Source organism: Kaistella polysaccharea (assembly GCF_020410745.1).
In the GTDB taxonomy this organism is placed as follows: Bacteria; Bacteroidota; Bacteroidia; order Flavobacteriales; family Weeksellaceae; genus Kaistella; species Kaistella polysaccharea.
Map to the genome: position 1 here is coordinate 2306859 of NZ_CP084528.1, position 57671 is coordinate 2364529.

Annotated in this window: 57 protein-coding genes, 1 tRNA gene and 1 pseudogene (2 of these 59 cut by a window edge); 43 read left to right on the forward strand and 16 right to left on the reverse strand. The window is 36.9% G+C overall.

The features are described 5' to 3' along the window. Positions 1-611, reverse strand: the 5' portion of a protein-coding gene (gene ribB, locus LC814_RS10700) for a 3,4-dihydroxy-2-butanone-4-phosphate synthase (protein ID WP_226063915.1). Its footprint begins 511 nt before the window's first position; 611 of the gene's 1122 nt are visible here — the first part of the coding sequence; the start codon lies at positions 609-611; the stop codon falls past the left edge of the window. A gap of 138 nt (positions 612-749) precedes the next feature. After that, on the reverse strand, positions 750-1757 hold the full coding sequence (locus LC814_RS10705; protein WP_226063916.1) for an LLM class flavin-dependent oxidoreductase: 1008 nt from the start codon (positions 1755-1757) through the stop codon (positions 750-752). Positions 1758-1896: 139 nt separating this feature from the next. Here LC814_RS10705 and LC814_RS10710 point away from each other — a divergent pair, with 139 nt between their 5' ends. The 11 genes from LC814_RS10710 (at position 1897) to LC814_RS10760 (ending at position 11736) form a co-directional block, all read left to right on the forward strand. Further along, a complete protein-coding gene (locus LC814_RS10710) occupies positions 1897-3273 on the forward strand; it encodes a DUF4403 family protein (protein ID WP_226063917.1) in 1377 nt (458 codons plus the stop codon). Between the two features lie 59 nt (positions 3274-3332). Next, a tRNA-Cys gene (locus LC814_RS10715) sits at positions 3333-3403 on the forward strand. A gap of 139 nt (positions 3404-3542) precedes the next feature. Next, a complete protein-coding gene (locus tag LC814_RS10720; RefSeq protein WP_226063918.1) occupies positions 3543-4829 on the forward strand; it encodes a DUF389 domain-containing protein in 1287 nt (428 codons plus the stop codon). 153 nt (positions 4830-4982) lie between these two features. After that, complete coding sequence (locus LC814_RS10725; protein WP_226063919.1) at positions 4983-5558, forward strand: YMGG-like glycine zipper-containing protein; 576 nt, start codon at positions 4983-4985, stop codon at positions 5556-5558. A 52-nt stretch (positions 5559-5610) separates the two neighbouring features. Beyond that, entirely contained in the window at positions 5611-7233 is a 1623-nt protein-coding gene (locus LC814_RS10730) for an LIC_10190 family membrane protein (protein WP_375373396.1), read from the forward strand. 89 nt (positions 7234-7322) lie between these two features. Next, positions 7323-8390: a chorismate synthase gene (aroC, locus tag LC814_RS10735; RefSeq protein ID WP_226063921.1), complete on the forward strand. Its 1068-nt coding sequence runs from the start codon at positions 7323-7325 to the stop codon at positions 8388-8390. Positions 8391-8446: 56 nt separating this feature from the next. After that, positions 8447-9058 (forward strand): thioredoxin family protein, encoded by a 612-nt coding sequence (locus LC814_RS10740; RefSeq protein WP_226063922.1) that lies wholly within the window; start codon positions 8447-8449, stop codon positions 9056-9058. 21 nt (positions 9059-9079) lie between these two features. Then, positions 9080-9631: a TlpA family protein disulfide reductase gene (locus LC814_RS10745; RefSeq protein ID WP_226063923.1), complete on the forward strand. Its 552-nt coding sequence runs from the start codon at positions 9080-9082 to the stop codon at positions 9629-9631. A 72-nt stretch (positions 9632-9703) separates the two neighbouring features. Continuing rightward, a complete protein-coding gene (locus LC814_RS10750) occupies positions 9704-10042 on the forward strand; it encodes a YkvA family protein (RefSeq protein ID WP_226063924.1) in 339 nt (112 codons plus the stop codon). Positions 10043-10265: 223 nt separating this feature from the next. Next, entirely contained in the window at positions 10266-11174 is a 909-nt protein-coding gene (gene miaA, locus LC814_RS10755) for a tRNA (adenosine(37)-N6)-dimethylallyltransferase MiaA (RefSeq protein ID WP_226063925.1), read from the forward strand. A 4-nt stretch (positions 11175-11178) separates the two neighbouring features. Continuing rightward, a complete protein-coding gene (locus LC814_RS10760; protein ID WP_226063926.1) occupies positions 11179-11736 on the forward strand; it encodes a thioredoxin family protein in 558 nt (185 codons plus the stop codon). Positions 11737-11798: 62 nt separating this feature from the next. On the opposite strand, the gene LC814_RS10765 is transcribed toward LC814_RS10760, so the two are convergent. Further along, the gene (locus LC814_RS10765; RefSeq protein ID WP_226063927.1) at positions 11799-12437 is read right to left on the reverse strand and encodes an MBL fold metallo-hydrolase; all 639 of its coding nucleotides are present in this window, start codon (positions 12435-12437) and stop codon (positions 11799-11801) included. Between the two features lie 158 nt (positions 12438-12595). On the opposite strand from LC814_RS10765, the gene LC814_RS10770 reads away from it, so the two are divergent. Further along, positions 12596-13807: a type IX secretion system plug protein gene (locus LC814_RS10770; RefSeq protein ID WP_226063928.1), complete on the forward strand. Its 1212-nt coding sequence runs from the start codon at positions 12596-12598 to the stop codon at positions 13805-13807. A gap of 296 nt (positions 13808-14103) precedes the next feature. Here the strand turns inward: LC814_RS10770 and LC814_RS10775 are convergent, their stop codons facing one another. From LC814_RS10775 to LC814_RS10785, 3 genes are all read right to left on the reverse strand, one after another. Continuing rightward, positions 14104-14328, reverse strand: coding sequence for an addiction module protein (locus LC814_RS10775; RefSeq protein ID WP_226063929.1), 225 nt, complete (start codon positions 14326-14328; stop codon positions 14104-14106). 67 nt (positions 14329-14395) lie between these two features. After that, complete coding sequence (hemH, locus tag LC814_RS10780) at positions 14396-15424, reverse strand: ferrochelatase (protein WP_226063930.1); 1029 nt, start codon at positions 15422-15424, stop codon at positions 14396-14398. Positions 15425-15605: 181 nt separating this feature from the next. Next, the gene (locus tag LC814_RS10785; protein ID WP_226063931.1) at positions 15606-16484 is read right to left on the reverse strand and encodes a NifU family protein; all 879 of its coding nucleotides are present in this window, start codon (positions 16482-16484) and stop codon (positions 15606-15608) included. A gap of 198 nt (positions 16485-16682) precedes the next feature. Between LC814_RS10785 and LC814_RS10790 the strand changes: the two genes are divergently transcribed. Continuing rightward, entirely contained in the window at positions 16683-17204 is a 522-nt protein-coding gene (locus LC814_RS10790) for a gamma carbonic anhydrase family protein (RefSeq protein WP_226063932.1), read from the forward strand. A gap of 27 nt (positions 17205-17231) precedes the next feature. On the opposite strand, the gene LC814_RS10795 is transcribed toward LC814_RS10790, so the two are convergent. After that, entirely contained in the window at positions 17232-17690 is a 459-nt protein-coding gene (locus tag LC814_RS10795) for a hypothetical protein (protein WP_226063933.1), read from the reverse strand. A gap of 103 nt (positions 17691-17793) precedes the next feature. Here LC814_RS10795 and LC814_RS10800 point away from each other — a divergent pair, with 103 nt between their 5' ends. Further along, complete coding sequence (locus tag LC814_RS10800) at positions 17794-19917, forward strand: helix-turn-helix domain-containing protein (RefSeq protein WP_226063934.1); 2124 nt, start codon at positions 17794-17796, stop codon at positions 19915-19917. Positions 19918-19925: 8 nt separating this feature from the next. On the opposite strand, the gene lnt is transcribed toward LC814_RS10800, so the two are convergent. The 6 genes from lnt to LC814_RS10830 all read right to left on the reverse strand — a co-directional run bounded on the left by lnt (position 19926) and on the right by LC814_RS10830 (position 25558). After that, positions 19926-21587, reverse strand: a complete 1662-nt coding sequence (gene lnt, locus LC814_RS10805) for an apolipoprotein N-acyltransferase (protein WP_226063935.1) — start codon at positions 21585-21587, stop codon at positions 19926-19928. A gap of 228 nt (positions 21588-21815) precedes the next feature. Further along, positions 21816-22175, reverse strand: coding sequence for a dihydroneopterin aldolase (gene folB / locus LC814_RS10810; RefSeq protein ID WP_226063936.1), 360 nt, complete (start codon positions 22173-22175; stop codon positions 21816-21818). Positions 22176-22359: 184 nt separating this feature from the next. Next, complete coding sequence (gene nadA / locus LC814_RS10815; protein WP_226063937.1) at positions 22360-23379, reverse strand: quinolinate synthase NadA; 1020 nt, start codon at positions 23377-23379, stop codon at positions 22360-22362. A 5-nt stretch (positions 23380-23384) separates the two neighbouring features. Beyond that, positions 23385-24110 (reverse strand): NAD(P)-binding domain-containing protein, encoded by a 726-nt coding sequence (locus tag LC814_RS10820; RefSeq protein WP_226063938.1) that lies wholly within the window; start codon positions 24108-24110, stop codon positions 23385-23387. Beyond that, positions 24107-24673 carry a guanylate kinase gene (gene gmk / locus LC814_RS10825; RefSeq protein ID WP_226063939.1) on the reverse strand — a complete coding sequence of 189 codons (567 nt, stop codon included), beginning with the start codon at positions 24671-24673 and terminating at the stop codon, positions 24107-24109. The genes LC814_RS10820 and gmk overlap by 4 nt, the downstream gene beginning before the upstream one ends. Before the next feature lie 27 nt (positions 24674-24700). Next, positions 24701-25558, reverse strand: coding sequence for a YicC/YloC family endoribonuclease (locus LC814_RS10830; protein WP_226063940.1), 858 nt, complete (start codon positions 25556-25558; stop codon positions 24701-24703). Between the two features lie 130 nt (positions 25559-25688). Here LC814_RS10830 and LC814_RS10835 point away from each other — a divergent pair, with 130 nt between their 5' ends. From LC814_RS10835 to murI, 5 genes are all read left to right on the forward strand, one after another. Continuing rightward, the gene (locus LC814_RS10835) at positions 25689-26750 is read left to right on the forward strand and encodes a PASTA domain-containing protein (RefSeq protein WP_226063941.1); all 1062 of its coding nucleotides are present in this window, start codon (positions 25689-25691) and stop codon (positions 26748-26750) included. Positions 26751-26853: 103 nt separating this feature from the next. Then, positions 26854-27873 (forward strand): RluA family pseudouridine synthase, encoded by a 1020-nt coding sequence (locus LC814_RS10840; protein ID WP_226065817.1) that lies wholly within the window; start codon positions 26854-26856, stop codon positions 27871-27873. A gap of 44 nt (positions 27874-27917) precedes the next feature. Beyond that, positions 27918-28862, forward strand: coding sequence for a PorP/SprF family type IX secretion system membrane protein (locus LC814_RS10845; protein ID WP_226063942.1), 945 nt, complete (start codon positions 27918-27920; stop codon positions 28860-28862). A gap of 66 nt (positions 28863-28928) precedes the next feature. After that, the gene (gene hemW / locus LC814_RS10850) at positions 28929-30053 is read left to right on the forward strand and encodes a radical SAM family heme chaperone HemW (RefSeq protein WP_226063943.1); all 1125 of its coding nucleotides are present in this window, start codon (positions 28929-28931) and stop codon (positions 30051-30053) included. A 219-nt stretch (positions 30054-30272) separates the two neighbouring features. Beyond that, positions 30273-31103 (forward strand): glutamate racemase, encoded by an 831-nt coding sequence (murI, locus tag LC814_RS10855; RefSeq protein ID WP_226063944.1) that lies wholly within the window; start codon positions 30273-30275, stop codon positions 31101-31103. A 13-nt stretch (positions 31104-31116) separates the two neighbouring features. Here the strand turns inward: murI and LC814_RS10860 are convergent, their stop codons facing one another. After that, on the reverse strand, positions 31117-31725 hold the full coding sequence (locus tag LC814_RS10860; RefSeq protein ID WP_226063945.1) for an RsmD family RNA methyltransferase: 609 nt from the start codon (positions 31723-31725) through the stop codon (positions 31117-31119). Positions 31726-32020: 295 nt separating this feature from the next. After that, a complete protein-coding gene (locus LC814_RS10865; protein ID WP_226063946.1) occupies positions 32021-32743 on the reverse strand; it encodes a DUF3822 family protein in 723 nt (240 codons plus the stop codon). 260 nt (positions 32744-33003) lie between these two features. On the opposite strand from LC814_RS10865, the gene LC814_RS10870 reads away from it, so the two are divergent. Beyond that, positions 33004-33306, forward strand: coding sequence for a DUF6370 family protein (locus LC814_RS10870; RefSeq protein WP_226063947.1), 303 nt, complete (start codon positions 33004-33006; stop codon positions 33304-33306). Positions 33307-33354: 48 nt separating this feature from the next. Here the strand turns inward: LC814_RS10870 and LC814_RS10875 are convergent, their stop codons facing one another. After that, positions 33355-33849: a Smr/MutS family protein gene (locus LC814_RS10875; RefSeq protein WP_226063948.1), complete on the reverse strand. Its 495-nt coding sequence runs from the start codon at positions 33847-33849 to the stop codon at positions 33355-33357. Positions 33850-34295: 446 nt separating this feature from the next. On the opposite strand from LC814_RS10875, the gene glyA reads away from it, so the two are divergent. From glyA to LC814_RS10985, 23 genes and pseudogenes are all read left to right on the forward strand, one after another. Then, a complete protein-coding gene (gene glyA / locus LC814_RS10880; protein ID WP_226063949.1) occupies positions 34296-35561 on the forward strand; it encodes a serine hydroxymethyltransferase in 1266 nt (421 codons plus the stop codon). A 244-nt stretch (positions 35562-35805) separates the two neighbouring features. Beyond that, on the forward strand, positions 35806-36228 hold the full coding sequence (locus LC814_RS10885) for a regulatory protein RecX (RefSeq protein WP_226063950.1): 423 nt from the start codon (positions 35806-35808) through the stop codon (positions 36226-36228). A gap of 257 nt (positions 36229-36485) precedes the next feature. After that, a complete protein-coding gene (locus LC814_RS10890) occupies positions 36486-37133 on the forward strand; it encodes an outer membrane beta-barrel protein (protein WP_226063951.1) in 648 nt (215 codons plus the stop codon). A gap of 64 nt (positions 37134-37197) precedes the next feature. Next, positions 37198-37608 (forward strand): annotated as a pseudogene (locus LC814_RS12545) (polysaccharide biosynthesis/export family protein); the annotation flags it as partial. Next, positions 37603-37992 carry a polysaccharide biosynthesis/export family protein gene (locus LC814_RS12550; protein WP_375373407.1) on the forward strand — a complete coding sequence of 130 codons (390 nt, stop codon included), beginning with the start codon at positions 37603-37605 and terminating at the stop codon, positions 37990-37992. The pseudogene LC814_RS12545 and the gene LC814_RS12550, both read left to right, overlap by 6 nt. 8 nt (positions 37993-38000) lie before the next feature. Further along, positions 38001-40322: a GumC family protein gene (locus tag LC814_RS10900; protein WP_226063953.1), complete on the forward strand. Its 2322-nt coding sequence runs from the start codon at positions 38001-38003 to the stop codon at positions 40320-40322. Between the two features lie 299 nt (positions 40323-40621). Beyond that, positions 40622-41512, forward strand: coding sequence for a glycosyltransferase (locus tag LC814_RS10905; protein ID WP_226063954.1), 891 nt, complete (start codon positions 40622-40624; stop codon positions 41510-41512). A gap of 83 nt (positions 41513-41595) precedes the next feature. Beyond that, positions 41596-42174, forward strand: a complete 579-nt coding sequence (locus LC814_RS10910; RefSeq protein WP_226063955.1) for an acyltransferase — start codon at positions 41596-41598, stop codon at positions 42172-42174. 46 nt (positions 42175-42220) lie between these two features. Continuing rightward, entirely contained in the window at positions 42221-43069 is an 849-nt protein-coding gene (locus tag LC814_RS10915) for a glycosyltransferase family 2 protein (RefSeq protein WP_226063956.1), read from the forward strand. Positions 43070-43077: 8 nt separating this feature from the next. Then, positions 43078-43947, forward strand: coding sequence for a glycosyltransferase family 2 protein (locus LC814_RS10920; RefSeq protein WP_226063957.1), 870 nt, complete (start codon positions 43078-43080; stop codon positions 43945-43947). Next, a complete protein-coding gene (locus LC814_RS10925) occupies positions 43940-44794 on the forward strand; it encodes a glycosyltransferase family 2 protein (protein ID WP_226063958.1) in 855 nt (284 codons plus the stop codon). Before LC814_RS10920 ends, LC814_RS10925 begins: the two co-directional genes overlap by 8 nt. A gap of 11 nt (positions 44795-44805) precedes the next feature. Then, positions 44806-45678 (forward strand): glycosyltransferase, encoded by an 873-nt coding sequence (locus tag LC814_RS10930; RefSeq protein ID WP_226063959.1) that lies wholly within the window; start codon positions 44806-44808, stop codon positions 45676-45678. A 41-nt stretch (positions 45679-45719) separates the two neighbouring features. Continuing rightward, on the forward strand, positions 45720-46700 hold the full coding sequence (locus tag LC814_RS10935; protein WP_226063960.1) for a glycosyltransferase family 2 protein: 981 nt from the start codon (positions 45720-45722) through the stop codon (positions 46698-46700). A 1557-nt stretch (positions 46701-48257) separates the two neighbouring features. After that, the gene (locus LC814_RS10940; protein WP_226063961.1) at positions 48258-49226 is read left to right on the forward strand and encodes an SDR family oxidoreductase; all 969 of its coding nucleotides are present in this window, start codon (positions 48258-48260) and stop codon (positions 49224-49226) included. Positions 49227-50664: 1438 nt separating this feature from the next. Continuing rightward, positions 50665-51945 (forward strand): nucleotide sugar dehydrogenase, encoded by a 1281-nt coding sequence (locus LC814_RS10945; protein WP_226063962.1) that lies wholly within the window; start codon positions 50665-50667, stop codon positions 51943-51945. A 55-nt stretch (positions 51946-52000) separates the two neighbouring features. After that, positions 52001-52849 (forward strand): ABC transporter permease, encoded by an 849-nt coding sequence (locus LC814_RS10950; RefSeq protein ID WP_226063963.1) that lies wholly within the window; start codon positions 52001-52003, stop codon positions 52847-52849. Positions 52850-52954: 105 nt separating this feature from the next. Then, positions 52955-54217, forward strand: coding sequence for an ABC transporter ATP-binding protein (locus tag LC814_RS10955; RefSeq protein ID WP_226063964.1), 1263 nt, complete (start codon positions 52955-52957; stop codon positions 54215-54217). 1 nt (position 54218) lies between these two features. Further along, positions 54219-54620: a sugar 3,4-ketoisomerase gene (locus LC814_RS10960; RefSeq protein ID WP_226063965.1), complete on the forward strand. Its 402-nt coding sequence runs from the start codon at positions 54219-54221 to the stop codon at positions 54618-54620. After that, positions 54610-55029 (forward strand): sugar 3,4-ketoisomerase, encoded by a 420-nt coding sequence (locus tag LC814_RS10965; protein WP_226063966.1) that lies wholly within the window; start codon positions 54610-54612, stop codon positions 55027-55029. Before LC814_RS10960 ends, LC814_RS10965 begins: the two co-directional genes overlap by 11 nt. Continuing rightward, positions 55022-55486, forward strand: coding sequence for an acyltransferase (locus LC814_RS10970; RefSeq protein WP_226063967.1), 465 nt, complete (start codon positions 55022-55024; stop codon positions 55484-55486). The genes LC814_RS10965 and LC814_RS10970 overlap by 8 nt, the downstream gene beginning before the upstream one ends. Then, complete coding sequence (locus tag LC814_RS10975) at positions 55483-56583, forward strand: DegT/DnrJ/EryC1/StrS family aminotransferase (protein ID WP_226063968.1); 1101 nt, start codon at positions 55483-55485, stop codon at positions 56581-56583. Before LC814_RS10970 ends, LC814_RS10975 begins: the two co-directional genes overlap by 4 nt. A 1-nt stretch (position 56584) precedes the next feature. Next, positions 56585-57505: a glycosyltransferase gene (locus tag LC814_RS10980; RefSeq protein ID WP_226063969.1), complete on the forward strand. Its 921-nt coding sequence runs from the start codon at positions 56585-56587 to the stop codon at positions 57503-57505. Between the two features lie 160 nt (positions 57506-57665). Then, positions 57666-57671: the 5' portion of a glycosyltransferase gene (locus LC814_RS10985; RefSeq protein ID WP_226063970.1), read on the forward strand. Its footprint extends 897 nt past the window's final position; only the first 6 of its 903 coding nucleotides appear in the window; it begins with the start codon at positions 57666-57668; its stop codon lies beyond the right edge, outside the window.

Here is a 57671-nt window from a genome sequence, read left to right on the forward strand (position 1 = left end):
AATTGGTATTCAATTAAATCTTCTATGGAAACCAGTTTTAAATCGTGTTTTTTAGCGAGCGTATACAACTCCGGAAGTCTTGCCATCGACCCGTCATCATTCATAATTTCGCAGATAACACCACCTTCTTGCAGGCCAGCTAATTTTGTTAAATCGATGGCAGCTTCTGTGTGGCCAGCTCTTTTTAGCACACCGCCTTTTTTTGCTCGTAAAGGAAAAATATGTCCCGGACGCATAAAATCTGCAGGTTTGGTTTTTGGATCCATCAAAGCTAAAATTGTTTTGCTTCGGTCACTCGCAGAAATTCCTGTAGAAACACCTTCTCCCAATAAATCAACGGAAACTGTAAAAGCAGTTTCTTTGGGGTCACTGCTGCGTGTCACCATAATATCAAGACCCAATTCATCACATCTCTTTTCTGGCAGGGGTGTACAGATAAGGCCACGACCGTGAATCGTCATAAAATTGATAATTTCAGGGGTCGTCAATTCAGCCGCTGAAAGAAAATCTCCTTCATTTTCTCTGTTTTCATCATCAACAACAATGATTATTTTACCGTTTTTTAGATCTTCAATCGCTTCAGCAATCGTATTTAATTGAATGTCTGACATTTTACTTTTAGATTTTTGCAAAGATACTGAGTTTTCGTGCAACCGACAATTCGAAAATAGGTCTTGTTTTCCTGAACACCATATTCGAAAATTTCTCAAATTAAGAATTATTAAGCAGTCAAACTTTCATTAAGAACGTCAAATAGATAAACTTAAATCGTCAACCACGCTTCGGAAAATTTTATAAGAATTAATACGTGCTTCCTGTTCGTAAATATGAGACGTAATCATCATTTCATCTACACCAAACATATTCTGAAACTGTTGCATTTCGTTTTTTATTTTTTCGGCACTTCCTATAAAGCTGTAACGTAACATCCGCAGAACATGGGCTTTCTCCATCGGATTCCAAACATCATCAATATCTGCTACAGGTGGCGAATAAGGCTTTCTGTCATTCCTGATAATATTAATAAAAGCTTGATACAAAGTCGTGGATAGTTTTTTTGCTTCTTGATCGGTTTCCGCTGCAATTCCATTAACGCATGCAATTAAATACGGTTTGGGAAAGCTCTCACTGGGTTGATAATTTCCTCTGTAAATTTCAAAAGCGGTTTCCATCATATCCGGTGCAAAATGTCCAGCGAATGCGTAAGGCAGACCCATTTCTGCAGCCAGCCACGCACTGTCTGTACTTGATCCTAAGATGTAAATGGGAATATCGCAACCTTCTCCGGGAATTGCTCTGACCAAACTTTCAGAATTTTCGATGGAAAAATACCGTTGCAGTTCCAGAATCTGTTGAGGAAAATATTGGTTGATGTTATTGGGATTTCTACCCAATGCTTTAGCCGTCAAGCCATCAGTTCCTGGTGCGCGCCCGACTCCCAGATCGATTCGTTTTGGGAACAGACTTTCGAGCGTTCCAAATTGTTCTGCGATAACCAGAGAACTGTGATTGGGCAACATTACGCCGCCTGATCCAACTCTGATTTTTTTAGTTCCATTTGCAATAAATCCAATAAGGACGGACGTTGCGGAGCTTGCAATACTGGCCATATTATGATGTTCGGCAAGCCAAAACCGCTTATAATTTAAATCTTCAACCTTTTGCGCTAATTCTAAGCTGTCATTAAAAGTATCGTGTATTGTTTTATTCTGTTTTACTGGTGCGAGGTCCAGTACAGAAATTTCAAATTTTTTCATAGGAAGTAAGGTAATAAAATCGTTTTAAATTTCCGTTAAATTCTGACTATCATTCATATTGATATTAAGTTGCCGGAAGTAAATAATTATTTCACACTATCCAAATTTTATGCAAATTTGCGTTTAATAATAAAATCTTATGCGGCTTTTCTTACTTCTAATTTTTTTTCTTGCGAGCTACAGTGTTGGAGCTCAGCAAGTAATCTCCGAAACAACACCTTTGTCCCTTAATTTCCCGAAAATAAAGTCTTCAGTCACTCTTCCTGTACAGATTCCTCTTTCTGAAATATCAAAGATGGTGAACTCCGCGACGCCTACTCCACTTTTTCAGGATGATTCTTTTACGGACAATAATAATGACCAGTTTAAGGTGAAAGTTTGGAAAACGAGACCAATTCGGCTAATCGGTGGCACAAAACAAAATCTCCTCATCGAAGTTCCATTGAAAATCTGGGCAGAAAAAGGCATCGGAAATTTTGGCCTCTATAATTATCAGAATACTACTTTCGAAACGGTAATGTATTTCAGTACGCAGATTAATTTTCAAAATAATTGGGCTATAGTGACGAAAACAACACCGCTTGGTTTTAAATGGGTGACGAAACCTGTGCTGGATTATGGAAAGATTAAAGTTCCGATTACTTCATTTGTCGAATCAAGTTTGCAAAAACAGCAAGCTGAATTCTCGAAAACGATAGATGAAATGATGTTGACACAGCTAAATTTCCAGCAATACGCCGTACTGGCCTGGAATCAGTTTTCACATCCTTTTAATATTTCAGAAGAGTATAACACCTGGTTGAAAATTAATCCGGTAAACATCAATATTTCTCCGCTCGTTTTTTATGGGAATAGGATTGATTTCAATCTGGGAATTGATACTTATTCTGAAACTTTTACGGGATCAAAACCAGCAGCATCTCCCGCAGTTAGGAGTGTTCCTGATTTTAAAAATGTACAAACTTTACCTCAGAAATTTGTGTTGCAAACTACGGCGAATATTCCTTTAACAGAAGCCAGCGACATTGCGGAAAAAATGTTTTTGGGTAAAGAATTTGATTTTCGCGAAGGCAAATCAAAAATTATAATTGACGATGTAAAAATTTATGGCGAGCAAAATCGCTTGACTTTAGAAATACATACCAGTGGCGCTTTGGAAGGAATCTCATTTATTTCTGGAATTCCGATATATAATTCTGAGAAGAGAAAAATTACACTTTCTGAAACAACTTACAAATTAAACACAAAGAATATTTTGCATAAGGCAGCTGCCCTTCTGTTCAAAGGCAAAATAGTAAGTTTAATCGAAAATGAATATGGCATTCCAACAGCGGATATCGAAGATAATGCGCGGAAAAGTATTGAAGACGTATTCAATAAAGAATATTACAAAGGATTGAAAATGAGGGGAAAAGTGTTTCAGCTCAAACCGGAATCAATTTTGATGAATGGCGAGGTGATGACGGTTATCATCAACACAGAGGCGCAAATCGTTCTATCGGTAAGCGGTTTGTAATTAATTTGATATTTAATTTCGCCGACTTTAGAAAATTTTCTATATTTGCAAACCCAAATGGTTCTTTGGCCGAGTGGTTAGGCAGTGGTCTGCAACACCATCTACAGCGGTTCGAATCCGCTAGGAACCTCATAAAACCCTATTCATCTTTTAAGATTTATAGGGTTTTTTATTTTTTAGGAGAATTTTAAAAGGTAGAAGGAAGGAAAATATGCTTTTCATAACCATCTTTTTATTTTCTACATTTGTTCTCGTCGTAATTTTATTTCATGAATAATTATTTTAATCTCCAAGACGGAGAAGAGCAGAAAGAAAAAGTCCTTGCAAATGTACAAAGCAGCATTGTTTTTTCAGGTTCAAATGTTTGGGTTTTAGCGTGTGCTATTGTGATCGCGTCCGTTGGGCTTAATGTAAATTCTACAGCGGTGGTTATTGGTGCCATGTTAATTTCACCCTTGATGGCCCCAATTGTAGGCGCAGGTTTCGCATTAGCTATGTTTGATTTCAAGTTGCTCCGGAAATCGCTGAAAAATCTTTTAGTCTCCACCTTAGTAGGTCTCTTATTTTCTTCGCTTTATTTCTTTCTAACGCCGTTTAAGGAAGCCCAATCAGAAATTTTAGCCCGAACTGCTCCTAATATTTATGATGTTCTCATTGCTTTTTTTGGGGGACTGGTAGGTGTAATTGCAGTTACAAGAGTTGAAAAGGGAAATCCAATTCCGGGTGTAGCGATCGCAACTGCATTGATGCCGCCGCTCTGCACTGCTGGTTATGGTTTGGCTACAGGGAATTTTTCATTTTTTGGTGGTGCACTTTTTTTGTATACGATTAATTGTGTCTTCATTTGTATTGCCACTTATCTGATTGCAAAATATTTAAAATATCCTTCTGTAGGATTTGTAGATGCCAAACGGGAAAAAAAGGTGCGTAACTGGATAACGGCAATTACAGTCTTAATGATTGTACCAAGTTTATTTTTTGCCTACAAATTCATTCAGGAGCAGCGTTTCAAAGAAAAGGTTACGGAATATGTGCAAAAAGAATTTGAAACAAAAAACAATACCATTGTATATCAGAAAACACGATATTCGGCAACCGCACAGAGAACGATAGAGCTGGCTTTTCTCAATAGAAAATTTACAGCAAAGGAAATTGCTGATGAGAACAAGAAGTTAGCTGCGCTGGGTTTGCCAAATACCCGTTTGATTATCCGTCAGGACAGCGCTTTTCTTGCTGACGCATCCACGAAAAAAATTGCAAATAATGAAATCGATAACAATTTTTCTAAAGTTATCGCAGATTTAAACGCCTCCGTAGAACGGTATTCTTTCAAAACTGATAATTTGTTTAATGAGACGAAAGCGATTTTTCCCGAACTTACCTCCATATCATTAGCAAAACAGGAAGTTTTCATTAAAAAAGATTCTTCACAAATTATTCCTATTGCCCTTTATCAGAGTGAAAATGAACTATCAAAAGATCGTCAAGCTACTTTATCAGATTGGTTGAAAGCAAAGTTGAAAATAGATACGGTGGAAATCTACAGAAGACCCTAGTTTTTTGTGATCGAAATAAAAGTCGGAATTAATCGATGGATGCTCAATTTTAATAAATATTAGATAAATTAACAGTCTGTTAACATACGATTGGTGTCGTTTTTGGCTCTACGTAATATAGAATGTAAAAATAACTTATTTAAAAAGTACATTATGAAAACACAGAATATCACACCTACAAATAGAAGATCAATATTTAAGAATTTATTTTTAACAAGTACCTTATCAGTTCTGATGTTAGCAGCTTGTACAAAAGATAACACAGTCGCCGAGAAATCTCTAGATCAACAAAAAATGGAGTTTCAGGCAAGACAACTTGAAATTGAAAAACAAAAGTTAGCCATTGAAAAAGAAAAAATGGCCTATGAAACACAGAAAAAAGAAGACAGTATTGCGGAAGTGCAGAAAGCGAGAGCTGCTGCTCCAAAACCTCAAGTGATTAGAGAAACCAAAACTGTTTATGTAAATAATACCCCGAGACAATCGGCTTCCTCTTCAGGAAACGCTTCAAACGACGGTTACTCTCAAGGAACCACGCAGAAACAGGGAATGAGTAAAGCTGCAAAAGGTACAATTATCGGTACTGTTGGTGGTGCGGCGGCTGGAGCCATTATCAGTAAGAAAAATCGTGGATTAGGTGCCGTAATTGGTGGTGTTGCAGGTGGCGCAACTGGTTATACAATCGGTAGAGCGCAAGATCGAAAAGACGGTCGGGTACAACCGAAGTAATAATTATACATTAATATATAAAAGATTGCTTATTTTTAAGCAATCTTTTTTTATGCTTTATATTCTATTTATGTTGATAATGCTATTGCCTACTCTCGCGGGAATAGGTGCTTTGTCAGCAAAACTTTTTACTACTCCAAATTTTGGATTAGCACTTACAATCTTAAACGGTATTTTTTTTTGCACCATCATATGGACGGTTTTTGCCTTCTTTTTTCCATTGAGTATTTACGTAGAAATTGTCACCTTAATTTTCGGCATTCTACTTTTTTTCTACTTTAAAATTTATCTTCAGTTTTGGGAATTCATTTCCAAAAACACGTTTGTATTGTTATTTGTAACGCTGATCATTGTCTTTGTTGGATCGTATTATCCGTTTATTCTGGATCATTTTGGTTATTATGTTCCCACCATCAAATGGCTTTCTGAAGTCGGTTTGGTTAAAGGCATTTCAAATCTGGATTTAATGCTTGGTCAGATGTCGCTGTGGCATATTTTTCAGGCTGGATTTTCGCATTTTGCAGATTCATTTTTAAGGATTAATGTTTTGGTATTAATCGTTTATCTTATTTATATTCTAGAAAAAAAATCCTGGATCCATTTATTTTTCCTACCGGTATTATTTGTGCTGTCGCAATCCCCAAGCCCAGACTTGCCCGTAATAGTATTCTCTTTAATTATATTAAATGAAATTTTTACGTCCAATAAAAATTCAGCTTTTTTAATTTCATTTTCAATTTTCGTGTTTGCAATTAAACCTACCGTTATATGGTTACCAATGTTTACTTTTTTTTATAGTTTTATCATCTTAAGAGGTAATCTAAAATCACTTTTTTTTGGAATTTTAGTCATGATTCAATTTTTGTTTAAAAATATATGGACATTTGGATTTCCGATTTTTCCCGTACAGTTTCTAGATTTTGGATTCTCTTGGAAGCCTAATCTCGATTTATTAAAAAACTCGTCTGAGATTGCAATTGTAAAAACATTTGACACGCAGTATAATTATGCAGAAATTCTGCAGTTCTCTAGTTGGGATTATTTTAAGAATTGGCTTATGCTCGACGGAATAAAAGGTATAATCAATATCTTTTTCATTCTTATTTTAATGGTTTTCTTTATTTATACTATTTTCAAAAAATCTAAATTAATATGGTCGTTATTTATTTCTATAATCATTAAAAGTATTGTGGTTTTTTTATTTTCAGCACAATATCGGTTTTTCGCCGAAGTCTTTTTTGTGATATTCTTTGTATTATTTATAGGAGTTTTTTCTAAGAAACTTTCAGTAATAATTTTTGGTGTGCTTGCTATTTTCTTTGCTGGATTTTTATCATTTCCGTCAGCAGTTACAACGTTTTTACCGAGTTTTAAACTTGGAAATTATATTACTGGTTTTAATGCGAGCCAGTTTTATAAACCATCTTATTTTGCTTTGAAAAAATATAAGACGCACCAAGTGGGTAATCTGAAATTCAATGTTGTTGATGGATATATTTATAATTTTGAAACTCCGATTCCTACGATTTCGCCACATTATATTTATGAGGATTTAGAAGCCGGTATTTTTCCGCAATTAAAAGGGAAAACTTTACAAGAAGGATTTATCTGGCGAGAAATGACAATCGAGGAAAAGAAAAAACTTACTGTAATCTTAAAAGACTTCCAGAATTGAAGTGACTATCACCACAAAACCTTATGATTGCCTCAATTAATCGATAAGTCAACCCGCAAAATTCCAAATTATCTCATTAACTTTGTATCATGTTCAATTTAGGAAATTTTCTCACGCTTTCTACATTTGGGGAAAGTCACGGACCTGCATATGGTGGAATTTTAACTAATTTTCCTGCAGGTTTAGAAATAGATTTAGAGAAGGTGCAACATCAATTAGATCGTCGCAAACCTGGTCAAAGTTCCATTGTTACCCAAAGAAAAGAAAGTGACACGGTAAAATTTCTCTCCGGTATTTTTGAGGGAAAAACAACTGGAACGCCGATCGGTTTTTTAATCGAAAATGAAAATCAAAAATCAAAAGATTACGATCATATCTCAAAATCAGTACGACCAAGTCACGCTGACTTTACCTATGATCAGAAATTCGGCGTAAGGGATTACCGTGGTGGTGGAAAATCGTCGGCGCGGGAAACTGTAAATTGGGTAGTCGCCGGAAGCATGGCGCGCCAACTTTTGCCGCAAGATGTTGAGATTTCAGCTTATGTTTCCTCTGTAGGAGATATTTTTTGCGAAAAGCCTTATCAGGATTTAGATTTTTCTAAGATCGATTCGAATGAAGTGAGATGTCCGGATACGCCTACTGCCGAACGAATGATTACCAAAATTAAAGAAATAAAAAAGGAAGGAAATACAATTGGTGGAACAATTACTTGCGTCATCAAAAATTTGCCGATAGGAATTGGAGAACCTGTGTTTGGAAAGCTTCAGGCCGAATTGGCAAAGGCAATGCTGAACATTAATGCTTGTAAAGGTTTTGAATATGGAAGTGGGTTTTGCGGAGCAAAAATGACGGGAAAAGATCATAATGATTTATTCAATGCCGATTTTACAACAAAATCAAATCTCTCCGGTGGAATCCAAGGTGGAATTTCTAATGGAATGGATATTTATTTTCGTGTCGCGTTTAAACCAGTAGCCACAATATTACGTCCACAAGAAAGCTTTGATACGGATGGAAATCCAATCATTGTCGAAGGAAAAGGCAGACACGATCCTTGCGTTTTGCCACGTGCCGTTCCGATCGTGGAAAATTTAGCCGCTTTTGTTTTGGCTGATTTATTTCTGATTAATAAACTTCGGAAATATGCTGTGTGATAAATATCACTGTTCAATAATATAATTTTACGGAAATTTGAATAAAATAAAAAAGAATGAAATCAACAATTGTAGAAGATCAAAACATTGATATAAAAGAAAAGACTAAAAACTATTGGGAGAACGCCTTGACTTTTGAGGGATATATGCAAGTTGCGGAAGAACGAGCGACCAACAATCGAGATAAGAATGATGAATATCAAGAATATTATGAATTGGGTCTGCAGCGATTAAATAGAACACTTAAAACATTTAAAGTTGATGCTGAGCAGCTTGCAAAAGCAAAGGCAAAAGATTTCACAGGTAAGATTTTAATAATTTCTGAACCTTGGTGTGGTGATGCCAGCGCTACGGTACCAGCAGTTTCTAAATTCTTTGAAGCCGCAGGAAACCAGGTTCGCGTTTTTTTGCGGGATCAGGATCATTCACTCATCGATCAGTTTCTGACCAATGGAACGCAGTCCATTCCGAAAGTGATCGTTCTGGAGGAAGATTTTTCTGTAAAAGCAGATTGGGGTCCGCGCCCACAATATGGAAATGACTTGTTAAAAAAATTCAAAGAAAATCCGGACACTTATTTGAGAGAAGATTTTTACAATGACTTGCAGGTTTATTACGCAAAAAACAAAGGTAAAGATGCCATCGAAGAAATTATTACGTTGCTTTAATTTTTTATAAACTTATAATTAATGGGATTTCTAAAGAAAAACGCTTTTTTTATATTGGCCATGATTTTCGTGGCAATTCTCTATATTTTTCCTTCCGTAAAACTGAAATTAAAAGATCTCTTTTTTCCGGTTGCAGCAATAGAAAATGCAATTACGTTGAATGATGAAGATTATGATATTCAATTGAGAGGGATTAATGTTCCGGATATCAATCTTAAAACTTTAAAAGGTGACAAATTGGTTTTCCTGAATTTTTGGGGAACGTGGTGTCCGCCGTGCCGGGAAGAGTGGCCAACCATCGAAAAACTCTATCAAGCCAGAAAAGATAAAATTGATTTCGTGCTCATTGCCATGCAGGACAAAGAAGAAGATGTCGTGGCGTTTATGAAGAAAAATAATTATACAGCTCCCGTTTACATTGCAGAAAGTCCAATTACGAAGCATGTTTTACCCAAGGTTTTCCCGACCACTTTTCTCCTCGATAAAAACGGACGAATTCTTTTGAAAGAAGACGGCAGTAAAGATTGGAATTCCAAGTCAACAAACGCATTTATTGATAATGTGACGAAATAATTTTAACGAAAATTTACGAAATCATGGTATAGTATTTGCGAAATACTTAGCGTTCAAAATACCAAAACAAAGATGAAAGTATCAAAAATTCAGTTGGCCAAGGAAGCATTTAAGCACAAAGGATTTATCTCTAAAATTCCAGTAATTGTGAGAATGATCAAATCAGCAACAAAAAAAGGAGGTTATAAACCACACGTAAAAGATGTTATTTTACCTGGCTTAGCCCTAATTTATCTGATCTCACCAATTGACATTATTCCAGATTGGATTCCGGGAATCGGAATTCTTGATGACCTGGCAATTCTCACATTTGCGATTCCGTTATTGGTTAAAGAAGCAGAAAAGTTTATCGCTTGGGAAGCTTCCCGAACGCCAGACGATCGAGTGATAGAAGCCGAAATCATCAGCTAAACAAATAGTAAGAACCGTTTTTAAGAGAACGGTTTTTTTATGAAGCAAGAAGATTAATTTGTCGTTCGACGTTATAATCCCGCTCTTCGTTTCAATCTTTTTTGCGGCGGCAAAGCCGCCGCAAAAAAGGATTTCCACTGCGATCGGGGATAGAATTTAAGGTATTTTTTCTCCGAAATTTTTTCAAATACTTTTATTCAAAAAAAATCAGGAAATTTGCAAGGTGAAAAAATTGATCTCTATTGTTGGAACAACCGGAATCGGCAAAACAAAACTCGCCATTGAACTGGCAAAACGTTTCGACACCGAAATTATTTCCTGTGATTCCCGCCAGTTTTTTAAGGAAATGAAAATCGGAACGGCCACGCCATCTTTAGAAGAATTGGCAGAAGTTCCGCATCATTTTATAGGAAATCTTTCCGTTCAGGATTATTATTCCATTGGTCAATTTGAAAAAGATGCTTTAAAAAAACTCCGTCAACTTTTCTTAATTCATGAAATCGTAATTTTAGTCGGTGGAAGTATGATGTACGAAAAAGCAATCATCGAAGGACTTCACGATTTGCCCGAAGCGAATGAAGAAAATCAGCGGAAACTAGAGCATATTTTAGAAATAGACGGAATTGAGAAATTACAAAATATACTTCAGAAATTAGATCCGGAATATTTTAGTAAGGTAGACACTGAAAATCCGCGCAGATTATTTCGTGCGATTGATATTATTTGGCAAACCGGAAAAACATACACAGAGAATATTTCCTCAAAAATGAATGATCGTGATTTCGAAGTGATCCGGATTGGCATTCAGGCGCCGCGCGAAATTATTTATGAACGTATCAATCAACGCGTTGACAAAATGCTGGAAAATGGTTTGCTAAATGAAGTACAATCACTTATTCACTTTAAAAATAATACCGCCTTACAAACCGTAGGTTGTTCTGAGCTTTTTAAATATTTCGATGGAACCTGGACTTTAGATTTTGCCGTTGAAGAAATCAAAAAAAATTCGCGCAGATTTGCAAAAAGACAATTGACTTGGTATCGGAAAGAGGAAAACATCAATTGGGTAAATTTTCAAAATTCCATCGCGGAATCCTTATCTTTGCTTCAGACTTTAAATATCAAAAAATAATACAATGTCAGATACACATTCAAACATGCTCGAATTGGGGACAAAAGCTCCTTTTTTTGAACTTCCAAATCCCTCCCAAAGCAACGAGGTTCAGTCACTCGATGATTTAAAGGGCGAGAAAGGAACGCTTGTGTTTTTCATTTGCAATCATTGTCCTTTTGTGCTTCATATCATTGATAAATTAGCAGAACTTTATGAAGATTATCAGGAACAGGGTATAGAATTTATCGCTATTAATTCAAATAATGTAGACAAATATCCGGCGGATTCGCCCGATAAAATGATTGAATTTCAAATAGAAAGAAAATTCGATTTTCCCTACCTATACGATGAAAGTCAGGCTATTGCAAAAGCTTACGATGCAGCTTGTACACCGGATTTTTTCTTTTTTGATGAAAAACTTGATCTCGTTTATCGTGGTCAAATGGATGATTCTCGACCTGGAAATCAAAAGGAAATTACGGGCGAAGATTTAGTCATCGCGTTCGAAAATCTTTTGGCCGGAGCGCCTCAGGAAGATTTTCAGAAACCAAGTATGGGCTGTAATATCAAATGGAAATAGATTTTTATTTTTAAAGAGCTTTCAGTAAAGATCAAAGGCAAGAAATTACACTCTTGTCTTTTTTATTTGAAAAATGGATTGTAATTTTTTTCAAATCCGATGGTGGTGGGATTTCCGTGTCCATTAAAAACTTGCGTTTCGTCATCAAGCACAAAAAGTTTTTCAGTGATGCTTTTTAATAATTGATCTGGATTTCCTTTGTAAAGATCAGTTCTACCAATGCTTCCTTCAAAAAGAACATCGCCCGAAATCATAAATTTTTGTTCCTCGTTAAAAAATGTAACACTTCCTGGAGAATGCCCTGGAACATGCAGAATTTTAAAATGGTCATTTCCTAAACTGAGCACTTCATTTTCTTTCAAATAGGAAATTTCTCCTTCAAAAGGTTTAAAGAAAAATCCAAATCGGTTAGCATCCATGGGATTTCTGTCTAGCATTTCCTGTTCGATCTCATGCATTAAAACAGGGACTTTATAATAATCATAAACTTTTTGCAAACCCAATACATGATCGATATGAGCATGAGTTAAAAGAATATTTTGAATTTCTAGGTGGTTGTCCGAAATAAATTGATGTAAAACATCAGTTTCTTTATCCGTAAAATTTCCCGGATCGATAATGAAAGCCTCTTTTTTTTCATTATAAATAACGTAGGTATTTTCGGAAAACGGATTGAAAACAAAAGATTGAATATGCAACATTGTGGTGATTTTCTACAAAGATAATTTCAAATTTTTAATTATAAAATTTTGGTGAGAAACAATAACTTTAAATTTATTCTGTTATCAGAATATCATGCGGTGTTCATTTCAGTAAATCACTATTTTTCTCCAAATCAAAATTCTGTATCTTCGTATCGATGAAATATTTGCAGTTTTTATTACTCTTATCCAGTTCTTTTTTCTATGCGCAGGATATCCGCAGCGTACAGTTATTTAATCCCCAGACCAATGATGAAACTGCGGTTATTGGTTTTAATGAAAAGTTAATTCTTCGCTTTGATGATTTATCGAACTCCAGCACAGTTTACAGATATACCATTAAACATTTAGATCGAAACTGGCAGGATGACGGTTTGTTTTTTACTGAATATGCGAATGGAAGTTTAAATGGTTTAATTGATCAATTGCAGTACTCTTTCAATACGTTACAACCTTATACGAATTATACTTTAACCTTCCCCAACGATAAAATTCAACCGAAAATTTCGGGAAATTTTGAACTAATTGTTTATTACGATTCACCTGAAAAGCCTTTGTTCACCAAAAGATTTAGCGTCGTAGAAGATGGGGCAAATCTTGCACTTAATATTTCTAGAACTTTAGATTCGCGGAATAAACAACTTAACCAGCGCGTCGAAGTGCAGGCGATTGGAAGCAATTCTTCAATGACTTCAAATTTAAATTCTCTAAGTTTAAATGTAATTCAAAATAACAACTGGAAGACAGCAATTTTTAATCAGAAACCAAGTTCGACGTTGGGTAATAAAGTTCTTTTTCAACAAATGAATCTCGCATTTCCAGGAAATAATGAGTTTTACTATTTTGATAATAAAAATATGAGTCAGCCTTTTGATATGGTGGCGCAAACCGAGAGCATTGACGGTATTAATTACACGTATCTTCATCCTGTGTGGGCGTTTCCGCTGAATTATCAATATCAACCAGATGTGAACGGCGCCTTCTATTTCCGCAGAAATGACTTGGGAATTGAAAGAAATGCAGAAAGAGAAGCCGATTACTCTTGGGTTTATTTCGCTTTGGATTCCGATAAAACTGATAAAGAAATTTTTGTGTTGGGTGGTTTTAATGACTTTACTCCAAGTAAAGAAAATCAAATGTTTTATGATGAAACTGCTAGAAAATATTTGGCTAAAATATATTTAAAGCAAGGCTTCTACAACTATATTTTAGCGACAAAAAATCCGGATGGAAGTTTAAATCTTGGTGAAATTAACGGTAATTTCTGGCAGACCGAAAACCTGTATCAAGCATTTTTATATTACCAACCTTTCGGTAGAAATTACGATGGATTGCTAGGTTATGGGGAATTTAGAACGCCGGTGCGATAGATTTTTAGGCTTATCCCAGTTTGTCAGGATTTTTGCGATGTATGAAAAATTGCGAAAAAAAAATTGCTGATTGCTCTTTTATATAAAAATAGTGAATGGCAAAAGGGAAATGTTTTAAATACGTTACGTGAACTTCGTCGTATTTAATTTCACTTGACAAAGGATTTGAAGCAACAAACTTTAACTTACTAGTAACTGACTTCATTAATTTTTCCCCAAACCTGTCTTCCTTTTTTTATAAAAATGGACTGATTCTTTCAATTGAGGTGTTGCTCTGTCAGAAAGTAAAACTTTCATTATAATTCCTCTTCAATTTCCCTAATGACGTCTTCAAGATCGTGCGCAGAATCAGGGTTCTTTTTATATTCTGCAATACTATCTCTCACTTCATTTTTCTGCCACTCCGGAATTTCAGGGTCAATTTCTTCTGATAACCCATCAATATAACCCCAAATTCTTTCCAAAAAATTTTCAGGAAGTATTTTCAGTTTTTCGGTAAGTTGTTCAACTGTAACATTCATATAATTAAAGTTATGAAAAACTATTCATAAAAAAAGACCTTCAAGATTTCCTGAAGGTCGCTATATTTTACACCAGATAAAACTCGTGCAATTTTTCCTCGCACAAAGTTTTCACCACCTCAATCCAGCGGTCTTCGTCATTCAAACACGGTATATAATTGTAAACTTCGCCGCCGCCATGCATAAACTGTTCTTTACCTTCAACTGAAATTTCTTCCAAAGTTTCCAAACAGTCAGACACAAAAGCCGGACAAACAATCGCCAGATTTTTAATTCCTTTCTTACCTAAGTTTTCCAAAGTTTCGTCCGTGTAAGGCTCCATCCATTTGTCGTTTCCTAAACGGGACTGGAAAGTAACCATCACTTTTTCTTTCGGTAAATTTAATTTCTTGATCACCTCTTCCGTCACCTTAAAACACTGATGTCTGTAGCAAAACTGATGACTCGGATTTTCATCCCGGGAACAGCAATCGTTTAAATTACAGGTATTTGTAGGATCGGTTTTGTAAATATGTCTTTCCGGAACGCCATGATAAGAAAACTGCAATGCATCAAATGTTGCCGGCAATTTCTCCCGGATACTTTCTGCTAAACAATCGATGTAAATTTCACGATTATAAAACGGCTGAATATAATTGATTTTAATGTCGGGGAAATGTTTCTTGCGCACCTCTTCTGCTTTTTCAATCACAGTTTCCGTCGTACTCATCGCATACTGCGGATAGAGTGGGAAAAGAACAATTTCGGTCACGCCTTGCTCAGTCAACTTTCGGATTCCAGTTTCGATGCTTGGTTTAGCGTAACGCATTCCGATTTCTACGGGAACATCTACGATTTTTTCGAGTTTCTTTTTGATCCTTTCCGTGATGAAAATCAGAGGTGAACCTTCATCGGTCCAAACCGTTTTGTAGGCTTCAGCAGATTTTTTTGGGCGGGTATTTAAAATAATTCCCTGCACGAGCAAGGATCTGAAAAACCAGCGATAATCGATCACTTTTTCATCCATTAAAAACTCATCCAGATACTCCCTTACATCTTTAGTCTTGGTCGATCGTGGTGATCCAAGATTAACTAATAAAATTCCTTTTTTTGACATGTATTTTTTATTTGGGCGCCTATTTCCGCCTTCCACTCCCGCTTTTTTATAATTCCCGCTATCGCGGTATTTATAAAAAGAGCTCCGTTCAAGTCGGGCCGCAACAATAATATATTTTTAAAATGACAGCAAATATTAATGATCGTAATATCTTCAACTATCAACTATCAACTATCAACTATCAACCGTTCACCGCTTCCACGTGCTCTACCAATTCAGGTACAAACTGTTTCAGGATATTTTCAATGCCACCTTTTAAAGTTGCAGTAGAACTTGGGCACCCAGAACAGGCACCTTGCATTAACATTTTTGCGGTTTTAGTTTCGGCATCGTATTCCATTAAAGAAATTTTTCCGCCATCACCTTCTACAGCTGGAGCAACATATTCATTCAAAATATCAGAAATCTTCTGTTCGTCTTCCGTATATTCTCTATTCATAATGCCCGCAGCCGGACTTTCATGCTTCTGCGGAGTAAGATTAGAAATCGCACCACCATTTTGAAGATAATCAGATACAAATGCCCGCATTGTAATCATTACTTCGTGCCATTCTACCGAAACGTTTTTTGTAACCGCTACGAAATTATCAGAAATAAATACTTCTTTAGCAAAATCATATTCCTCGAAAATGGCTTTAGCCAAAGGAACTTCATCCGCTTCTTGTCTTGATTTCACTTCGATAAAACCATCCATTAATGCGGTACTCGAAACGAATTTCATAACCATTGGATTAGGAGTCATTTCGGCGTAAATCATATACTCCTCTTTTTGCTTCTGCAGATAAATCCGTGGATTAGAATCCAATTCGGTTGCTATAATTCCTTTTAAAGGTTCAACCACATTTTCCCAATCTACGCCATCCTGTTTCGCAACAGCAATAAAATTGGCGGTAATAAAAACTCTTTCTACAAAAGGGTATTTAAAAAGCGCTTGGGCTAAGGGGATTTCTTTAAGGTCAGAATTCCGGTCGAGTTCCAAAGAACCCGGAATAAGATTGTAGTCTGCTACAAACTTCATTACTTTGGGATTCTCAGTGGGTTCTATAATGATTTGTCTCATTTTATTTTCCTAAATTTGAGTACAAAAATACGGATAAGAAATTAGATTTCATTGTTGATGTTTTAGACCCTGTCAATGGGTTTAATCAGAAAAATAAGAATGATTTTAAAACGTGGTGACGAAGGATTTAATTTAAAAAATTGTAGAAGAAGTTAAATCGCTTTTTTATCCACTATCTTATCTGCTTAAAAAAATAGTATGGCAATTATAAAAGAACTTTTAGGTAAAACTCCTCGCATCGGAACTGACACTTTTCTCGCTGAAACCGCCACAATAATCGGTGATGTAAGCATGGGAACGCAGTGCAGCATTTGGTACAACGCGGTAATTCGGGGCGATGTAAACTATATTAAAATGGGTAATAAAGTAAATGTCCAGGACAACGTAATGCTACATTGTACCTATGAGAAATTTCCTTTAAATATAGGTGATAATGTATCCATTGGTCATAACGCAATCGTTCATGGTTGCACAATTCATGATAATGTTTTAATAGGAATGGGCGCAATTGTGATGGATGATTGCTTGGTTGAAAGCAACTCTATTGTGGGCGCAGGTTCTGTGGTAATTCAGGGAACACATATTAAATCTGGCGAAGTTTGGGCGGGAACTCCAGCGCGCAAAATAAAAGATATATCTGCAGAATTACTGGAAGGTGAGGTGAATCGCATTGCCAATAATTATGTAAAATATTCTTCCTGGTATAAAGATTCTCTATAAATCTTTTAAGTAAATAGTGTCTTTTTCTTATTGTACATCTGCTTCGCCAAAAGAACTTTTTACGAGAACTGCTTTGCCATCTTCACACGTAATTCCGGCTGGAGGTGGTACAACAGCACAATCCGACATCAGCTGATACTTTTTGTTAAAGTCTGCCTGCATTGTTGTAAACGTTTTTATTTTTGCTAAGATTTCGTCTTCCATTTTTATGGGATAAGCGATGTAAGAACTCGGGCCGCCACATGGTTTTGCTCCAATCGGTGAAGATCGCCACTCACTTGGGTCGCTGCAATTTTCAGTGGCCACGAGAGAATCTATTTCCTTAATCAAACCCGACAATTTTTCGCGCTCAATCTGCTGGTTAAAATTATTTTCTGGTTTTAAAGCAATATCTTTTGGCAATGTTTCGGGCTCTTTTTCTGCTTTTTTTGCCGAACACGAAAGAACAGTTATAATTAAAAATGGGACGAATAATATATTTTTCATGATAATCATTTAGGGTAATGAACAAAAATACAGTCTTTTTAGAAATAAACCAAAACCATAATTTTGCGCCCGACACTTGCCTCATTTTTCTTAAATTTGACTCATGAATGAATCGCTCTTTAACTTAACCGAACATACGAACCGCAGTATTTTTCTGACCGGAAAAGCCGGAACCGGAAAAACCACTTTTCTCAATGATTTTGTTAAAAAAACAAAGAAGAAACACATTGTCGTTGCGCCAACGGGCATCGCTGCAATCAACGCGGGCGGCGTTACGATTCATTCGATGTTCGGACTTCCGCTGCGCACTTTTATTCCCACAACAGATCGTATCGACAGTAATTTGGGAAATAATATTGCGGATTTAATGCAGCATTTTAAATACCGAAAAGACAAATTGAAACTCTTGCGTGAAATTGAGATCATCATCATCGATGAGGTTTCGATGTTGCGCGCAGATGTTTTGGATATGATGGATTTTTCCCTGCGTTTCGTTCGGCGGAATCAGCAGAAATTCGGTGGCGTTCAGATGTTATTTATCGGAGATTTATATCAACTTCCACCTGTGGTACGAGATGAACATTTTTTAGGACAATACTACAAATCCCCCTTTTTCTTCGAGAGTTATGCTTTAAAAGAAATGCCTTTAATAACCATAGAACTGACAACGGTCTACCGCCAAAAAGATGAGAAGTTTTTAGACATTTTGAATGATATTCGAGATGGTGAAGTAGGTGACATTGATTTTGAAACCTTAAATGAAAGATATATTCCTGATTTCGAACCAACTGATGAACCTTATGTGTATCTAACGTCACACAATCGGATGGCCGACGAAATCAATCAGAAAAAACTGAAAGAACTGAAAGGAAAACCTTATTTCTATTCGGCCGATATTATCGGTAATTTTAATGAAAATCAATATCCAAATGAGGAGGAACTCCAATTGAAAGTAGGTGCTCAAGTCATGTTTATTCGGAATGATGCAAGCTCCGATAAAAAATATTTCAATGGAAAACTCGCGGAAGTGATGAGTTTAGATGAAACTGAAATTACAGTTTTAATCGACGGTGACGATGATGTTTTTACTTTAAAGAAGGAAACTTGGGAACAGAAAAAATACGGTTTGGATGCCGAAAAAAACATTACAGAAGATGTTTTAGGCAGTTTTCAGCAGTATCCAATTCGGCTCGCTTGGGCGGTCACGATTCATAAATCGCAAGGTTTAACTTTTGACCGTTTAATTATTGATGCCGGAAAATCCTTTGCGTCGGGTCAGGTTTATGTGGCGCTTTCTCGATGTCGAACTTTAGAAGGAATAGTCTTAAAATCTAAGATTACGCCGAATGTTATTTTCGCTGATCGAAGAGTTTCTAAATTTCAGGATGAAACCAATGCAAATGAAAAATTAGAGGAAATCCTGCAGGCCGAAAAATACGATTACAGCATTAAAAAAGTGGTGAGCAGCTTGGATTGTTTGTGGTTTAAATATTCCCTGGAAAACTGGTATCAATCTACAAAAACCAGCAAAGCACTTGACAAAAATAAAGCCACATATTTATATCAAAATCTGAAACCTAAAATCGAAAACTTCACTGCCGTTTTTCAAAAATTTGAAAAGATTATGGTCCAGAAAACCCAGAAATTTATTCAGGGAGACGAAGACTGGGCAGAAATTGAGACGAAAGCACAAGGTGCAGTCAATTTCTTTTTTACAAAAATTAATCTCGAAATATTTCAACCGTTGCTTGATTTTTATTCTGAAAATAAAGGCACCAAAGGTTTGAAACAATACAACGAAGATTTTCGGGTTTTTCTGGACGATTTAGAGGATTATCTGAATGATTTAAAGAAAGTTCACTTGTTAGAGGCGCCACTTTTTAATACTGAAAATAATGTTTCTATTTCCACCAAAGTTGCTAAAATCCCTTCTCATATTCTCACTTTCCAACTGTTCGAAAGCGGAAAAACGATTCCCGAAATTGCAAAGGAACGTGGATTGGTGACTGAAACGATTTTTGGCCATTTAGCAAAATTCGCCGAACAAGGATTACTAGATGTTTCCCGAATTTTTGCCAAAGAAAAAATTAAAACTTTTGAAAAAGAGTTCAAGAACAATGACTATGAATCTTTAAACGACTGGAAAAAAGCGTTGCCCAATGATTTCGAATTTAATGAAATTCGTTTGTTGCTGAATCATTTCAATCATCAAAAATCGAAGAAATAAAGCAATTCCTACCTTTTAATGACGATTTTTTTCATGGGTTCTTGTGGCTTTCGATTTTGGAACTTTTTAATTAAATTGTAAAAAACCAGAAAACCAAACACGAAAATTGAAATTCTGGAAAGCAGATCTCCCGATCTCGTGTAGAAAGTTTGGTGTTCGTAGAGATTTACTTTGGCGAATAGTGTGGTTTGATCTCCATAAATGGTATCTGCTAAAACATCGCCTTTTGCATCGATATGTGCGGAGATTCCACTATTCGCAGCTCTCGCAATTTCTCGGCGCGTCTCAATCGCGCGCATTCTTGCATACGCCATCAGCTGTTTGTGACCTTGGGTTTCGCCCCACCAGGAATCATTGGTCATAATTCCTAAAAAGTTGGCGCCTTTTTTTACATAATCAGTCACGAATTCTCCATAAATACTTTCATAGCAGATAATCGGTGCCAGTTTTCCTTTATTAAAAGGATTGCCAAATACTTTTCGTTCTTTATCAACTCCCAAAGATGCGGTTGTGCCGCCAAGATTCAGCATGGCGTCTCCCAATAGTGGTTTCAAAACATTGATGTAAGGAAAAATTTCCACACCAGGCACCAGTTTCGCTTTATGATAAACTTCTACTTTTTGATTGGGAATAATTTGTACGGCCGAATTGTAACTGTCTACAAACATTCCCTGAGAAGTCTGATAGGCGGTTTCTGATTTTTTATTTGCGTCCGGGTAAAATCGGTGGGAAGAAATACCAGTCGCAAAAACCGACTTTGGATGTCTTGTTAAAAATCCTTTTACTTTATTTAAAAGTTCACTTTTTTCAAATCCCGTTTCCGAAATAGATCCAAAACCTGGAAGTGATGTTTCCGGGCCGATATAATAATCGATTTGGCCTGTGGAATTTTTTTCTGCTAAGGTTAGCAAATCATTTAAAATAGTCAGACTGTCTTTGGAATATTTTTCGGTGTAAGGATTCAATTCCGGTTGAAGCATTAACACATTTACAGAACCTGTCGGTTTTAAATCAAAATTTTGATATTTCACTACCGAAATAATCATGGGTAAAGCGATAGCTCCTACTAAAATCGAAGAATTGAGAATTAATGATTTTCTTTTCCGGCCTGCTTCCCAAATTCTTAAAGTATAAAATGCATAAACATTGACCAATAAAATCCAGAAACTTCCGCCAGTTGCGCCTAAAGTGTCATACCACTGAATTAGTTTTGGGTAATCTGCGAATGCATTTCCCAAGTTGAGCCAAGGCCAGGTAAGTTCCCAACTCAAGTGAACTTTTTCAAAAACCATCCAGATCGCGACGAAGAATACCAAGCCGAAGTAGGTTCCCTGCGCATTTTTATACCAATGATAACACTGAAAAATAAAGGCGTAAAACAGAGCATTCACCAAAACCGGAACAACCACGGCAAATAAGGAATTTGTACCATCGGGATTTTTTGCGCCATAAAGCCAGCCGGTCGTAACAATGTTCCAGATTATAAATGCAAGGTAAGTCAAACCGAAAATAGTGAGGCCTTTTTTCTTGATTTTTGAAAACTTTGAAATGTCATGTTCCAGAATAAGAAGCGGAACAAGGGCGAAAAATATGAAGAAAGGAATTCCGTAAGTTGGCCAGGAGATGCTCAGCAATACCGCTGAGAGTAAGGAAAGAAGAATATATTTCATCGGTTTTTTACAACGTATTTAATGTTCAAAGGTAAGAAATTTTGGTGGCGAGTTTAAATCTAAATTATTTTGTCCTTCCCGAAATTTCGGAACTCGAACTATATTTGTTACTGTCATTCTGACGAAGTAATGATTTTTTACGAAAAAGTGAGATTCATCATTGCCTTCTACTTCGTTCAAAATGACAAAAATGGTGTACTTTCGAAGGGTTTATTGAATAGAAATAGGCTAAAAATGATTTTCAATTTCCACGCTTACGCCACGCATTTCCCCTGTCATTGGTGGATTTGTTTTGGTTATTTTAATTTTTAGATAAGGAACTTGAGGGAATTTTACTTTGATGTTTTTCAAAATTCTTCCGGTGACATGTTCCATCAACTTCGAAGGAATTTGCATTTCATTGTGGATGATCTCATTAATTTCCGCATAATTAATGGTGTCGTTTAAATCATCTGTACCGACGGCTTTCCAAAGATCAGCATGCACTTCTACATTTAAAATATAATAAGTTCCGAGAATTGTTTCCTCCGGAAGTACACCATGATAGGCGTATATTTTCAAATCTTCTATAATTATTTTTGAAGTCATTTTTAATTTTAATTAATTTCAACTCATCTTATCTCCCGCAATAGGGATGGAAGTGGAAATCCCGGACCCCGAAAATTTCGGGGGAGGAATTGTAACGGACAGCCCGGCTTTTTTTGGGGTGGAAAATGCAAGGGCAAAAAAGATTGCCCAAACTACTTAAGCGATTCCTAGCTTAATAAACACTTTACTTAATGGTCGTTGATAGTTCCAGCATTTTCTCCACGGGTTTCAGAGCTTTCAGACGAAGTTCTTCGTCGATAAGAATTTCTGGCAATTCATATTTCATACAGAGATAGAGCTTTTCCAGTGTATTTCGTTTCATATAAAAACATTCTGAACAGTTACAAGATTCATCAAAAACCAGTGCTGGCATCAGCTTTTTGTGCGGTGCTCGCTTTCTCATTTCATGTAAAATTCCTTCTTCTGTCGCGACAACAAATTCCTGAGCGTCGTCTTTTTCCACAAAATTTAAAAGGGCAGATGTAGAGCCTACAAAATGTGCCAAATCCAAGACCGATGATTCACTTTCGGGATGTGCGATCAATTTTGCGTGCGGATTTTCTGCCAGTTGCTGTGCGATTCTTTCCATGGAAAAAGCTTCGTGAACGATACAGGTTCCGTCCCAGAGAATCATGTCGCGGCCCGTTTTCTTCATCAAGAATTTCCCCAGATTTTTATCAGGTGCAAAAATAATCGGGCGATCTTCGGGAAGTGATCGGATAATTGTTTCTGCATTGGAACTCGTCACGATAATGTCAGATTCTGCCTTGGTTTCTGCATTACAGTTGATGTAAGTCGCGATTAGCGCATTCGGATGTTTTGCGCGCATGGCACGCAAACCTACACCACTACATCCGTCAGCAAGAGAACATCCGGCTTGGGTATCCGGAAGAACGACTTTTTTGGTGGGATTCAAAATTTTAGCCGCTTCCGCCATGAAATGGACACCACAAAAGGCGATCATATCAGCATCGGTATCTTTTGCAGCGCGCGCCAATTGTAGGGAATCGCCCAAATAATCTGCGATATCCTGAATTGCCGGCGGCTGGTAATAATGGGCTAAAATAACGGCATTTTTCTCTTTTTTCAAGTCAAGGATGGCTTTCACCAAATCGTCGCCCTGCGGAATAATGAGGTCATCTATTTTTAGAAATCCCCGTACGGGAAGATTGGCTTTTGCTTTATTTAAATTTTCGGTACTCATGGTATTTAAAAATTTTTAGGATTGGGATGTATAAATTGATAATTAAAATCCTGGATGAGATGCTCGGAGGAAATAATCCTCTGGCTTTCTTTTTCAGTCTCATCTCCCGTGGATTTACTATTTAATATTTCTGCGACCGTAGGATGTTCCGGCGCCACTACATTGAAGGTTTCGCCTTTTCTTTCGGAGTTGATGAATAGCTCTACAATCGCAAGTATATCTTCATAATGAATATAATTGGCAGCTTTATTTGGATTTTCGGGTTCACGGTTTTTATAAATTTTTTGTAGGGAACGGTCACCGCCCATGAGGCCGCCAAAACGCAGAATATTGGTTTGCGGATATTTACTTCGAACGAGATTTTCTGCGGCTAAAATATCGGATCTTAAGTTAGCCGTATCTTTTTCCGTATAAACTCCTTTTTCTTTCGGATAAATTCCCGTGGAACTGAAAAGTAAGGTTTTCGGAAATTCGGTTTCTAATTTTTTAAAACCTTCGAACCAAGCATTTCGAGAAATCGGCATACTGAAAATGGCCATATCTACGGATGCCAAAACACTAAAATCAGGATTGCGTTCGAAATCTAAAAGATGAACTTCTGTCGCAACTTTTTGCAGCGCAATTATTTTTTCCGGTGTTGTGGTCGTAGCGATAACGTGGTAGTCTTTTTGGGAGAGATATTCTGCCAGTTTTGATCCGACCCAACCCGCACCGATGATGGCTATTCTCATAAGGCAAGGAAATTTTTTATAAGATTTTCAATTTTATTTTTAGCAACTTCCAGCTGATCGTTCACCACAATTTCGTCGAAATCATTTTTGAAAGATATTTCTTCGGTTGCCTTTTCAACGCGGGTTTTAATGGTTTCCAGATCGTCGGTTCCACGTGCAATTAAGCGCATTTCAAGCTCTGCGACGGAGGGTGGCATGATGAATATAGATAAAGCTTTTTCTCCAAAATATTTTTTCAGCGAAATTCCTCCTTTCACATCAACATCGAAAATAACGACTTTTCCTGTGGCCCAAATTCTTTCAACTTCTGATTTTAAAGTTCCGTAATATTTATCACTATAAACTTCCTCAAACTCTACAAAAGCATTTTCACCGATTTTTTTTCTAAATTCATCAGCGGAAATAAAATGGTAATCAATTCCGTGCGTTTCGGTTCCTCTCGCATTGCGCGTCGTACACGAAATCGAAAAGGCAAGATCGGGAAATTCCTGCAGACAATGTTTAACTAAAGTGGTTTTTCCGCTTCCGGAGGGTGCTGAGAATATGATAACTTTTTCGTTCACCTGATCAATTTTAATTTTAATACGATTTTACAGAACATTTAAAGTCTGTTCTTTAATTTTTTCCAGATCGTCTTTCATCATCACCACGAGTTTCTGAATTTCCGCATGATTGGCTTTTGAGCCGAGCGTATTAATTTCCCGCCCGATTTCCTGCGATATAAAACCCAGTTTCTTTCCGTTCAGATTTTCCTGCTGCATCACTTCCTCATAATATTTAAGGTGTTGTGTAAGGCGAACTTTTTCTTCGGCAATGTCTAATTTTTCGGTATAATAGGCCATTTCCTGATAAAAACGGGTTTCATCAAGCTGATCAAATTCACTTAATGAATTGCGGTACCGCTCTTTCACACTGTCCATTCGGATGTGTTCAAAAGGTTCAACCTGCGCCAGATAGGACTTTATATTATTAATGTTCCGCTGCAATTCATCTTGCAGAATTTTTCCTTCAGTCTGACGGAAATTTTCGAAATTTTGCAGTGCTCCTTTTACAAGTCCCAAAAGAAAATTCCATTCTTCTTCGGTAAGTTCTTCAGATTTAGCCGAAATAGCATCCGGCATTCTGATGGCCATTTTCAGGTATTCAAATTCCGGTCCGTCAGCGGCAATTTTTTTCAGTTCTGAAATATAGGAAGAGACCAATTCCTGATTCACTGTTGTTTCAGAAGCGTCATCCAACGACTCGATGTTTACGTAACAATCAACTTTACCCCGCTGTACGCGATCGTTCAAAAGTTTACGCAGATCATATTCTTTTTCCTTGTATCGGAAGGGAATTTTTATGTTAAGGTCGAATGATTTGCTGTTCAGCGATTTTAGATCTACGGTAATTTTTTTACCTTCATAAACGCCTTCACTTCGGCCAAAGCCGGTCATTGATAAAATCATGGAGTTGCTTTAATAGACAAAGATAATTATTTCCAATCGTCCGCACTTATAAAAGCTTCCTGAAAACTTTCCGCATTTACGGAAAAGATTATTTTATATATTTGCACTTACTAATAAAAGATTCAAAAATATGCTAAAATCGCTTTTCCATTGGAAAGTCCTGGTCAATTTACTGGTAGCGGCTGCAGTTTTCGTAGGAGTAGTTTGGCTTACCTTCCGGTGGTTAGAAGTTCATACCAATCATGGTAAAGAAATCGCTGTGCCGAACGTAATGAACCGCTCAGTGCACGATGCTATTAAGATTTTAGATGATTCTGGTTTAGAATATGAAGTCGACAGTTTTAAATACGATCCAAAATACCGACCTTTTCAGGTTTTGCAAATTTATCCATCCGCTGGTTCCCGGGTAAAAGACGGCCGAACTATCGTGATGAAAGTAAATCCAAGAACCTACGCACAAGTTTCCGTTCCGGATGTTTTAGATCGATACAAAGGTTTGGCATTCAGGCAGTTGGAACAAGTAGGTTTAAAAGTAGGAGACACCATTTTTGAGCCGAGCATTCAGCGTGATGCAGTTCTACGCCTTCTGTATAATGGCACAACTTTAAAACCAGGCGCTTTATTACCGCGTTTCTCGACCATTGATTTGGTGATCGGTGCTGGACCGAGAAGAAATATTACCGTACCGAATGTAGTGGGATTGACTGTACAGGAAGCGAAAGCTATTATTTCTCAAAACCTCTTCGAAGTTGGTCTTGTTGAGCATGAAGATGGAGGCGGAGATGAATCAGATATCGTTTATTATCAGGATCCTGCGCCGGGCGACGTTCGTGATCAGGGAATGCAGATGGACATTTGGGCAAGTAAAAAAACTCCGGCGGAAATGGGCGGCAAAATATCACAACTTAATTCTATTTACAGAATTAAAATTGATATGTCAGCACCCGTTTATATGGATGATGGCCCGGTGTATAGTGAACCGGAACCCCGACGTCGCGAGCCAACTACTGAAAGTCCAAGACCCACAGTTCCTGCTGAAACGACACCAAAAGTCGAACCTACAAAACCGGCAACAGAAACAAAATCTAAACCGGCAGAAACAAAACCGGCAGAGACGAAGCCTGCCACACCCAAAACTTCAACCCCGAAAACGGAAGAAAAGCCGAAAGCTAGGAAAGTAGTGGTGGAGTAATATAAGTTCCTTAAAAATCTAAAGCTTCAACGGAAATGTTGAAGCTTTATCTTTCAAATTAATGATGACAGACGATAACGAAAATTTTTTAGACGAAGATTCTATGGGTCAGGAGACAAGTGATGCTGAAGCAGAAGGTCTTTATGAACATCTTTCGCTGAAAGTAGATCGCGGACAAGAACCTTTGCGAGTTGATAAATATCTTCAGATATTTCGCCAGAATTCCTCCCGAAATAAAATTTCCCAAACCTGTCGTGCCGGAAATGTCGTTGTTAATGGAAATGCGGTGAAACAAAATTATCGTGTGAAACCCGGCGACGAAATTTCTGTGCTTTTAACACATCCGCCCCGTGAAAATCTTATTATTCCTCAAGATATTCCCATTAATATTGTTTACGAAGATGATGATGTAGTGGTGGTCGATAAAGCTCCAGGAATGGTTGTCCATCCTGGTCATGGGAATTATGACGGCACACTCGTCAATGCGCTAGCTTTCCACTTTCAAAAAAAAGGATTGAAATCAGATTTAGATCGGGTAGGACTCGTTCATAGAATTGATAAAGATACTTCTGGACTTTTAGTTGTGGCAAAAACAGAATATGCATTAAGTTTCCTTGCGAAGCAATTTTTTGACCGTACTACGAAAAGATTATATTGGGGTTTTGTTTGGGGAAATGTCGCTGATGATGAAGGAACAATCACAGGAAACATCGGAAGACATGTGAAAAATCGCATGCAGATGGCAGTTTTCGAAGATGGCAGTTTAGGGAAACACGCCGTAACTCATTATAAAGTTTTGGAACGTTTTCGCTATATGACTTGGGTAGAATGTAAACTGGAAACGGGACGTACTCACCAGATTCGGGCACATTTTAAGCACATCGGACATACTTTATTTAATGATGAGAGATACGAGGGACATCAAGTTTTAAAAGGAATTAACTTGCCGAAGTACAAACAGTTCATCAAAAATGTTTTTGAACTTTTACCCCGGCATGCGCTGCACGCTCACACACTGGGTTTTGTTCATCCTACAACTAAAAAAGAAATGTATTTTGAAAGTCCCATGCCACAGGATATGGAAGATGCCTTACGAAAATGGCGTAAATATTTAGAATCTTAAGTCCTCAAACTTTTCTATATTTGCTGAAAATCCAGCCTTATATTATGAGAAAAATAGGTATTTTATTTTTCACCGTGTTTTTCTTCGGCTCCTATCAAAGCCAGGAAACCTTGCCGTACTACCAGCAGTATCTGTTAGATGGGGATTTTCTTTTTAATCCTGCGCTTTACGGAAAGACTGATGATGTTGTTCTCAATTTGAATTATCAAAAACAGTTTTCAAATTTTGAACAGTCGCCTAATGTTCAGTCAGTCGGAATGCACGCCAATGTTTTCGACCGCGTAGGTGCTGGTTTATCTTTTTTTAAAGATCAGAATGGCCCTATTTCCTCAAATGGGATTTCTGCCGGTGCATCTTATTTTATCCCCTTGGATGATGATGGAGAACGGAAAAATCAGTTTTCCTTCGGTACCAATGTCAATTTTTACAATATGAATATTGATTTGGGCATGCTTAATCCAGCTGAGACTGGCGATCCACTCTTGACTAATGATTCTATTTTTCTGCTCTATGCGAATTTGGGTCTGGCCGTGACTTATCATAATTTCTTTGCCGGAGTTTCGGTAAACGATATCGCACTCAGCAATGACATCCCCATTGTGAATGGAATTGAACCCGAACCCACTAAATATTTACTGAACGCCGGATATGATTTTTATATGACTGACGATTTTTATGTGAGTCCATCGGTATTGGTTAATTTAAATACCAATTCGTCTAAATTTATAGATTTAAATCTGCTGGCTACATTAACATCCGATGCTAATGCATTTTCGGCCGGTGCCAGTTTCCGAACAGGGAACAATAAATTTGGGAATCAAAGTTTAGCAGTTTCTCCGATCATAAAAGCGACGGTAAATAAATTTTTCTTCGGAGCAAGTTATAATTTTGGCTTGTCGGATATTCAGCAATATGCCGGCAGCAGTTTTATGTTAAGTATCGGCTATAAATTTGATAATTTTATTAATACGAGAGGTTATCGATATTAAAGATAAGTCATTTTCTCATTATTGATGATCACTCTATCAATTTTTATTTCAACCTAAATTTCACTCTTGATCTATCTTCATATTCCTTTCTGCAAACAAAAATGCAGTTACTGTAATTTCCATTTTTCCACTTCTTTAAGATACAAAGAGGAAATGGTTGCAACCCTAAAAAAAGAAATCGTTCTGCGGAAAGATGAGTTGGAAAATAAAAATTTAAAATCTCTTTATTTCGGCGGCGGCACCCCTTCAATATTAAGTGTTGATGAACTACAATCCATCATCGATGAGGTTTTAAAGTATTTTACTTTTGATCCCGATATTGAAATTACATTGGAGGCAAATCCAGATGATTTAAATCTACAATTTGTAAAGTCTTTATCAAAGACCCCTTTTAACCGCCTTTCTATTGGAACACAGAGTTTTTTTAATGAAGATTTACAATTCATGAATCGTGCGCATAATGCCAGCGAAGCGGAAAGTTCTATTAAAAGATCCCAAGATTTTGGCTTTGAAAACATCAGTATTGATTTAATCTACGGCTCGCCAACTTCAAATATTGATATTTGGAAACAAAATCTTCAAAAAACTATCGATCTGCAAGTTCCTCATATTTCGTCCTACGCGTTGACTGTGGAACCGAAAACAGCACTCAACACCTGGATTTCACAAGGTAAAGTCGCGGCGCCGAAAGAAGCAGAACAGCACGACGAGTTTTTTTATATGACCGACTTTTTGAAGAAGCACGGATTTGACCACTACGAAATATCCAACTTTGGGAAACCGGGATTTCATTCCAAACACAATTCCGCATATTGGAAATACAAGGAATATTTGGGAATCGGACCCTCAGCGCATTCCTATAATGGGAGAAATGAACGGAGCTGGAATATTGCGAATAACCAGCAGTATATTCATTCTTTAGATCGAAACGTGCTACCCAAAGAGACAGAGATTTTGTCAGAAAAGGACCAGTTTAATGAGATGCTGATGATCGGTTTGCGAACAAGTTGGGGTGTTGATTTAAAATCCTTGAAAGAGAAGTTTAATGCTGAGTTTTTGGAATATTTCGAAAAGATGATCGTTCAAAAACGTAATGATGGCGTTTTACTGATCGAAGATGATCATTTAAAAATTCCAGAAAAAAACTGGTTTTTAGCAGATGGTATTGCAGCTGATTTGTTTATGGTGTAAAGAGAAGTAAGGTGCGAGTTTCAAGATGTGTGTTTCGAGGTGCGAGATTTATAAATTTAATAACTTGCTATTAACCGACTAACAAATAAATATTGTAAACCTCAATAATTAAATACGTTATAGACCGTTCACAATTGACTATTGATCAGTCGTACTTACCTGGCTTTTTTTACTTTTTACTTGGCTCTTAATTCCGTATTTTTGCAGAAATTTGAGCGCTTGAAAACTTCGAAACCCGATTTCAGTCATCTCTCGGCGGACCAGCCGATCGGAATTTTTGATTCCGGTGTGGGCGGATTAACCATTGCGAAAGAAATAAAGAGGCTTTTGCCCCATGAAAATCTTATTTATTTCGGCGATACCAAACACTTGCCCTACGGCGAAAAGTCCCGGGAAGCCATCGTGGGATATGCTACCCGAATTACCGATTTTCTTCTGGAAAAAAACTGCAAAGCCATTGTGATCGCCTGTAATTCTGCCACCGCGAACGCCTTAAAAGAAGTGCTGGACCTGGTGAACAACCGCGTTCCAGTAATCGATGTTATTAATCCCGTCGCTGAAAAAGTATCCTATGAAATTCACAATAATGTCGGGGTGATTGCAACCAAAGCAACCGTAAATTCTGGATTGTACCGGAAAACCATCCGCAAGCATAATAAATTTATTAAAGTTGATGAACTTGCTACGCCACTTTTAGTTCCGGCCATTGAGGAAGGTTTTAAAAATCACCCGGTTACGCACGCCATCGTTTATAATTATCTGAGCAACAAAAAATTAAAAAATATTGAAACCTTAATTCTAGGTTGCACGCATTATCCCTTGCTTTTAAATGAAATTAAACAGTTTTATGGAAATCGGGTGCGCGTTATCGATTCCCCGAGTATTGTGGCGAATCAGGTAAAAGTAATTCTCGAAAAACACCATTTATTGCATCAGGAAAATAGCAATCCGACCTATCAATTTTATCTGTCGGACATTACGAAGAACTTCGAGAAAATCTCCCGGAAATTTTTTGGAAATGCGATTGATTTGGAACTTAAAGTACTTTAAAAAAGTAGAATTTTTATTTTTCCAAGTCAGGAGAAACTTCACTTTCTATTTCTACGATAACCCTATCATTCGGTTTAAAGAAGGAAAAACTCACGTTTCCGTATCTTCGGGTGTCGGTTAAATTAGGATGCTGCAGTTTTGTGCGGCTTTGATGTTCCAGAATAAAGACACCTTCTTCTTTCAGGTAATTGTTGTTCAAAATCAGGGAAATTAATTCCTGATATTTATTTTCTTCCGTTTCGAAGGGCGGATCTGCAACGATCAAATCATAGGTTTTGCGGTTGCGATTTTTCTTTAAATATTCAAAAACATCTGCGCGCTGCGCGCTAATCTGTAAACTCATGTCAAGTTCCGCAGCTGTAGAATTGATGAATGCCGCATGTTTGGGATTCATCTCAACCGATGTCACATCACTGCAGGCGCGGGAAGCAAATTCCAGGCTCAAAGATCCAATGCCCGCAAAAAGATCCAACACAGAAATCGATGCAAAATCCAAACGATATCGGTTTTCCAGAATGCTGAACAAAGCTTCTTTTGCAAAATCAGTTGTCGGTCTTACATCGAAGTTTTTCGGAGCGGAAATTCTTTTGGCTTTCCACTGGCCACTGATTATTCTGTACATTTTATTGCTGGGTATTTTGCGTTTCGTGCGTGATATTCTCAGTCAAACTTTATTTTTTCGTTAGAACAATTTATCTTGGATGAACATCAACTTTAATTTAAACTCGTATTCATTTTTAATGACAAGGGGTCTTCAAATAAAATATTTTCATTAGTAGTCAATGTTATCCGCACCTAAATTAACATTCTAATTTCTAAAATCTAACATCTAACCTCTAACCTTCAACTTCATCCTCCATCCTTCCTCCTTCCTCCTTCCTCCTTCATCCTTCCTCCTTCATCCTTCCTCCTCTATCTCACCGCCCATTAAGTATAAAATTCTTCTGCGGAATATTATCAAAATTAATTTTTATTTTCTTCACGAATTTTTTTAGCTCAGAAATAAAGGTTTCATTTTCGGTGGTTTCCCCATACACAAAAAACTGAGTTTCGTCGATTGCAAATCCAATTTTACTTAAAGTAAACATGATGAAATAGAGAAAATCAACTTCGGAGTTGACGTCCAAATTATTATAAAGAATCACTTTCTTTCGATCCATTGCAAAAAATTCACATTGATGATGATAGAGATTGATGTGAATTTCCTTCTGATTTTTCACCGAAATCCGACTTAGAAATTCCTCACCAGAAAAATTAAATTTCGTGGGAAGCGCGAGATTTTTAATGGGATGATAAAAAATCTTCGGGAAAGCATAGTAAAACTGCACGCCATATTTTTTATTAACCGCGAGCATGAGCTCTTCGTTGTTTCTTTCTACGGGCGCGTTGTAGGAAATTAAATCAAAACCTGCGTCGTGATTTGCAAAACCTTCAGGCATCATGGTGAAATGATTGAGCGCAGAAATCACGCTGACTTCTTTAAAAGTCTGGTGCTCCAGAATCTTCGAAAGGTGATCTGTACAAAATTCTTCTGGGTTTTCTTCTCCGCAGATAAAAATTTCTTCCTTAATGACCGTTTTTTGGCGGCTGATCTGATATTGTACACCGTCTTTGGTGAAAAGTAATTTAAGATGTTCCATGTTTAGAGTTGCAAATTTATTAAAATTAATCGGCTTTCGAAATTTTAAAAAATCGGTGACCTGAGGAATATCACCACAACATCTGAAAGAGTTTTATAACTTTACGAAGAGATTATAATGACACATCAAGTTCGGGGAAAATTTGGAAGTAAATGAATGTAATTTTTTATAAAGATTGAATAATCAATTAGTTTTAATTAATGATAAGTTTCCTCATTAATCATCAACGTTAATTTAGAAAATTTTAAAATTTATATCATATGAAAAAGGTTATTTTTATGTTTTTACTGATTTTTTCAGTCAGTATTTTTGCTCAAAAAGTTCAAAATCAAACGGTGGATGCGGCGTGCGGAATGTGCCAGTTTAAAGTAAAATCCGATAAAGGTTGTGCGATGTCCGTTAAGATCAATGAAAAAGTTTACCATGTAGAAGGACTGGATAAAAAAACTTTTGGTGATGCACATGCAGAAGAGGGCTACTGCAAAGTGATAAAAAAAGCGATCGTCAGCGGCGAAATCAAAAAAGGAAAATTTTACGCGACCAGTTTTAAGTATGTAGATTAATTGCGGTTTTCGTGATTAAATTTAATAATTCTATCACTTTAAAAACTTTTATCGAAAATAAACCAATACTGTACCCGACTGATGGTGCAGTATTTCTTTGTTGTGAAACTCCAGATTTGCTTGACTTTCCAACACTTCATAAACCATTTGCTGCAGAACGCCGTCTCCAATTCCGTGAATGATTTCAAGTTTTTTTAGATTATTTTTGCGGCAATAGTCCAGCGTGTTGAGCAATTTTTCCTTCTGCAAAAACAACCTTTCGAAAGGATCAATTTTACTGGAACCTTTGGAGACCTTCTCAAAATGAAGGTCGAGAATGAAGGGACTTTTATCGTGCTTTTTAGACGTGGGTTTTGAGCGTTCCACTTTTTGAACGGTTTTTATTTGGTGGTAAATTTCCGCGTTTTGAAGGACCAACTCACTGGCATTGTACTCGTAGGAAAAGCCGTGTACATCTTCGATAATCACTTTATTTCCCTGAATAGAAGTTATTTTTCCTTTCAGATTGTCATCAATAACAGAAACGGAATCGCCAATATTCATAAGGTGTTTTTGTGAATGTAAAAGTAGGAAATTGGAAGGATTAAATTTAAAGTTCAATAATTTTCGATTTATGGATAGTTTTAATCGGTGCAAACAGACTATATTAAACTATGTTTTCAGCACGTTAAAATATTTGACTGGTTGACGCTTGCGATTTTCTGTTGTGAAATAGTTTCATAAGTCGGTAAGAAAACTTGTGAAAATATTATTGTTAATGTTTTCCAAAGAAATAGGGCACTTTATTCTAGCCCGGATTGGAGCGGAAATCCTTTTTTATGTCCATAAAAAAGATTGCAGCGGAAAGCCGGCTGGCTTTTCGAACGATGAATACACTTCGCGCTCCCTCAAAGAAGAATTTTTAAGACTGCTTACTACTTCCCGAAAATTTCCATAAATTTGAATCCTTTAGAAATTGACCGTTAAACATAAAAAATCAAATAGAAAGTATGGATCCTATTTTTGACCTTATTGAGCAGGAAAGACAAAGACAAACGCATGGCGTAGAATTAATTGCGTCGGAGAATTTTGTTTCTGAAAATGTAATGAAAGCGGTCGGCAGTGTTTTGACCAATAAATATGCAGAAGGTTATCCGGGTAAAAGATACTATGGTGGATGTGAAGTGGTGGATGAAGTGGAGACTTTGGCCATTGAGCGCGCTAAAGAGCTTTTCGGTGTGGATTACGCCAATGTTCAGCCTCATTCTGGGTCTCAAGCCAATGCCGCGATTTATCTGTCTATCATGAAGCCGGGTGACAAAATGCTGGGACTTGATTTATCCATGGGCGGGCATTTAACGCACGGATCGTTTGTGAATTTTTCTGGAATTCAGTACGATGCACATTTTTATGGTGTAGAGCGCGAAAGTGGTTTGATTGATTATGATGCAATGCGTCAGAAAGCTTTGGAGGTAAAACCCAAAATGATTATTGCTGGTTATTCGGCGTATTCACGGGATCTCGACTTTAAGAAATTCCGAGAAGTAGCAGATGAAGTAGGGGCCACTTTGTGGGCAGATATTGCGCATCCAGCGGGTTTAATAGCCAAAGGATTGCTCAGTTCTCCGTTCGAACATTGTCATGTGGTGACAACTACGACGCACAAAACATTGCGTGGTCCGAGAGGCGGTCTTATTATGATGGGCAAAGATTTTGAAAATACCTACGGTCACAAAACACCGAAAGGCGATATCAAAATGATGAGTCAGGTGTTAGACAGTGCAGTATTTCCTGGAATTCAAGGTGGTCCTCTGGAGCATGTAATTGCTGGAAAAGCTGTTGCATTTGCGGAAGCAATTGATGATAAATTCCTGGTGTATATGAAACAGGTTGTTGCCAACGCGCGTGCTTTGGCGAAAGCGATGATGGATAATGGATTCGACATTGTAAGTGGTGGGACGGATAATCATTTGATGTTGGTAGATCTTCGGAATAAAAATGTGAATGGTAAAGAAACCGAAAAAGCGCTTGTTAAGGCGGATATTACGTGTAATAAAAACATGGTTCCGTTTGATGATAAATCAGCGTTTACCACGTCTGGAATTCGTTTAGGAACTGCAGCCATTACAACGCGGGGTTTAAAAGAAGCCGATATGGAAGTACTTGCGGGTTTAATTAATGAAGTTGTCATGAACATCAATGATGAAAATGTTATTTCAGGTGTTCGCAAAAAAGTGAAGGAAATGATGGAAGGGAAGGCGCTGTTTAATTATTAAGCGATAAAGAAGCTTTCTATTGAATCAAACCTTCTGTTTGCCAAGTAATAAAGGGAATGGAAGGTTTTTCAATTTTGAAAATTTACTAAAAATAATATATCTAATTTATGTACTTTTAAATCTTTCATCTCCTATCTCGCATCTTGACTCTTTCCCATTGATTCTTGAACCTCCAGTCTTGCTACAAACCATTAATTTAATTTTGCAAAACAAATCCTCCACTTTCCTTGAAATCAAACAAAAAATGGTGAACTACTGCGTTTATCAGGACAGATGTCATCAGGAAGTGGAGCAGAAAATGCGCGATTTTTTACTGGTGCCAGAAGCAAAAGAAGAAATTCTTCTTTATTTAATGAGGGAAAATTATCTGAGTGAAGAGCGTTTTACGCGAAGTTATATTCGTGGCAAATTTTATATAAAATCCTGGGGGCGAAATAAAATCCGCAATCATTTAAAATTTAAGGACGTGCCGGAGAAATTGATTAACAGTTGTTTCGATGAAATTGATGACGAGGATTATCATAAAACTTTAAAAAAACTCTGGCATGATTATTATTGCAAGCTGAAAGGATTGCAGGACTATCAGAAAAAATCAAAATCTATAAAATATCTTATAGGTAAAGGATATGAGTATGAGCAGATTTTAGAGTCTTTGAATGAGGATTGAAACATTTATTTTCATCAATATTAAGTTGATCCCCTTGTATTATTAATTTTTAGATAGAAAATTATTGAAAAAGGAATGACGAGTTTGACTTTGCGATAAAAATGATTTATATTCATTTTTAATCAAAATTTTTACAGAATTGCTAAATTGCTGGAAAACGATTATTCCTTAAAAATTCGTTCTAATTCAAATAATTTTAATTAATTTGCATATTATTTAAAAAATAGAAAACACTTTTACTTTTGAAAAACAACCTTATGAAGAAAATAAATACATTAATTGCCCTTGTGCTTTTTATAACCTTAAGTGCACAAAACAGTGGTGCAGTGCGATACGGCGTAACCGGAAATTTTCATAGAGGTTCAATTGTGAATGTTCACGATGTCTCAACAGGAAGTTACGGTGGAACTTTAGGTCTTTTGGCAGAAATCCCAATTATGAAAAGTGACGTTACAGGGGGGGAATATCTTTTCCTTGTCCCGATGGTTGAATACAGCATGCAGGGAGAAAATGCGAAAGCAGATGTAGCAAGATACGGCCGACAAAAATTTCACCATGACTATATTGGTGCACAATTATATGTAAAATATTTTTTCCATCCCGGAAATAACTTAAGTGATTATTTCATTTTTGCAGGACCTCGAATCGAATTTTTAGTTCGCGAAGACCGTCAGGTAAGCGCTTTATATGACGCAGATTATTTCAAATATAATCATGATGATGTATTGAATAATTTTGGATTCGGTATTTCTGTAGGAGCTGGTGCACGTATTACCGATGATTTAGAAGCGGTTTTGCGTTTCGACCGTGGTTTTACCAAAGTATATCCTAACAATACCAATGGCGTTACATATAACCGTCAATTAAGTGTTGGTGTAAACTATTATTTCAGAAATAATAGATAATCAAAATTCTACAAGGACTTTTATCTTGTCTGAATTCTCTATCTTGCTTTCATAAAACACTTCAATGAAGAAATATTTTCATGCATTTATAATCATCGCATTATTTTTTCAGTCCTGTAAACCCAAGGAGAATATCGTCTATCTTTCTAATGATAACTTCGAACAGGAGGTATCGCAGGCAAAGTATGTCGGTCTTCATATCCAAGAAGGTGATAAATTGCAGATTTTGGTTTCCGCTTTTGATGAAATTGCGGTTCGGCCATTTAATGTGCAGACCATGTCTAGAACGGGTAACGCCGGAGAAGGTAGTGGATCAACCAACGTTAATACAGCACCTACGGAATATACCGTGACTTCTGATGGGACCATTAATTTCCCTGTTTTAGGAAGTATTTATTGTGAAGGCATGACCAAAAAGCAATTGCAAAAGGATTTAGAAAGTCGGTTACTTCGGTATCTTACTGATCCAATGGTCACAATCACGTTGGCAAATTTTAATTTCAGTGTTTTGGGCGAAGTAAAAAGTCCGGGTCAGAAAACGAGTACGACCGAAAAACTCAATCTATTTCAAGCCTTAGCTCTTGCAGGTGATACCACGTACGATGCGAACAAGACCAACATCAAATTAATTCGGTATTCCGAAGCAGACGAAAAAGACAAGGTTATTTCCCTGGATCTTTCGGAAGCTTCGATTGTGAACTCGCCTTATTATTATCTTCAGCAAAACGATATACTCTATGTAGAACCCGATCGCAACAAACAAGTTGCTGTGAAAACAAATTCAGCGGCTGATCAGTGGATTAGATACGGAGGTGTCGCATTAGGTCTTGTGACATTAATCATCAGTTTAACCCGTTAATAATGGCTATGGAACTTCTTGAAAATTCTGCACCTTCAAAGCGGGTTCAGCCCATTAATCTCAAAAAGGAAATCGGCAAATACTTAAAGAAATGGCCTTGGTTTCTTTTAAGCATGGCGGTATTTTATACGGCTGCTAAAATATATCTGCGGTATGCAGAACCTCAGTATTATACTACCACTTCGCTTAAACTTCAGGAATCCAAAGGCAATAGCTCTGCGGCGTTGAGTGATTTAAAAACGCTGGGTGTTGGAGTGAGTGGTGACAATGAATTGCAAGGGGAGAAAACGGTCATTGTATCCAAGCCAATTTTGGCAGAAGTGGCAAAAAACCTTCATCTTGATGTCAGTTTTTTCAGTGTAGGAACCATCAAAGAAACTGAATTGTATAAAGATTCGCCGTTATCGGGCAGAATCCTTTCCATTAATAATCCAGACAAATTTGGCGGCGCAACTTATATTATCAACCCAATTGGCAATAATTCCTATAAATTTGAAAATTCTGATACCGTTCATCGCTTTGGTTCGCCCGCAAAAGTAAGTTTTGGTACGATTCAGATTGATGGGAAACCCGGTATGGTTTCTAAAACTCCTGTTAAAGTGGTGTTTCGGTCGATTAGTAATGTAGTGGGCAGTTTAGAAAGTAATATTAATGTCAGCTTACCACCGGAAAAAGGTTTGTTGATGGAGCTTTCCTACGTTGGTCCTGTTCCCCAGAAATCAGAAGATATTTTGGATGAACTGTCAAAACAGTATATTATCGATGGCGTTAATGATAAAAACCAGGAAGCCCAAAATACTCAGAATTTCATTAACGATCGTCTGGCGATTATTACGGAAGACCTTTCCGGAATAGAAGGAGAAAAAGAAAAATTCAAACGGACCAATCAGATTACCGATCTGGAAGCACAGGCTGGCATATCCTTATCAAATGCAGAGGAAAACACGAAGGCCATCTTAACCAACACCATGCAGTTGGATCTTATCAATTCAGTCTTAACAGCCAGTGCCGGCAGTCAGCTTATTCCGTCCGGAATGGGACTTCCTGCGGGGTCTGAAAGTGCAATCGGCGAGTACAATAACCTCGTCATCACACGCAACAGGGTTTTAAAGCAGGCAACGGGAGAAAATCCAGCGGTCATCGAAATGAATAAGCAGATTGCGTCTCTCAAGAATTTAATCCGTCAGAATTTATTGGAATCAAGGGAAACTTTGCAGCTGCAACTGGCACAGGCTAAGGGCCAATTGAATATTGCAAAAGGAAACATCAGCAAATTCCCAACGCAGGAAAAAATATTTAGAAGCATTGATCGGCAACAAACTTTAAAAGAACAATTGTATCTCTATCTTTTGCAAAAAAGAGAGGAAAATGCGATAACCCTTGCGGTAACTGCTCCAAAGGCAAAAATTGTGAATCCCGCTTTTACTACAGGTGTGGTGAAACCGAACCGTCAACAGATTGTCTACGGCGCTTTGGCAGCCGGTTTTCTTTTGCCACTTCTCCTCTTCGTAGGAGCTAATGTTCTGGACACCAAAGTACATTCTAAACAACAGGTTTTAGCTCAAATCCCAGATGCGTCCGTCATTGCAGAAATTCCTTTTCACAAGGAAGAAAATGCCATGGTGCATCCTAATGATTTTTCTGTTTTCGCAGAATCCTTCCGTATATTGTCTTCCAACCTCAAGTATATGTTGCGGGCAAAAGAATTGGACCGGGGCGGCGTTATATTGGTGACTTCTTCCGTAAAAGGAGAAGGAAAAACGACCATTTCGATGAACCTCGCTTTGACGCTTGCTGGTAAAAGCAGCGTAATTATTGTGGGTGCTGATATTCGTAATCCTCAGCTGCACCGCTTTATTGAAGGCGAAAATGTCGGTCTGACAGATTATTTAGTTTCCGACAAGACTGATGCCTCCTCCTATATCATTCCTTCCAGAGTGAATGAAAATTTAGATGTTTTATTCAGCGGTCAGATTGCACCCAATCCGAACGATCTTTTAGACATGGTAAAATTTGATGAACTCATTGACCAGTTGAAAGGGCAATACGACTATGTTGTTGTTGATTCCGCGCCGGTCATGTTGGTGAGTGATACCTTGCACCTCGTTGAAAATTCAGATGTTGTGCTTTATGCCTTAAAATCTGATTTTACCGAGAAAGAAATGATCAATTTTGCGGATGGTTTTCAAACCGAAAACGGTATCAAAAATATGGCTTTTGTTCTCAATGGGGTCAAGCCAGAAAATACCCGTTACGGTAAAAGATATGGCTACGGCTATTATTCCTACACGCACGAGGAGCAACTGCCTTGGTATAAGCGGTTTTTCTAATATATTTTACAATGGGCAACATTGGAAAATCAAAAACGTTTCTTGCCTTAAAATTTCATTTACCCTACTATTTGTATAAGCAGCTGAGAAGTTAATCAGCGGTTATTCTTATTCTACTTTTCTTTTTCCTTGGATCATATCGTTTCTGAATTGCGAACTTTGTTGAAATAGTAAAGTTGCAACACAACGGTTCTAAACATTTATAAATTTTTATTATCTTTATAAAGTAAGATTTGGTTGGTTCTGGTTTAAACTTTTGAAGCGCTTGAGACCAATCTTACGAAAACTTGAAAACACAGATGAAAGCGATACCAAAGATATCCGTGCTTATTGCACATTATAATTCGGGGAAATATTTTGAGCAAGCCTTTGAAAGCCTTCAACGTCAAACAGAGTTAAATTGGGAAGCCATCATTATTGATGATGCTTCAACTGATGGCAGCCTTGCATTAGTCAAAACTTTAATTAAGAACGATCGTCGCTTTACGATCATTGAAAATGCGACTAATGTAGGTTGTGCTTCCACACTGAAAACGGCAATTGAAACTTCCACCGCGCCACTTTTCGCAAGGCTCGATCCCGACGATACCTTAATGCCCAATGCGCTCGAAAAATCAATACGGGCACATGAAAAATTCTCGGAAGTAGGATTGGTATATTCCAATCATCTCGTTTGCGACGAAAATCTAAAAATTCAAAAAGTTCATCAATGTAAGCAGATCACCGACCTCACCACCGAAGATTCTTTTCTTTATCACGGTGAAATTGCTCAGTTTGCGTCTTTCAAACGAGAATTTTTTGATCGCACTGCTGGAGTGCATACCTTTAATAAACGCGCAGAAGATGTGGACATGTATCTGAAAATGTGTGAGGTTGCCGCTGTATTTCATCTGGATGAGACGCTTTATAATTATCGAATACGACCCAACAGTCTCCGGCAGTTCGAAAATGCCGAACGGACCAAATTTTGGTATTGGGTGGCTGCAATAAAAATGGCTGAGCGTCGGAATTTGAATATAGAAGATTTTTTTGTAAAACACTGTGCGAGAAGAACTGAACTTCAAGTGTATCTCGAGCGTGAAGCACGTTTAATGAAAATGATAGAGGGAAATATCTTTTTAAAGACAGCGTTTAATCTCGGGCAGAAACTAAGACTATTTGAGGCGGATAAAATTTTAGAAATGAAATAAAGAGTAGTTGTATGTAATCGGTTAATTATAAATAGATCTGAAAGCAATTTTTTATGAAAATACGAAAAAGGATTAACGATCTCATGAAATATAAAAAAGGGGTTTTATTCCAAACCAGTTGGAAATTCTTTGCGTATCAGAACACTGTAATTACTATTTCAAAGATTGCACGCATCAATATTAAGAATAGTTTTCACTTTTTCGAACGGTGGACCTCTAAGGATCCTTTTTTTTCGCTATTTTACATGGGTGATAATTCTTCCTTTTACGTTGAAGGTGCATTCATAATTTATACGGGCAGTAGAGTTTATATCAACAAGGGAGCAACACTGAACTTGGGCAGCGGTTACATCAACAATAATTTGAATTTATCCTGTTTTGAGAACATAACTAGAGGAAATAATGTGGCAATTTCTGAAAATGTTACGATCAGGGACTCAGATAATCATACCATTCTTGATGGAAGACATGTGAAGACCCAACCAGTTACAATAGGAAACAACGTATGGATCGGCGCTAATGTTACCATTTTAAAAGGCGTGCATATTGGCGATGGAAGCATTATTGCTGCGGGGTCTGTTGTAACTGCGAATATTCCGGTTAATGTTCTCGCTGCTGGGGTGCGCGCGCACGTAATTCGAACAAATGTTAGGTGGGAATAAAGGACTTCTAGGAAATTAACAACTAAATCTAATTTAAAAAGTTTTAATGAAGCCAGCGATTTCGATATTGATAGCAAATTACAACAATGGGCACTATTTTAAGGACGCTTTTGAGAGCCTTATTCAGCAGACGATCCAAAAATGGGAAGCTATTGTAATAGATGATGCTTCAACTGATAATTCTGTCGAAGTTATAAAGCAACTTATTGTTGGGGATCATCGTTTTCAGTTTTATCAGAATTCCGAAAATGTAGGGTATCAGAAAACAATTGCACGTGCGATTAGCCTATCCAGGGCAGAAATATTCGGCCGTTTAGATCCTGATGATTCGCTTACTGCATATGCTCTTGAAATTTCCTTAAATCAACATCATCAAAATCCACAGGCGGGATTGGTGTATTCAGATAACCATGCAGTTGATGCAGACCTGTCTTTATTGTGGCAGCACAACTGTGAGCAAATCGAGGATTTGAATGAAAAATACTACAATCTAAGGGGTGAAGTCGCGCACTTCGCAACATTTAAAAAGTCTCTCTATCTTTTAACTTCTGGAATTGATCCTTTCATTCGTCGCGCAGAAGACAAAGATATTTATATGAAAATGTGCGAAGTAGCACCTGTTGTACACATTCCAACCGTGCTTTACAAACACAGGCAGCTAGAAGGAAGTCTGTCCACTAATGCAAACCAATACAAAGCGGAATTTTGGCACTGGGTAGCACTTATCAAGATGATGGATCGCCGAAATGTTGATTTGGAAGAAATTTTTATAAAAAATTTTGTGGATCGCCGAATTTTGGAAAAAGTCATGAGTCAGAGAGAAAAACAAAATAGATGGTTCAAGGACAACTGGGTGATACGTACATTGGGCCAGGCCTTCGGTAAAACATTTTAAAAAACGATATGACTGATAAAAAGGACATATCGATCTTGATCGCAAATTACAACAACGGCCACTTTTTTAAAGACGCTTTTGAGAGTTTGCAGCGACAAACCTTTAAAAATTGGGAAGCCGTCATCATCGATGATTGCTCCACAGACAATTCTGTAGAACTCATCACAGAAATGATAAAGGGCGATTCGCGGTTTCGTTTTTATCAAAACGCAATAAATGTTGGCTACCAAAATACCATTGTGCGCGCCATTAGTTTGGCAAAAGCGGAAATATTTGGACGGCTCGATCCTGACGATACGTTGCATCCAGAGGCAATTCAACATTCATTGGAAGCCCATCGATTAAATCCTGAAGCCGGACTTGTATATTCTGACTGGGATAAGTTTGATCGTAATTGGGTATTTCAAGATCATCATAAAAGTGAACCTGTGCCGGAATTAAACAAAAAGTATTACAACCTTTACGGGGAAATTTCTCCCTTCTCCACTTTCAAAATGGAAATTTATAATAAAACTTCAGGCGTGGACATTTCAATTCGCCGTGCCGAAGATAAAGACATTTACATGAAGATGTGTGAACTGGCACCCGTAGTTTATATCCCCTCTGTCCTTTATAATTATCGACATCACAGTGGAGGGTTATCGACAGGAGACAACGCACTCAAAGCTGAATTTTCGCACTGGTGCGCACTGGTGAAGATGCTGGATAGAAGACAAGTTAATCTAGAGGACGTTTTCTCAGAACATATTGTCAGCCGTTCAGTCTTAAACAAATTCATTAGAAAGGAAAAAAAAGAAAAAAGATGGTTACATAATAATTTAATTGGTAGAATATTAGCCTCGGCGTTTAGAAGAAAAACGGCAACGGCGCATGATTAAATCTCCACAAATATCAATTTTAATTGCTAATTACAATAATGGCCACTTTTTTAAAGATGCGTTTGAAAGTCTCCGTCTGCAAACTTTTGAAAATTGGGAAGCGATTATAATAGATGATGCATCCACCGATTGTTCGGTGGAAATTATTCAAAACTTAATTGAAGGAGACTCTCGGTGCCATTTTTATCAGAATTCTGAAAATATCGGATATCAGAGGACCATTGTACGAGCCATCAGTATTTCTAGAACAGAAATTTTTGGCCGGTTGGATCCGGATGATGCCCTACATTCTGAAGCAATAGAATTGTCTTTAAAAGCACACCGTGAAAATCCTGAAGTGGGTTTAGCGTATTCAAATATCATATTCTGCGACAGCAAGCTAGTTCCAACACATATCAATAAGGGTCGACAGATTGAAACGTTAGATGAATCCTCTTACAATTTTGACGGAGCTATTTGGCACTTTGTCACATTCAAACGGAAAATATATAATCGTACGTCCGGAATAGATCCCTTTAACCGTCGTGCAGAAGATCAGGATATTTACTTGAAAATGGGTGAGGCTGCTCCTGTGAAATACGTAGACAATAATATGTATTTTTACCGAGTACACGACAAAGGCGCTTCGACGGGGAAACAAAATGACAAGGCGTTCTTCTGGCAGTGGATTGCTCTTGTGAAGATGGCTGAGCGGCGCGACCATAACTTGGAAGATCTTTTCAGTGAGCATTTTGTGAACGCCCAACTCGTAGTACCTTATAAACGGCGGTGGCTATATTTGATGGACAAAGTAAAAAAGAGTTCGATTTTATCAGTATTGTTCCGTTTAATAGGAAAGAAATTTTAAATTAAATAACAATGGCACAACTTTCCATTTTAATAGTCAATTATAACAACGGCCATTTTTTCGAAGATGCCTATCGAAGCCTCTTGCGACAAACCTCCGATCAATGGGAAGCGGTGGTGATCGACGATGCATCTACCGACAATTCCGTTGAAGTTATCCAGAAGCTTATCAGCGGTGACAATCCTTTTCACTTCTACCAAAATGAAAAAACCCTAGGAATCCAGTACGCGGTTATGCGAGCTATAGCAATTTCATCTAGGGGGATTTTTGGTCGCCTCGATCCCGACGATGCTCTTTACCCGGAAGCGGTTGAGTTTTCCTTACGAGCACACCAAAATCATCCGGAAGTGGGCCTGGTTTATTCGGATCTAACCGTGTGTGATCAAAATTTAATTCTTCAATCTGAGCATCGAAGTGTTCAGATCGATCAGTTAGATGTGAAGTCGTTGATATTTAATAGGGAAATAAACTCGTTCGCCACGTTCAAAAAAAAACTAAACCGAGGCACCTCCGGTATTGATCCTACTTTAAAGCGCTCAGAAGACGTAGATGTTTATATGAAAATGATTGAAGTTGCACCGGTATTGCATCTGCCAAATCCCTTATATTACTATCGGATCCATAATAAAAATGCTTCAAAGATGGATAATGAAGAGCGTTCGTATTTTTGGCATTGGGTGGCACTTTTAAAGACGGCAGACAGAAGAAATATAGACCTGGAAAATATTTTCGTCGAGCACGTTGTGGACCTTTCAGAATTGATAGTTTATAAAAAATGTGTATCTTATATTAAATCGCTTCTACGAAAGAAGCGGGTTTTTTCAGCGATCGTAGGAGCAGCAGCAAGATTTGGTATTAATAAACACTCAATTTTAAAAAGTTAATTTTACTTAAAGTAAAAGCCTCATTTCCCTGTTTCATGAATATGCAAATTTCAGTCATTATTCCAGTTTACAATGTGGAACCTTACCTCGAGGAATGCCTGGCTTCGCTGTGTAAGCAACTGACCGAAAATATAGAGCTAATAATTATTAATGATGGATCCACTGATCGGTCCGGAGAAATAATCCAATATTATGCTGAATGTTTTCCCACCATAAAGATCATCACTCAGGAAAACCGAGGTTTGAGCGCCGCCCGAAATGCCGGACTTGATATCGCGGTAGGAGAATACATCTGGTTTATTGACGGAGATGATTACATAGAAGAAAATGCCCTAGAAGATGTACAGCGTTGCCTTCATAAGTATCCAGAAATTGACATGGTAAGGTTTGGCTATTTCAAATTCGATGATATAAACGGCGAAATCCTCAAATCATTTAAACCCTCGGCAGCAGGACCGCTTCCTGCTACTGATTATTTTAACACACATCAAGTTTTACATGAAGCATGCATCGGAACATACAGGAGAAAATACCTCTCTGAAAATCGATTAAGATTTGCCGAAGGGTATATTTTTGAGGATTCCATTTTTAATATGCAGGCCTACAGCTCGGGCGGGACGGTGGTTATTCTCCCAGTTCAACTTTATTTTTATCGTTTTCGGCAAGGCTCCCTCTACCATTCACAAACTTCCATTAAGAAGATTGATTCAATAATTTATCTCATTCAAACCTGCGACACCATAATTGTTTCAAACATGCATAACTTAAAAGAAGTTTATTTTGTAGCGAATAAAAAGTTGGACTACGTGAATTTATTGATTGATCATTTTTTTTATTTTAGCCCCTACACCTTTCGCCAGAAACTGAAAGTCTTTCTCACCATTAACCACCGAATTCCCGTTTTTAATGATGATCGACCTTCTATCAAACAGATGAAAATTTTTCTTAACGTTAATCCTAAGCTCTATTTTGCCCTGCGGTATGCTGGATTGAAAAAAGGATGGACTTCACCTAATATTTAGATGGGGTCCATTTTAAAAATTTCATTCTACTATTTACTTTGGCAAACTAATCACTTACGACAGGGAATGAAAAATGGAAAAAACTTACTATCTTCAGAAATATCTAACACCCTTAACTGCTTTTACCTTTCCTGTTTTAAGGAAAATATTTTGTACTATCGTATGCTTAAAATAAGTTCACCCGCAGGATTCGCTTTTTACTGGAAAACCTTTCTCCCTATAGTTTTATTTTAACACCTTTCCTATGGAAAAAGTGTCTGTAATCATTCCTGCTTTTAGAGATACGGCGAAGTTTCGTAGATTTTGTGCTTGCATATTATTATAAAAACTGAACCTTATTCTCGTGAACGGCGATTTGTCTGATGATTAGGGAAATATCTGACGTCACTATGCAGCTGCAGACAGCCAAGTTTGGCATTTTGAAATTAAAAATTTAGACCCTTCTGTTGCGCCAAATAAGGCATTGGACAACTATCTTGGAGGATTTGTTTTCTTTATTAGTGCCGAGGTCTATTTGGTTCTTAATTATGTCTCTCGTATTATTACTGAAGTATTCTTAACTATTCACAATGTGGCTGTTTTATATGAATATTTGTGCTATAATGACCGCTCCAACGAAAAAAGTCTGACTGCCGTGCGCGATGAGAGTTTATTAACCAATTCCTTTCTCTCCACAGAAAACATAGTTATAAAATATACACACTGAGACAGCTGCTTCTTGTCTCAAACCGCCGAAGAGCAGTGTTGCTGACTTATTTTGATGCAGTTGCTTTCAAAAGAATATCGTTTCGGGAATGTAACTATTTAAGAAAAAAAAACCAATATATTCAAGACTTTAAACCTTACCTTGGAGATACGATAAATCTAAAATTCATGCTTTTTCCCTTCAAATATAATTCACCGCTAGTTTATATTTTTTTCGGAATCTCTTACAATGAATTCGAAGGGTGAGAGTGTTTTATTGAATGAAAAAAATACCACTTCTGTAAGGTGTTTTTAAAAATAGAGGTAAATTTATCATGTTAAATTTGGTGATGTTTAACTTTCAGGAGTGATAAAATAACATATTATTTTTACGACTGAAACTTCGAATTACACTAAGGAACAATACTGAAATTACCTCCCCCGATTTTCATTTTCGACATTCGACAAGTGACCACGTCTTTTTAAAAAGCGATCTACGCAAGGTATTCTGATATACCAATACTCTGGACGTACAGCCAAGAAGAAATGATCGATGTGCTGTACTTCCTGTTATGGTCTTTCATTGATGATTTTCTGGCTACCAGTCGAATGCTGTGGAACAAAGAAACTAAAAGGCAAGTTGAACATTGGGCAAGACCTCGCAAATTGAACGTCCTAATTTTTTAAGTAGTAAATTAATATAAAGTAGAGTCGATGTCCCCCTCAATCCGCTAATAAATTCCTATTTTTGCAGCATTGATGACTTTTATTTTTACAGCTGACTTACCTTCATAGGGTTTCCCTCTTTACGGACGATAATCCAAACTGGGATATCTAGTCATCATAATTTTTCTTTGATAATAATTCAATTTCATGAAAAAAATATTGATTACCGGCGGTGCCGGCTTTATTGGTTCCAATCTTTGCGAGTATTTTATAGGCAAAGGCCATCACGTGACGTGTCTGGATAATTTTTCCACGGGTTTTCACCACAATATCGACCATTTAAAATCCAATCCCAATTTTAAATTAATTGAGGGCGATATTCGGGACATAGGAACCTGTAATATGGCGGCAGAAGGTCAGGATTATATCCTTCATCAAGCGGCCTTAGGTTCAGTTCCTCGGTCCATCAATGATCCAATTACGAGCAACGATGTTAACGTTGGTGGGTTTCTGAATATGTTGGTCGCAGCGCGTGATGCTAATGTAAAACGTTTTGTTTATGCCGCCAGCTCTTCGACTTATGGCGATTCCGAATCTTTGCCGAAAGTAGAAGAGGTGATCGGTAAACCCCTTTCGCCCTATGCCATCACGAAATACGTCAATGAACTGTATGCTGATGTCTTCAGCAAGACGTACGGCATTGAAACGATCGGCCTGCGGTATTTCAATGTCTTCGGTCGGCGTCAAAATCCAGAAGGTGCCTACGCAGCGGTGATTCCAAAGTTCGTAATCCAGCTCATGAACCATGAAAGTCCTGTGATTAATGGAACAGGCGACTATTCCCGGGATTTCACCTACATCGATAATGTGATTCAGATGAATGAGAGAGCCATGTCTACTAAAAATCCAGAAGCGGTAAATACCGTCTACAATACCGCAGTCGGTGACCGAACCACTTTAAATTTACTCCTCGAATATTTAAAGGAAAACCTTTCTGCTTTTGATTCCAAGATCAAGGAAATTCACACGATCCACGGACCCAATCGGATCGGTGATATTCCCCATTCTCTTGCCAGTATCGAAAAAGCAAAAGAGCTATTGGGCTACAAACCCTCTCATGACATCAAGGCAGGGTTAAAAGATGCCGTGACATGGTATTGGGAGAATTTGAGGTAATTGCTGAAAGATTACAACCTGAAAGGTTAGAAGCTGGAGGTTGGATGTTAGTAGAATGCGTCAGGTCGAGTGATTTTGCACTATAAAAATTGTATCGAGACCTTTACTGAACTGCTTCTCGATACGCTACACTTTGTTTTGACGGACGTCAATAGTTAGTGGGACACTTCAGGTCGAGGAATTTTGCGCAGCGAAGGCAAGAAAAATTGTATTGATTCCTTTTACTGTAATACTTCTCTTTACGCTCCATTCTTTTGCACTAATCTAAGTGACGGTGTCGTGAAGTATACGATTGTAAAATTGACCTAGCAGTTATTGGCGTAAAGAAAAAAGGAAATTTCTTGTAGCAGAGTCTTCGATTAAATCAAAAATAAAAATCCCTTTTGTCCAAAGCGCGGGCGAGAAGTAAACTTCGAAGATAAATTTCTGTTTCGCGCAAGTTTAGGGATTTTCTTAAAGAAATTTTATTTTTTTAGCTAATAAATCCAGTCTTGAACTTTTTGTTACTTTTTGTTTTAAGACAAAAAGTAAGAACAATGAAATTACACAATACATAAATTAAGTTTTGACTTTTTTGTTACTTTTTGCTTCATCTTTATTTATGTTTTTAATTGAATCAGCGAACCATTTACAATGGTTTGTGTCAAGACAAAAAGTAAAATGTAAAAAAAACGTTAATTTTTGCTTCATCTCTATTTATTGTATTTTATTGCATCAGCGAACCATCTACAATCGTTTGTGTCAAGACAAAAAGTAAAAAAAAGAGAACTATCTTTCCAAACCAAAATGAATTTTGCATAGAAGGTTTTTGAATTAATAGTGATTTCGACAAGCTCAATCACCAAGACGAATGCTCGTTTATTTAATCCGACTTAGGAGTTATTAGCGTTAAGAAAATTCAAATTTATTCCAACGTATTCTTCAAGTAGCAACTTATAAAAATTCCTTTTGTCCGAAGCGCAGCAATACATTACCATCGAAGCGCAACTTTCGTTTCCGCGCAAGTATAGGAATTTTCTTAGAATAAATTTTAAGTTTTTTGCCAATAAATCCAGTCTTGAACTTTTTGTTACTTTTTGCTTCATCACTATTTATTGTTTTTAGTCGAGTTAGCGAACCATTCGCGACGGTTTGTTTCAAGACAAAAGTAAGAGGAATAAAATAACACAATACGTTACTCCGCGCGACTTAACTACTGAAATTTACACGATGAACTCTCGAACCCTTTCTTGTCCTAGTTGTACTACAATTTACAACACAAGTCTTTTTTAGATAACCAACCACCTGCTTTATGAATCATTTATAAAACCATCTTCTTTTTTAATGAAAAATCTTAAATTTACTTTTCTTACTTTTGCACCAAATTAAAAACTTTGTGACTTCATTTTGATGAGCAGATTTAACGATGGTAATCACTCAAGAATTTTTGCACTAATCTATGAAACAAAAAATCGCAATTATTGGACTTGGCTACGTGGGTCTACCCTTAGCACGGCTGTTTGCGACAAAGTATCAAGTGATTGGTTTTGATATTGATCAACAACGCGTTGACGCACTGAAATCAGGAGTTGATCATACTTTTGAGGTAGAAAATGAAGTTTTGAAAGAGGTATTGGTAAACGATTTTCAATCGAAAGACAGGGGATTATTCTGCTCATCGAATGTTGAGGATCTCACAGACTGTAATTTTTACATTATTACGGTACCTACACCGGTAGACAAAAATAACCGTCCGGATTTAAGACCTTTAAAGGATGCTTCAACAACGGTGGGGCAACTACTCAAAAAAGGGGATATTGTTATTTACGAATCGACCGTTTACCCTGGAGTTACAGAGGAAGAATGTGTTCCTGTTTTAGAAACGGAATCTGGTTTAACTTTTAATATTGATTTTTTTGCGGGCTATTCCCCGGAGCGTATTAATCCCGGTGATCGGGAAAGAACGGTTGAGAATATTGTAAAAGTTACGTCAGGGTCTACTCCCGAAATTGGTAAAATAGTAGACGACTTATATCAATCGGTGATTATAGCCGGGACGCATTTGGCGCCAACAATTAAAGTGGCCGAAGCCTCTAAAGTCATTGAAAATGCCCAGCGGGATATTAACATCGCCTTCGTTAATGAGTTGGCGAAGATATTTTCCCTTATGGATATTAATACGCAGGATGTGCTTAAAGCGGCAGGCACGAAATGGAATTTTCTTCCTTTTAAACCAGGTTTGGTTGGAGGACATTGCATTGGCGTAGATCCATTTTATCTGGCGCAGAAAGCCCAGGAGATAGGGTATTATTCTGAGTTGATTTTAGCGGCCCGAAGGTTAAACGACTCGATGGGATCTTTCATTGCTTCAAGGGTGGTGAAACTGATGATTAAAAAAGGTATCCAGATGAAGGGTGCAGAGCTATTGATGCTGGGCATTACATTTAAAGAAAACTGTCCTGATATTAGAAATACCAAAGTGGTTGATGTGATCAGAAGTTTAGAAGATTATGATATTAAAGTAACAGTTTATGATCCGTGGGCAAATCCTAAGGAAGTAATGCAAGAATATGGCGTGACGTGCTATTCTGAGGTTGGGGAGGGACATAAGTACGATGCCATTATTTTAGGAGTTGCTCACAATCAATTCATAATCTTAGACTATAATAAGTTAAAAGCCGAAATTTCACTTTTATTCGATGTGAAGGGAGTCTTAAAGAATGCAGACTACACACTGTAAACATAAAAATTAAAAATTGTATAACTAGATAATTTAATCTTAAAATAAATAAGACATGACAAAAGATGAACAACCCTCTTATTATATCACTTCCGATCAATCTCTTTTTTCAATACCTTTAAAAGAAGTGTGGGCTTACCGAGATCTTTTATTGATGTTGGTGAAGCGAGATTTTATAACTTTTTATAAGCAGACAATTTTAGGACCGCTATGGTTCATCATCCAGCCCTTAATGACCACTGCAATATTCATGATTCTCTTTGGAAGCATCGCAAAATTAAGCACGGATGGGATGCCTCAAATTCTTTTTTATTTATCTGGAGTTACCATTTGGAGCTATTTTTCTGAAAGTTTGACAAAAACCTCAACCGTTTTTAAAGATAATGCTGCAATGTTTGGGAAGGTGTTCTTTCCTAGATTGATAATGCCCATTTCTATTGTGGTTTCAGCTCTTATGAAATTTACGGTTCAATTCGCCATATTTATAATAGTATGGTTATACTTTCTAATTTTTACAGATACGATTCAACCAAATATATGGATCTTATTTACTCCTGTGCTAGTGTTGCTAATGGCCATGTTTGCATTAGGAATGGGAATGATTTTTTCAGCCATGACGACTAAATATAAAGATTTAGCTTTTCTTTTAACTTTCGGCATTCAGCTTTTCATGTACGTCACACCAGTAGTTTATCCAACTTCTGCATTACCTGAAAAATTAAAATTTTTCGTTTTCTTAAATCCGTTGTCTTCTATTTTTGAGGGATTCAGATATGCTTTTTTAGGTTCGGGAAACTTTGATATTATGAATATTATGTGGAGCGCACTGTTCATTACTGTAATATTAGTTATTGGAACCATAATTTTCAATAAAGTGGAAAAAAGTTTCATGGACACAGTCTAATGAATCTCCTTAGCAAGAAATCACTTCATATCGATTTCAAATTAAAATTATTAAATTTGCAAGTTCTTACCATTATAAAATTTTAACACAAAATAAAAAATTAACTTGAATCCAAATACTGCTATATTAGCCGAAAACATATCCAAACAATACCGCTTAGGCGAGGTTGGTACTGGTACTATCAGTCATGATCTGAATCGGTTCTGGGCAAAAGTCCGTGGAAAAGAAGATCCATTTTTGCAAATTGGTGAAAGTAACGACCGGGTCAGCAAGGGAACAAGCGATTATGTTTGGTCCTTACGTGACATCAACTTTGAGATCGAGAAAGGTGATGCTGTGGGTATTATCGGCCGAAATGGCGCCGGTAAATCTACTTTGCTTAAATTGTTAAGCCGTGTTACGAAACCAACCACGGGTCATTTTGAAGTGCAGGGCCGAATTGCGTCTTTGCTTGAAGTGGGAACAGGATTTAATCCCGAAATGACAGGGCGGGAAAATATTTACCTGAACGGTGCTATACTTGGTATGAGACGCCATGAAATTAAAAGAAAATTTGATGAAATCGTTGCTTTTGCTGGTGTAGAGCGATACATTGATACGCCCGTAAAAAGATATTCATCCGGCATGTATGTTCGTTTGGCCTTTTCTGTGGCAGCACATTTAGAATCTGAAATCCTTATTGTAGATGAAGTTTTGGCAGTAGGTGATGCAGAGTTTCAGAAAAAATGTCTTGGAAAAATGGGAGATGTATCTAAAGGAGAGGGAAGAACCGTTTTATTTGTGAGCCATAACTTAACTGCCGTAAAGGAACTCTGTAACAATGGTATTTTAATGGATCAGGGAAAATTATTATATACGGGAGGCGTCGAACAAACTGTTATAGAATATCAAAAAAATAGTGAGAGTTCCTCTACCTATTCGCATACTGGACCAATTGAGGACGCCATTGGAAATGCAAATATTAGGATTAGAGAATTTACAGCAGAGCCTTTGATTGGAGAAATGATTGATATTAATTCCGGCGTAAAAGTGAGGATTGTATTCTTTAATTACAAAGCGGATATTAATCTGGACGTCACTTTTGAATTACGAACTTTCGAAGAGGTAGTTGTATTTCATACCGGTGCATTAATCTCAACAAATAAAGATTCGAAAGCGAAGGAATACACGGTAGAATTTCGAATTCCGCCCAATCTTCTTAATGCTGGTAATTATTATTTTAGATTGATATTTGGTGAAGATCAGCGTTATGCATTGTTTAATTATGATAATTTAATTGCATTTGAGGTTGAAAATATTTCAATTGGAAACAATATGCAGATTTTGCCAGGATTAGTTCGTCCTAATTTTGACTACAAAATTTATTAGTATGGACCCAAAAATCATCGATCTTCCAAAAATTGTAGATTCGCGAGGAAATTTATCTTTCTTTGAATATCCTAATCAATTGCCTTTTGAAATTGCTCGAACTTATTGGATCTATGATGTTCCAGGCGGTGAGCAGCGCGGTAGTCACGCTTTTAAGGAGCAACAGGAATTCATTATTGCATTGTCGGGAAGTTTTAATGTCGTTTTAAATAACGGTGAAAAGGAAGAGAGTTTTACCTTAAACCGCTCTTATTATGGTTTATATATTCCAAAAATGCTTTGGCGAACCCTTGAGAATTTTTCCACAAATTCACTGGGTTTAATTGTTTCAGATAAAAGTTTTGATGAGCAGGATTATGTCAGAAATTTTGAGGACTTTAAAAAACTTAGAAATGAAAAATAAACCGAATGTTTTTGACTGTTCTGTTATAGATTTAGATAAAATTAATTTCAATGAAGGAAATCTAACCGTCATTGAAAACAACTCCCAATTTCCCTTTGAGGTAAAGCGGGTTTTTTATTTATACGATATCGCCGGTGGTGAAAGCCGTGGTGCACATGCCCACAAACAATGCCACCAATTTCTTATTGCTGCTTCAGGAAGTTTTGAAGTTTCTTTAGATGACGGTAAATTTAAAAGACAGGTTTTTTTGAACCGTCCTGATTTAGGGCTTCATATTCCTCCAGGAGTCTGGGCATTTGAAGTTAATTTTTCTTCAGGTGCTATTTGTTTGGTTTTGGCCTCGCATACCTATAGTGAAGCAGACTATCTTAGAAACTACGATGATTTTTTAAATTATATCAATGAGTAAGATTCATCCACTATCCGATGTGCAAACTCCAAATATTGGTAAGGATACTTTGGTCTGGCAATATACCGTTATCTTAAAAGATGCAGTGATTGGCAACAATTGCAATATTAATTGTCAAGTTTTTATTGAAAACAACGTTATTATCGGTGATAATGTATCCATAAAACCAGGTGTGCAGATTTGGGATGGTTTAAGAATTGAAGATAATGTCTTTATCGGTCCTAATGTTACATTTACGAATGATCGTTATCCACGCTCAAAACAATATCCACCTGAATTTCAGCAAACAGTTATTAAAAAAGGGGCAAGTATCGGGGCAAACGCAACTATCTTAGGCGGACTTACCATAGGAGAAAGCGCACTTATTGGAGCTGGTAGTGTAGTAACTAAAGATGTACCTGCAAATGAATTATGGGTCGGTAATCCTGCCCGCAAAATTAGAAATATAGAAAAATGATTAAGTTTTTAGATTTACAGAAAATAAATTTAGTTCATCAACAGGAAATTGAAGAAAAACTTTTACATGTTTTCCGAAGTGGGTGGTATCTTTTAGGTAACGAAGTAAAGGACTTTGAAACCAATTTAGCGAATTATATTGGGTCACCAAATGCGATCGGTGTTGCCAATGGGTTAGATGCTTTGCGATTAATTTTTAGAGCCTATCTGGAACTGGGACATTTAAGAGTAGGGGATGAGGTGATCGTTCCGGCCAATACTTATATTGCTTCAATTTTAGCTATTACTGATAATCGCTTAAAACCCGTTTTTGCAGAGCCAAATATCAATAATTACAATTTTGATATAGCTAAAATTGAAGGTGTTATTACGCCGAAAACAAAAGCCATCATGGTGGTTCATTTATACGGACAGGTTTGTTGGTCCGAAGAACTGGAAACTTTAGCAAAAAAACATAATTTAAAAATTATCGAAGATAATGCGCAGGCAATTGGTGCAGAATGGAAGGGAATAAAAACTGGTAATTTAGGTGATGCAGCAGGTTTTAGTTTTTATCCTGGAAAAAATCTGGGCGCTTTAGGGGATGGAGGCGCCGTAACTTGTAAAGACGCATTAGTGGCAAAAACGATCAGAGCCTTAGCTAATTATGGTTCCGAAGAAAAATATGTCAACAAATACCAGGGATTAAATAGTAGATTGGACGAAATACAGGCGGCGGTTCTTGATGTTAAGTTAAAATATATAGATGCTGATAATGACAAGCGACGGAAAGTTGCAGAAAAATATATTGCTGAAATTCACAATCCAAAAGTAACGCTTCCCTTATTACGTTCAGATCCTAAAGAACATGTTTGGCATTTGTTTGTAATCAGAATCGAAAATAGAGAAAGATTGCAAAAATATTTGGATGAAAATGGTGTTCAAACATTAATCCATTATCCGATTCCGCCACATAAGCAGAAAGCCTATCATTATTATAATCATTTATCATTTCCAATTACGGAAAAAATTCATGAGGTAATCTTAAGTTTACCAATCAGTCCAGTGATGGAAATCGAAGAGGTGGAAACAATTATATCGTTGCTTAATAACTATTAATATGGAGTTGCCATTAGTTAGCGTTATTTGCGCTTGTTACAACCAAAGTCAATTTATCATAGAAGGTTTAGAGAGCGTAAAAAATCAGACGTACAAAAATTTAGAAATTATTATTTGGGATGATGCTTCAAAAGATAAATCTGTTTCAATAATTGAGAAATGGATCGAGGAGAATTCTAATTTAAATATTCGGTTTATTAGGAATGTTGAGAACCTAGGGCTTTGCAAATCTCTCAATAATGCCTACAGCTACGCTACTGGTAAATATCTTCAGATTTTAGCCCTAGATGATATTTTGCTGTCAGATAAAATAGAACGACACGTTTCAATTTTAGAATGTAGTGGTGATTTGGATGCTTTGGTTTTTAGTGATGCTTATTTGATAAATGATGAAAGTGAATATTATCAAAACAAATTCATCGCGTATCACAAAAAATATCTTAGTGTCAACAGTGAAAACTTCTATCAAGAACTATTAGAAGCTAACTTTATTCCAACAATGTCCATACTTTACAAAAAGTCGATTTTTGAACAAGTCGGACTATGGGACGAAAATTTGATTTATGAGGATTACGATATGATGCTGAGAATTTCAAAAGAATATAATTTTATCTTTGATGAAACGCCAGCGGTTAAATACAGAATTCATGCGAAAAATAGTCATAAGTCTTTAGTAAAGAAGATGGGAGAATCAACATTTGCTTTAAAACTCAAGCATATTGGTATTAATGAAAATGTTGATAAATTTTTAAAAGAATATATTATTCAAAAATACTTAACCTTTGAACTTAATGGAGAGCAAGATCGTTATTTTAATTTTGTTCCTGTAGCAAACATACGGGACAAATGGATCTCAAAAAATAAAAACCAATTTTTCTATAAGTTACTATCTCTCTTAATCAGAGTTAAAAATAGACTCTAACTAATTATGACGTAAATAGTTTAAATTTGACATTAGCAGTTGTATAATTATTTATAAAAAATTTGTATTTACTTAAACTCATTATAAACATTAATGTCATAGATTACTTTTCATATCCCACTTTATCTCAACCAAGCCATATATAAATAGATAAAAACCTATGTTA

Coding starts and splice junctions, on each gene's coding strand:
- LC814_RS10945 (WP_226063962.1), top strand. CDS start 50,665: ATGAAACAAAAAATCGCAATTATTGGACTTGGCTACGTGGGTCTACCC.
- nadA (WP_226063937.1), bottom strand. CDS start 23,379: ATGAGTACCGAAAATTTAAATAAAGCAAAAGCCAATCTTCCCGTACGG.
- LC814_RS10975 (WP_226063968.1), top strand. CDS start 55,483: ATGATTAAGTTTTTAGATTTACAGAAAATAAATTTAGTTCATCAACAG.
- LC814_RS10920 (WP_226063957.1), top strand. CDS start 43,078: ATGACTGATAAAAAGGACATATCGATCTTGATCGCAAATTACAACAAC.
- LC814_RS10965 (WP_226063966.1), top strand. CDS start 54,610: ATGAAAAATAAACCGAATGTTTTTGACTGTTCTGTTATAGATTTAGAT.
- LC814_RS12550 (WP_375373407.1), top strand. CDS start 37,603: ATGGTCACAATCACGTTGGCAAATTTTAATTTCAGTGTTTTGGGCGAA.
- LC814_RS10865 (WP_226063946.1), bottom strand. CDS start 32,743: ATGGAACATCTTAAATTACTTTTCACCAAAGACGGTGTACAATATCAG.
- LC814_RS10795 (WP_226063933.1), bottom strand. CDS start 17,690: ATGAAAAATATATTATTCGTCCCATTTTTAATTATAACTGTTCTTTCG.
- LC814_RS10790 (WP_226063932.1), top strand. CDS start 16,683: ATGGCAATTATAAAAGAACTTTTAGGTAAAACTCCTCGCATCGGAACT.
- LC814_RS10900 (WP_226063953.1), top strand. CDS start 38,001: ATGGAACTTCTTGAAAATTCTGCACCTTCAAAGCGGGTTCAGCCCATT.
- LC814_RS10725 (WP_226063919.1), top strand. CDS start 4,983: ATGAAAACACAGAATATCACACCTACAAATAGAAGATCAATATTTAAG.
- LC814_RS10840 (WP_226065817.1), top strand. CDS start 26,854: ATGGGTCAGGAGACAAGTGATGCTGAAGCAGAAGGTCTTTATGAACAT.
- LC814_RS10710 (WP_226063917.1), top strand. CDS start 1,897: ATGCGGCTTTTCTTACTTCTAATTTTTTTTCTTGCGAGCTACAGTGTT.
- LC814_RS10860 (WP_226063945.1), bottom strand. CDS start 31,725: ATGTACAGAATAATCAGTGGCCAGTGGAAAGCCAAAAGAATTTCCGCT.
- LC814_RS10910 (WP_226063955.1), top strand. CDS start 41,596: ATGAAATATAAAAAAGGGGTTTTATTCCAAACCAGTTGGAAATTCTTT.
- LC814_RS10875 (WP_226063948.1), bottom strand. CDS start 33,849: ATGAATATTGGCGATTCCGTTTCTGTTATTGATGACAATCTGAAAGGA.
- folB (WP_226063936.1), bottom strand. CDS start 22,175: ATGACTTCAAAAATAATTATAGAAGATTTGAAAATATACGCCTATCAT.
- lnt (WP_226063935.1), bottom strand. CDS start 21,587: ATGAAATATATTCTTCTTTCCTTACTCTCAGCGGTATTGCTGAGCATC.
- LC814_RS10925 (WP_226063958.1), top strand. CDS start 43,940: ATGATTAAATCTCCACAAATATCAATTTTAATTGCTAATTACAATAAT.
- LC814_RS10870 (WP_226063947.1), top strand. CDS start 33,004: ATGAAAAAGGTTATTTTTATGTTTTTACTGATTTTTTCAGTCAGTATT.
- LC814_RS10765 (WP_226063927.1), bottom strand. CDS start 12,437: ATGTTGCATATTCAATCTTTTGTTTTCAATCCGTTTTCCGAAAATACC.
- LC814_RS10820 (WP_226063938.1), bottom strand. CDS start 24,110: ATGAGAATAGCCATCATCGGTGCGGGTTGGGTCGGATCAAAACTGGCA.
- LC814_RS10800 (WP_226063934.1), top strand. CDS start 17,794: ATGAATGAATCGCTCTTTAACTTAACCGAACATACGAACCGCAGTATT.
- LC814_RS10940 (WP_226063961.1), top strand. CDS start 48,258: ATGAAAAAAATATTGATTACCGGCGGTGCCGGCTTTATTGGTTCCAAT.
- LC814_RS10845 (WP_226063942.1), top strand. CDS start 27,918: ATGAGAAAAATAGGTATTTTATTTTTCACCGTGTTTTTCTTCGGCTCC.
- LC814_RS10950 (WP_226063963.1), top strand. CDS start 52,001: ATGACAAAAGATGAACAACCCTCTTATTATATCACTTCCGATCAATCT.
- LC814_RS10930 (WP_226063959.1), top strand. CDS start 44,806: ATGGCACAACTTTCCATTTTAATAGTCAATTATAACAACGGCCATTTT.
- LC814_RS10740 (WP_226063922.1), top strand. CDS start 8,447: ATGAAATCAACAATTGTAGAAGATCAAAACATTGATATAAAAGAAAAG.
- hemH (WP_226063930.1), bottom strand. CDS start 15,424: ATGTCAAAAAAAGGAATTTTATTAGTTAATCTTGGATCACCACGATCG.
- LC814_RS10785 (WP_226063931.1), bottom strand. CDS start 16,484: ATGAGACAAATCATTATAGAACCCACTGAGAATCCCAAAGTAATGAAG.
- LC814_RS10915 (WP_226063956.1), top strand. CDS start 42,221: ATGAAGCCAGCGATTTCGATATTGATAGCAAATTACAACAATGGGCAC.
- LC814_RS10745 (WP_226063923.1), top strand. CDS start 9,080: ATGGGATTTCTAAAGAAAAACGCTTTTTTTATATTGGCCATGATTTTC.
- LC814_RS10720 (WP_226063918.1), top strand. CDS start 3,543: ATGAATAATTATTTTAATCTCCAAGACGGAGAAGAGCAGAAAGAAAAA.
- LC814_RS10730 (WP_375373396.1), top strand. CDS start 5,611: ATGCTTTATATTCTATTTATGTTGATAATGCTATTGCCTACTCTCGCG.
- LC814_RS10980 (WP_226063969.1), top strand. CDS start 56,585: ATGGAGTTGCCATTAGTTAGCGTTATTTGCGCTTGTTACAACCAAAGT.
- aroC (WP_226063921.1), top strand. CDS start 7,323: ATGTTCAATTTAGGAAATTTTCTCACGCTTTCTACATTTGGGGAAAGT.
- LC814_RS10830 (WP_226063940.1), bottom strand. CDS start 25,558: ATGATTTTATCAATGACCGGCTTTGGCCGAAGTGAAGGCGTTTATGAA.
- LC814_RS10750 (WP_226063924.1), top strand. CDS start 9,704: ATGAAAGTATCAAAAATTCAGTTGGCCAAGGAAGCATTTAAGCACAAA.
- LC814_RS10770 (WP_226063928.1), top strand. CDS start 12,596: ATGAAATATTTGCAGTTTTTATTACTCTTATCCAGTTCTTTTTTCTAT.
- LC814_RS10905 (WP_226063954.1), top strand. CDS start 40,622: ATGAAAGCGATACCAAAGATATCCGTGCTTATTGCACATTATAATTCG.
- glyA (WP_226063949.1), top strand. CDS start 34,296: ATGGATCCTATTTTTGACCTTATTGAGCAGGAAAGACAAAGACAAACG.
- LC814_RS10935 (WP_226063960.1), top strand. CDS start 45,720: ATGCAAATTTCAGTCATTATTCCAGTTTACAATGTGGAACCTTACCTC.
- LC814_RS10760 (WP_226063926.1), top strand. CDS start 11,179: ATGTCAGATACACATTCAAACATGCTCGAATTGGGGACAAAAGCTCCT.
- LC814_RS10705 (WP_226063916.1), bottom strand. CDS start 1,757: ATGAAAAAATTTGAAATTTCTGTACTGGACCTCGCACCAGTAAAACAG.
- LC814_RS10960 (WP_226063965.1), top strand. CDS start 54,219: ATGGACCCAAAAATCATCGATCTTCCAAAAATTGTAGATTCGCGAGGA.
- LC814_RS10970 (WP_226063967.1), top strand. CDS start 55,022: ATGAGTAAGATTCATCCACTATCCGATGTGCAAACTCCAAATATTGGT.
- LC814_RS10775 (WP_226063929.1), bottom strand. CDS start 14,328: ATGAATGTTACAGTTGAACAACTTACCGAAAAACTGAAAATACTTCCT.
- LC814_RS10885 (WP_226063950.1), top strand. CDS start 35,806: ATGGTGAACTACTGCGTTTATCAGGACAGATGTCATCAGGAAGTGGAG.
- LC814_RS10890 (WP_226063951.1), top strand. CDS start 36,486: ATGAAGAAAATAAATACATTAATTGCCCTTGTGCTTTTTATAACCTTA.
- LC814_RS10835 (WP_226063941.1), top strand. CDS start 25,689: ATGCTAAAATCGCTTTTCCATTGGAAAGTCCTGGTCAATTTACTGGTA.